This is a genomic window from Citrobacter sp. CK194, assembly GCF_030333395.1.
Classification (GTDB): Bacteria; Pseudomonadota; Gammaproteobacteria; order Enterobacterales; family Enterobacteriaceae; genus Citrobacter_B; species Citrobacter_B koseri.
Genome location: NZ_JAOWGA010000019.1, coordinates 788,717 through 846,026 on the forward strand (window position 1 = coordinate 788,717; position 57,310 = coordinate 846,026).

At 52.8% G+C, this 57,310-nt stretch carries 54 protein-coding genes and 1 pseudogene (2 of these 55 cut by a window edge); 31 read left to right on the forward strand and 24 right to left on the reverse strand.

Annotated elements, in window-relative coordinates:
* From flhA to bglB, 4 genes are all read left to right on the forward strand, one after another.
* A protein-coding gene (gene flhA / locus OGX80_RS19870) for a flagellar biosynthesis protein FlhA (protein ID WP_012131976.1) crosses the window boundary here: on the forward strand, nt 1-308 show its end. Its footprint begins 1,771 nt before the window's first position; 308 of the gene's 2,079 nt are visible here — the last part of the coding sequence; its start codon lies off the left edge, out of view; it ends in the stop codon at nt 306-308.
* Nucleotides 308-700, forward strand: a complete 393-nt coding sequence (flhE, locus tag OGX80_RS19875; RefSeq protein ID WP_104868534.1) for a flagellar protein FlhE — start codon at nt 308-310, stop codon at nt 698-700. Before flhA ends, flhE begins: the two co-directional genes overlap by 1 nt.
* Nucleotides 701-961: 261 nt before the next feature.
* Nucleotides 962-2,545, forward strand: coding sequence for an MFS transporter (locus OGX80_RS19880; RefSeq protein WP_012131978.1), 1,584 nt, complete (start codon nt 962-964; stop codon nt 2,543-2,545).
* 4 nt (nt 2,546-2,549) lie between these two features.
* Nucleotides 2,550-3,689: a beta-galactosidase BglB gene (bglB, locus tag OGX80_RS19885; RefSeq protein ID WP_115181530.1), complete on the forward strand. Its 1,140-nt coding sequence runs from the start codon at nt 2,550-2,552 to the stop codon at nt 3,687-3,689.
* 150 nt (nt 3,690-3,839) lie between these two features.
* On the opposite strand, the gene mrdA2 is transcribed toward bglB, so the two are convergent.
* The gene (gene mrdA2, locus OGX80_RS19890) at nt 3,840-5,681 is read right to left on the reverse strand and encodes a peptidoglycan DD-transpeptidase MrdA2 (protein ID WP_115181531.1); all 1,842 of its coding nucleotides are present in this window, start codon (nt 5,679-5,681) and stop codon (nt 3,840-3,842) included.
* 285 nt (nt 5,682-5,966) lie between these two features.
* Entirely contained in the window at nt 5,967-7,700 is a 1,734-nt protein-coding gene (argS, locus tag OGX80_RS19895) for an arginine--tRNA ligase (RefSeq protein ID WP_115181532.1), read from the reverse strand.
* Between the two features lie 238 nt (nt 7,701-7,938).
* Here argS and OGX80_RS19900 point away from each other — a divergent pair, with 238 nt between their 5' ends.
* Together OGX80_RS19900 and cutC are read left to right on the forward strand one after the other, a co-directional pair.
* Entirely contained in the window at nt 7,939-8,508 is a 570-nt protein-coding gene (locus tag OGX80_RS19900; protein ID WP_115181533.1) for a VOC family protein, read from the forward strand.
* A gap of 33 nt (nt 8,509-8,541) precedes the next feature.
* Nucleotides 8,542-9,288, forward strand: coding sequence for a copper homeostasis protein CutC (cutC, locus tag OGX80_RS19905; protein ID WP_012131985.1), 747 nt, complete (start codon nt 8,542-8,544; stop codon nt 9,286-9,288).
* Between the two features lie 223 nt (nt 9,289-9,511).
* Here the strand turns inward: cutC and cmoB are convergent, their stop codons facing one another.
* The 5 genes from cmoB to OGX80_RS19930 are packed head-to-tail and all read right to left on the reverse strand — an operon-like array spanning nt 9,512 to nt 13,089.
* Nucleotides 9,512-10,480 carry a tRNA 5-methoxyuridine(34)/uridine 5-oxyacetic acid(34) synthase CmoB gene (cmoB, locus tag OGX80_RS19910; protein WP_115181534.1) on the reverse strand — a complete coding sequence of 323 codons (969 nt, stop codon included), beginning with the start codon at nt 10,478-10,480 and terminating at the stop codon, nt 9,512-9,514.
* Nucleotides 10,477-11,220, reverse strand: a complete 744-nt coding sequence (gene cmoA / locus OGX80_RS19915; RefSeq protein ID WP_115181535.1) for a carboxy-S-adenosyl-L-methionine synthase CmoA — start codon at nt 11,218-11,220, stop codon at nt 10,477-10,479. Before cmoA ends, cmoB begins: the two co-directional genes overlap by 4 nt.
* 40 nt (nt 11,221-11,260) lie before the next feature.
* Nucleotides 11,261-11,656 carry an MAPEG family protein gene (locus OGX80_RS19920; RefSeq protein ID WP_012131989.1) on the reverse strand — a complete coding sequence of 132 codons (396 nt, stop codon included), beginning with the start codon at nt 11,654-11,656 and terminating at the stop codon, nt 11,261-11,263.
* 51 nt (nt 11,657-11,707) lie between these two features.
* Entirely contained in the window at nt 11,708-12,526 is an 819-nt protein-coding gene (locus OGX80_RS19925) for a DUF72 domain-containing protein (RefSeq protein WP_115181536.1), read from the reverse strand.
* A complete protein-coding gene (locus OGX80_RS19930; RefSeq protein WP_110494132.1) occupies nt 12,523-13,089 on the reverse strand; it encodes a hydrolase in 567 nt (188 codons plus the stop codon). The genes OGX80_RS19925 and OGX80_RS19930 overlap by 4 nt, the downstream gene beginning before the upstream one ends.
* 265 nt (nt 13,090-13,354) lie before the next feature.
* Between OGX80_RS19930 and aspS the strand changes: the two genes are divergently transcribed.
* The 6 genes from aspS to ruvB all read left to right on the forward strand — a co-directional run bounded on the left by aspS (nt 13,355) and on the right by ruvB (nt 18,611).
* Complete coding sequence (aspS, locus tag OGX80_RS19935) at nt 13,355-15,127, forward strand: aspartate--tRNA ligase (protein WP_115181537.1); 1,773 nt, start codon at nt 13,355-13,357, stop codon at nt 15,125-15,127.
* Between the two features lies 1 nt (nt 15,128).
* A complete protein-coding gene (gene nudB, locus OGX80_RS19940) occupies nt 15,129-15,572 on the forward strand; it encodes a dihydroneopterin triphosphate diphosphatase (RefSeq protein ID WP_012131993.1) in 444 nt (147 codons plus the stop codon).
* A 28-nt stretch (nt 15,573-15,600) separates the two neighbouring features.
* The gene (locus OGX80_RS19945; protein ID WP_012131994.1) at nt 15,601-16,341 is read left to right on the forward strand and encodes a YebC/PmpR family DNA-binding transcriptional regulator; all 741 of its coding nucleotides are present in this window, start codon (nt 15,601-15,603) and stop codon (nt 16,339-16,341) included.
* Nucleotides 16,342-16,378: 37 nt separating this feature from the next.
* Nucleotides 16,379-16,900, forward strand: coding sequence for a crossover junction endodeoxyribonuclease RuvC (gene ruvC / locus OGX80_RS19950; RefSeq protein WP_012131995.1), 522 nt, complete (start codon nt 16,379-16,381; stop codon nt 16,898-16,900).
* Between the two features lie 80 nt (nt 16,901-16,980).
* Entirely contained in the window at nt 16,981-17,592 is a 612-nt protein-coding gene (ruvA, locus tag OGX80_RS19955) for a Holliday junction branch migration protein RuvA (protein WP_012131997.1), read from the forward strand.
* 8 nt (nt 17,593-17,600) lie between these two features.
* The gene (gene ruvB / locus OGX80_RS19960; protein ID WP_012131998.1) at nt 17,601-18,611 is read left to right on the forward strand and encodes a Holliday junction branch migration DNA helicase RuvB; all 1,011 of its coding nucleotides are present in this window, start codon (nt 17,601-17,603) and stop codon (nt 18,609-18,611) included.
* 93 nt (nt 18,612-18,704) lie between these two features.
* Here the strand turns inward: ruvB and znuB are convergent, their stop codons facing one another.
* Nucleotides 18,705-19,490, reverse strand: coding sequence for a zinc ABC transporter permease subunit ZnuB (znuB, locus tag OGX80_RS19965; RefSeq protein ID WP_012132001.1), 786 nt, complete (start codon nt 19,488-19,490; stop codon nt 18,705-18,707).
* The gene (znuC, locus tag OGX80_RS19970) at nt 19,487-20,242 is read right to left on the reverse strand and encodes a zinc ABC transporter ATP-binding protein ZnuC (RefSeq protein WP_012132002.1); all 756 of its coding nucleotides are present in this window, start codon (nt 20,240-20,242) and stop codon (nt 19,487-19,489) included. The genes znuB and znuC overlap by 4 nt, the downstream gene beginning before the upstream one ends.
* 78 nt (nt 20,243-20,320) lie before the next feature.
* On the opposite strand from znuC, the gene znuA reads away from it, so the two are divergent.
* The 3 genes from znuA (at nt 20,321) to lpxM (ending at nt 23,691) form a co-directional block, all read left to right on the forward strand.
* Nucleotides 20,321-21,265: a zinc ABC transporter substrate-binding protein ZnuA gene (znuA, locus tag OGX80_RS19975; RefSeq protein WP_047463184.1), complete on the forward strand. Its 945-nt coding sequence runs from the start codon at nt 20,321-20,323 to the stop codon at nt 21,263-21,265.
* 15 nt (nt 21,266-21,280) lie between these two features.
* A complete protein-coding gene (mepM, locus tag OGX80_RS19980) occupies nt 21,281-22,600 on the forward strand; it encodes a murein DD-endopeptidase MepM (protein ID WP_115181538.1) in 1,320 nt (439 codons plus the stop codon).
* A gap of 119 nt (nt 22,601-22,719) precedes the next feature.
* Nucleotides 22,720-23,691: a lauroyl-Kdo(2)-lipid IV(A) myristoyltransferase gene (lpxM, locus tag OGX80_RS19985; RefSeq protein ID WP_058669451.1), complete on the forward strand. Its 972-nt coding sequence runs from the start codon at nt 22,720-22,722 to the stop codon at nt 23,689-23,691.
* Between the two features lie 84 nt (nt 23,692-23,775).
* Here lpxM and pyk read toward each other — a convergent pair whose 3' ends face one another.
* Together pyk and hexR are read right to left on the reverse strand one after the other, a co-directional pair.
* Entirely contained in the window at nt 23,776-25,218 is a 1,443-nt protein-coding gene (pyk, locus tag OGX80_RS19990) for a pyruvate kinase (RefSeq protein ID WP_012132007.1), read from the reverse strand.
* A 123-nt stretch (nt 25,219-25,341) separates the two neighbouring features.
* Nucleotides 25,342-26,211: a DNA-binding transcriptional regulator HexR gene (gene hexR, locus OGX80_RS19995; RefSeq protein WP_012132008.1), complete on the reverse strand. Its 870-nt coding sequence runs from the start codon at nt 26,209-26,211 to the stop codon at nt 25,342-25,344.
* 357 nt (nt 26,212-26,568) lie between these two features.
* On the opposite strand from hexR, the gene zwf reads away from it, so the two are divergent.
* The 3 genes from zwf (at nt 26,569) to kdgA (ending at nt 30,768) form a co-directional block, all read left to right on the forward strand.
* Entirely contained in the window at nt 26,569-28,044 is a 1,476-nt protein-coding gene (zwf, locus tag OGX80_RS20000; protein WP_012132010.1) for a glucose-6-phosphate dehydrogenase, read from the forward strand.
* A 233-nt stretch (nt 28,045-28,277) separates the two neighbouring features.
* Nucleotides 28,278-30,089: a phosphogluconate dehydratase gene (gene edd, locus OGX80_RS20005; RefSeq protein WP_115181539.1), complete on the forward strand. Its 1,812-nt coding sequence runs from the start codon at nt 28,278-28,280 to the stop codon at nt 30,087-30,089.
* Nucleotides 30,090-30,126: 37 nt separating this feature from the next.
* Nucleotides 30,127-30,768 (forward strand): bifunctional 4-hydroxy-2-oxoglutarate aldolase/2-dehydro-3-deoxy-phosphogluconate aldolase, encoded by a 642-nt coding sequence (gene kdgA / locus OGX80_RS20010; protein WP_012132013.1) that lies wholly within the window; start codon nt 30,127-30,129, stop codon nt 30,766-30,768.
* Nucleotides 30,769-30,856: 88 nt separating this feature from the next.
* Here kdgA and purT read toward each other — a convergent pair whose 3' ends face one another.
* On the reverse strand, nt 30,857-32,035 hold the full coding sequence (purT, locus tag OGX80_RS20015; protein ID WP_071258714.1) for a formate-dependent phosphoribosylglycinamide formyltransferase: 1,179 nt from the start codon (nt 32,033-32,035) through the stop codon (nt 30,857-30,859).
* Nucleotides 32,036-32,167: 132 nt separating this feature from the next.
* Between purT and yebG the strand changes: the two genes are divergently transcribed.
* The 4 genes from yebG (at nt 32,168) to ptrB (ending at nt 35,851) form a co-directional block, all read left to right on the forward strand.
* Complete coding sequence (gene yebG / locus OGX80_RS20020) at nt 32,168-32,458, forward strand: DNA damage-inducible protein YebG (RefSeq protein WP_012132015.1); 291 nt, start codon at nt 32,168-32,170, stop codon at nt 32,456-32,458.
* Between the two features lie 121 nt (nt 32,459-32,579).
* Nucleotides 32,580-32,936 carry a protein YebF gene (gene yebF, locus OGX80_RS20025; RefSeq protein ID WP_047463192.1) on the forward strand — a complete coding sequence of 119 codons (357 nt, stop codon included), beginning with the start codon at nt 32,580-32,582 and terminating at the stop codon, nt 32,934-32,936.
* 93 nt (nt 32,937-33,029) lie between these two features.
* The gene (locus OGX80_RS20030) at nt 33,030-33,689 is read left to right on the forward strand and encodes a tellurite resistance TerB family protein (RefSeq protein ID WP_049008841.1); all 660 of its coding nucleotides are present in this window, start codon (nt 33,030-33,032) and stop codon (nt 33,687-33,689) included.
* 86 nt (nt 33,690-33,775) lie between these two features.
* Complete coding sequence (gene ptrB / locus OGX80_RS20035) at nt 33,776-35,851, forward strand: oligopeptidase B (protein WP_115181540.1); 2,076 nt, start codon at nt 33,776-33,778, stop codon at nt 35,849-35,851.
* Here the strand turns inward: ptrB and exoX are convergent.
* The 3 genes from exoX to OGX80_RS20050 all read right to left on the reverse strand — a co-directional run bounded on the left by exoX (nt 35,833) and on the right by OGX80_RS20050 (nt 37,511).
* Nucleotides 35,833-36,495, reverse strand: a complete 663-nt coding sequence (gene exoX, locus OGX80_RS20040; protein WP_012132019.1) for an exodeoxyribonuclease X — start codon at nt 36,493-36,495, stop codon at nt 35,833-35,835. The two genes, ptrB and exoX, sit on opposite strands and share 19 nt — an antisense overlap.
* A gap of 23 nt (nt 36,496-36,518) precedes the next feature.
* Nucleotides 36,519-37,175 (reverse strand): carbon-nitrogen hydrolase family protein, encoded by a 657-nt coding sequence (locus OGX80_RS20045; RefSeq protein ID WP_024130258.1) that lies wholly within the window; start codon nt 37,173-37,175, stop codon nt 36,519-36,521.
* Nucleotides 37,176-37,280: 105 nt separating this feature from the next.
* Nucleotides 37,281-37,511 carry a DNA polymerase III subunit theta gene (locus tag OGX80_RS20050; protein WP_024130259.1) on the reverse strand — a complete coding sequence of 77 codons (231 nt, stop codon included), beginning with the start codon at nt 37,509-37,511 and terminating at the stop codon, nt 37,281-37,283.
* A gap of 140 nt (nt 37,512-37,651) precedes the next feature.
* On the opposite strand from OGX80_RS20050, the gene yobA reads away from it, so the two are divergent.
* From yobA to OGX80_RS20065, 3 genes are read left to right on the forward strand one after another with little or no spacing between them, the layout of a single operon-like run.
* Nucleotides 37,652-38,026 (forward strand): CopC domain-containing protein YobA, encoded by a 375-nt coding sequence (gene yobA / locus OGX80_RS20055; RefSeq protein WP_012132022.1) that lies wholly within the window; start codon nt 37,652-37,654, stop codon nt 38,024-38,026.
* The gene (gene copD, locus OGX80_RS20060) at nt 38,026-38,901 is read left to right on the forward strand and encodes a copper homeostasis membrane protein CopD (RefSeq protein ID WP_115181541.1); all 876 of its coding nucleotides are present in this window, start codon (nt 38,026-38,028) and stop codon (nt 38,899-38,901) included. Before yobA ends, copD begins: the two co-directional genes overlap by 1 nt.
* A gap of 16 nt (nt 38,902-38,917) precedes the next feature.
* Nucleotides 38,918-39,256: a YebY family protein gene (locus OGX80_RS20065; protein ID WP_012132024.1), complete on the forward strand. Its 339-nt coding sequence runs from the start codon at nt 38,918-38,920 to the stop codon at nt 39,254-39,256.
* 389 nt (nt 39,257-39,645) lie between these two features.
* Here the strand turns inward: OGX80_RS20065 and OGX80_RS20070 are convergent.
* A pseudogene (locus OGX80_RS20070) lies at nt 39,646-39,921 on the reverse strand (tyrosine-type recombinase/integrase); the annotation flags it as partial.
* A gap of 86 nt (nt 39,922-40,007) precedes the next feature.
* On the opposite strand from OGX80_RS20070, the gene OGX80_RS20075 reads away from it, so the two are divergent.
* Nucleotides 40,008-41,105, forward strand: a complete 1,098-nt coding sequence (locus tag OGX80_RS20075; protein WP_115182329.1) for an acyltransferase family protein — start codon at nt 40,008-40,010, stop codon at nt 41,103-41,105.
* A 406-nt stretch (nt 41,106-41,511) separates the two neighbouring features.
* Here the strand turns inward: OGX80_RS20075 and OGX80_RS20080 are convergent, their stop codons facing one another.
* The 3 genes from OGX80_RS20080 to OGX80_RS20090 form a co-directional block, all read right to left on the reverse strand.
* Complete coding sequence (locus OGX80_RS20080) at nt 41,512-42,588, reverse strand: acyltransferase family protein (protein WP_181898478.1); 1,077 nt, start codon at nt 42,586-42,588, stop codon at nt 41,512-41,514.
* Between the two features lie 666 nt (nt 42,589-43,254).
* Entirely contained in the window at nt 43,255-43,446 is a 192-nt protein-coding gene (locus OGX80_RS20085; protein ID WP_012132027.1) for a YlcI/YnfO family protein, read from the reverse strand.
* A 369-nt stretch (nt 43,447-43,815) separates the two neighbouring features.
* Nucleotides 43,816-45,903 carry a TonB-dependent receptor gene (locus tag OGX80_RS20090; RefSeq protein WP_112002106.1) on the reverse strand — a complete coding sequence of 696 codons (2,088 nt, stop codon included), beginning with the start codon at nt 45,901-45,903 and terminating at the stop codon, nt 43,816-43,818.
* A 247-nt stretch (nt 45,904-46,150) separates the two neighbouring features.
* Between OGX80_RS20090 and pphA the strand changes: the two genes are divergently transcribed.
* Nucleotides 46,151-46,813: a protein-serine/threonine phosphatase gene (gene pphA, locus OGX80_RS20095; protein ID WP_115182330.1), complete on the forward strand. Its 663-nt coding sequence runs from the start codon at nt 46,151-46,153 to the stop codon at nt 46,811-46,813.
* On the opposite strand, the gene OGX80_RS20100 is transcribed toward pphA, so the two are convergent.
* From OGX80_RS20100 to yebS, 5 genes are all read right to left on the reverse strand, one after another.
* Nucleotides 46,814-47,005, reverse strand: coding sequence for a YdfD/YebW family protein (locus OGX80_RS20100; protein WP_012132031.1), 192 nt, complete (start codon nt 47,003-47,005; stop codon nt 46,814-46,816). It lies immediately after the preceding gene.
* 102 nt (nt 47,006-47,107) lie between these two features.
* On the reverse strand, nt 47,108-47,344 hold the full coding sequence (locus OGX80_RS20105; RefSeq protein ID WP_024130262.1) for a YebV family protein: 237 nt from the start codon (nt 47,342-47,344) through the stop codon (nt 47,108-47,110).
* A 116-nt stretch (nt 47,345-47,460) separates the two neighbouring features.
* Entirely contained in the window at nt 47,461-48,900 is a 1,440-nt protein-coding gene (gene rsmF, locus OGX80_RS20110; protein WP_115181545.1) for a 16S rRNA (cytosine(1407)-C(5))-methyltransferase RsmF, read from the reverse strand.
* Between the two features lie 76 nt (nt 48,901-48,976).
* The gene (locus OGX80_RS20115) at nt 48,977-51,610 is read right to left on the reverse strand and encodes a PqiB family protein (RefSeq protein ID WP_115181546.1); all 2,634 of its coding nucleotides are present in this window, start codon (nt 51,608-51,610) and stop codon (nt 48,977-48,979) included.
* A complete protein-coding gene (yebS, locus tag OGX80_RS20120; protein WP_115181547.1) occupies nt 51,579-52,862 on the reverse strand; it encodes a membrane integrity lipid transport subunit YebS in 1,284 nt (427 codons plus the stop codon). Before yebS ends, OGX80_RS20115 begins: the two co-directional genes overlap by 32 nt.
* Nucleotides 52,863-52,991: 129 nt before the next feature.
* Here yebS and msrC point away from each other — a divergent pair, with 129 nt between their 5' ends.
* The 4 genes from msrC to htpX form a co-directional block, all read left to right on the forward strand.
* Complete coding sequence (gene msrC / locus OGX80_RS20125) at nt 52,992-53,489, forward strand: free L-methionine (R)-S-oxide reductase MsrC (protein ID WP_012132036.1); 498 nt, start codon at nt 52,992-52,994, stop codon at nt 53,487-53,489.
* A 97-nt stretch (nt 53,490-53,586) separates the two neighbouring features.
* On the forward strand, nt 53,587-54,273 hold the full coding sequence (gene proQ, locus OGX80_RS20130) for an RNA chaperone ProQ (RefSeq protein WP_012132037.1): 687 nt from the start codon (nt 53,587-53,589) through the stop codon (nt 54,271-54,273).
* A 19-nt stretch (nt 54,274-54,292) separates the two neighbouring features.
* Entirely contained in the window at nt 54,293-56,341 is a 2,049-nt protein-coding gene (prc, locus tag OGX80_RS20135) for a carboxy terminal-processing peptidase (RefSeq protein ID WP_012132038.1), read from the forward strand.
* Between the two features lie 191 nt (nt 56,342-56,532).
* Nucleotides 56,533-57,310: the 5' portion of a protease HtpX gene (gene htpX / locus OGX80_RS20140; protein WP_012132039.1), read on the forward strand. The gene runs 104 nt beyond the window's last position; only the first 778 of its 882 coding nucleotides appear in the window; its start codon is at nt 56,533-56,535; its stop codon lies off the right edge, out of view.

Sequence of the window (57,310 nt, forward strand, 5' to 3'; positions counted from 1 at the left end):
TCCCGGGCAATGACGAAGTGCAGGTGATTGGGCTGGATACTCCGCTGGAGCGCCTGCTGTTGCAGGCGTTACAGGGTGGTGGCGGCCTTGAACCGGGGCTGGCCGATCGCTTGCTGGCGCAAACCCAGGAGGCGCTGTCCCGTCAGGAAATGCTGGGCGCGCCGCCGGTTCTGCTGGTGAACCACGCGCTACGCCCACTGCTGTCGCGCTTTTTACGCCGGAGTTTGCCGCAGCTGGTGGTGTTGTCGAACATGGAGCTTTCTGATAATCGCAACATCCGTATGACGGCGACAATTGGAGGGAAATAATGCGTAAGTTACTCGGTTTATTGTTATTTCCGCTGGCGGTACAGGCCGCCGGAGAAGGGGCATGGCAGGCCAGCAGTATCGGCATTACCCTGAACCATCGTGGGGTGTCGGCGTCGTCTGCTCCATTGTCGTCAGGCCAGCCGGTGTCCGGTTTAATGACGCTGGTCGCCTGGCGCTATGAACTGAATGGCCCGACGCCGGCGGGGCTTCGGGTGCGTTTGTGTTCACAGTCCCGTTGCGTGGAGCTGGACGGACAGAGCGGAACCACCCACGGGTTCGCGAATGTGCCTGCCGCTGAACCGTTGCGCTTCGTGTGGGAGGTGCCGGGCGGCGGGCGACTGATTCCCGCATTAAAAGTGCAGCGTAATCAGGTGATTGTAAACTATCGTTAACTCCCCGCGCCAACAGCAGCCAGCAGACAACGTGCTGGCTGTCTCACAATTTTGACCCCATCTTTTGATTCAATAGAAACGCTGTTTTATAAATCGGTGACGCGCGTTGCCAGACTCTTTGTATTTTTGCCATCTCGTCTGATGGCGTGGCAAAAATGAAAAGGTTTCACTTCCTGTTAGCTTTTACTGTGGCCGTGTAAAAACTCCCTTTGGCGAAGCCAATATGCCGGGGGGCTCCCAACAATTTGCAGGGTTAACGGCATGAAAACACGTAAAATTGGATTGGCGAATTATTTAGCCTATGGTTCGGGCGATTTTCTGGGCGCAGGAACCACTGCATTAACCGCCGCATGGTTACTCTATTTCTACACGACCTTCTGTGGCCTTACGCCGATTGAGGCGACATTCATTTTCGCTGCCGCGAGGGTTCTGGATGCGGTCGTCAGCCCGCTGATGGGCTTTCTGACCGATAACTTCGGTTCGACCTGGTTCGGCAGACGCTTTGGCCGTCGTAAGTTCTTTATTCTGCTTGGTATTCCATGCGTCTTTAGTTACTCGCTCATGTGGGTTGGCGATATGGGATTCTGGTACTACCTGCTGACTTATCTGCTGTTCGACATTGTCTACACCATGATTCTTGTCCCTTACGAGACGCTGGTGCCGGAAATGACCGATGACTTCAAACAGAAGACCCGGTTCTCCGGGGCGCGTATCTCAATGGCGCAGATGTCTGCGATTCTGGCCTCGTTCCTGCCGGGTATCCTGCTGACTGCCTTTGGTAAAGACAACCCCGTTTCTTTTTTCTATGCCAGCCTGGTGTTCTCGGTGCTGTGCGCGCTGATGCTGACTTTTGTGTGGTTCTTTACTTGGGAGCGCCCGCGCGAAGAGTGGACGGAGGCAGCGCTGCGTGCGGAAGAAGAGAAGAAAAGCCTGACGTTCAGCCAGAGTATGAGCCGTTTGTTTGTTGAGCTGAGCTCGACGCTGCGCATCAAGATTTTCCGCCAGCATCTGGGGATGTATCTTGGGGGATATATCGCACAGGACGTCTTTAACGCCGTCTTTACCTGGTATGTTGTTTTTGTCCTGATGCAGGAAGCCTCACTGGCGTCGAATCTGCTCGGTACGATGGCTATCTTCCAGTTCATTGCGGTGATTGCCATGATCCCGCTGTGCATTCGCTTCGGGCCTGCGCCGTCATACCGGATGGTCGTGGTGCTCTTTGGTCTGAGTTCTCTCTCTTATGCCGTTCTTTATTATGCGGGCTTAAGCGATGTTTATTCGCTGCTGCTGCTGATCTCAGCGCTGGCGGGGCTTGGTCGCGGCGGGATCAACTATGTGCCGTGGAATACCTACACCTATATTGCCGATGTTGATGAGGTGATTACCGGTCAACGGCGGGAAGGGATCTTCGCGGGCATCATGACGCTGACCCGTAAAGCCTCTCAGGCCGGGGCCGTCATGCTGGTCGGGATTGTGATGCAGATGTCTGGTTTTGTCTCAGGGCAGAGCATACAGCCTGAAGCGGTCAGTCATACCATTCTGCTGATTCTGAGCTGCGGCACGCTGTCCGTGCTGGCCTTTGGTTTCCTGGTTTCTTTGCGTTTCAAACTGAATTTGCAAACGCACGGCACCCTGCGTGAAGAGACCGCCAAAATGCGTGAGTCGGGCCGGGTGATGCCGGAAGCCATCACGCCGCAGGCGCGTGCGACCGTCGAGATGCTCTCCGGTATGCCGTATGAATCACTGTGGGGTAACAACAATATTGGTTATCTGAACCGTAATAAACCTGCGGCGCCTTCGCTTCAACAGGGCGCTGCGCTGAATTCGACATTGAACAGAGGTTAAGGATATGAAAGTTTGGCCCGTCAAACACAGCCCATTATTACGTCAGCCGGCGCGATTTATCTCCCGGGAAGCGCTGCAAGCCTTGATTCAGACGGTGACGAACAATCTGGTCAATATCAGGGATGAGAGCGGACAATTTCTGCTGCGCCTGGACGATGGCCGGGTGATTGATACCAAAGGCTGGGCAGGATGGGAGTGGACGCATGGCGTCGGTCTGTACGGTATGCATCAGTATTATCAACAGACCGGTGATGAGAAAATGCGCGACATTATCGACAACTGGTTTGCCGAGCGTTTCGCCGAAGGCGCGACCACCAAAAACGTTAACACGATGGCGCCGTTTTTGACGCTGGCGTATCGCTATGAAGAGACGCGTAACCCGGCGTATCTGCCCTGGCTTGAGTCCTGGGCGGAGTGGGCGATGAATGAGATGCCGCGCACCGATCATGGTGGTATGCAGCACATGACGCTGGCGGAAGAAAACCATCAGCAGATGTGGGATGACACGCTGATGATGACGGTGATGCCGCTGGCGAAGATTGGCAAACTGCTCAACCGCCCGGAGTATGTGGAAGAGGCGATTTATCAGTTCCTGCTGCACGTACAGAATCTGATGGATAAAGAGACCGGTCTGTGGTTCCACGGCTGGAGCTATGATGGTCATCATAACTTTGCCAGGGCTCGCTGGGCGCGGGGTAACAGTTGGCTTACCATCGTGATTCCAGATTTCCTGGAACTGGTCGATTTGCCGGAGAAGAACGCGGTTCGCCGCTATCTGATTCAGGTTCTGAACGCGCAGATCGTCGCGCTGGCAAATTGTCAGGATGAGAGTGGGCTATGGCATACCCTGCTGGACGATCCTGATTCCTATCTGGAGGCCTCGGCAACGGCGGGGTTCGCCTACGGCATTCTGAAAGCGGTGCGTAAACGCTATGTTGGGGCGGAATATGCGCAGACGGCTGAAAACGCGATTCGCGGTATCGTGAAACACATTTCGCCGGAAGGCGAGCTGCTGCAAACGTCCTTTGGCACGGGAATGGGGCACGATCTGGATTTCTATCGCGACATTCCGCTGACATCGATGCCGTACGGGCAGGCGATGGCGATACTGTGTCTGACAGAGTATTTGCGTAAGTATTTTTGAGGGGGACGCCCGATGGCGCTGCGCTTATCGGGCCTACGGTTCGACGCAGTTTGTAGGCCGGATAAGGCGTTACGCCGCCATCCGGCATGTTGGCCGGTATATTCACCGTAGGCCGGATAAGGCGTTTACGCCGCCATCCGGCATGTGCTGTTATTGCGGCGCAAAAAGGTGATCCATGATTTGCCGCATCACCGGCGCGGCGGTCACGCCGTCGCTGCCGCCGTTTTCCAGAATCAACGCCACCGCGACTTTCGGGTTTTTATACGGCGCGAAAGCGGTGTAAAACACATGGTCGCGCAGACGGATGGGGATCATTTTCGCATTATAGGTCTGGTTCTCTTTCAGACTGAACACTTGCGAAGTGCCGCTTTTGGCCGCAATACCGTAGGGTGCGGTGTGGAAGAATTTATAACCGGTGCCGTTCGGCGCATTCGCCATACCAAACATCGCCTGTCGCACCAGCCCCCAATAAGGCGAGGCGGCATCGGCAATCTGCGTTTCCGTCTGAGGTGCCAGCCAGGGCATGACGGTCTTGCCGGACACTTCACTCTGAAGCAGGTGAGGGGCGATCACTTTCCCGTTGTTGATCAGCGCTACCATCGCTTTCACCATCTGGATCGGCGTGGCAATCCAGTACCCCTGGCCGATACCGACTGAAATCGTATCCCCCTGATACCAGGCTTTTTTATGTACTCTCTCTTTCCACTCGCGGCTGGGCAGCAGGCCGTTATACTCTTCATCCAGATCGATACCGGTGGGCTTACCGTAACCAAATTGACCGAGCATGGTGTTAATGCGATCGATTCCCATCATCCAGGCAACCTGATAGAAAAAGGTGTCGGCGGATTCTTCAATCGCTTTGGTGACATCCAGCATACCGTGGCCGGTTTTTTTCCAGTCGCGGTAATGGCGTTGCGTGCCGGGGAGCGTCCAGGTCGGCGCGCCGAAGAAGGTGGTTTGCGGCGTGATAACGCCGTTTAACAGCGCAGACATCGCGATATAAGGTTTCACCGTGGAGGCGGGCGGGTACAGCCCCTGGGTGACGCGGTTAATCAACGGCAGATCTTTATCATGCAGTAACCTGCCGTAATCCTGATGGCTGATGCCCTTCACAAACGGGTTTGGGTCATAGCTGGGCGTGGAGACCATCGCCAGCACTGAACCGTCGTGGGGATCTTCGACCAGCACTGCTGCGCGCTGACCGGCAAGCAGGCTTTCTATATATTCCTGTAGATGTAAATCCAGCGTCAGGTGGATGTCTTTGCCGGCAACGGGCGGGACATTTTTTAACAGGCGCACGATGCGTCCGTGGTTATCCACTTCGACCTCCCGGTAGCCCGTTTTGCCGTGCAGATCATTTTCGTAATAGCGTTCAATGCCCTGCTTACCGATGTTGTGATCGGCGGCATAGTTTTCAGCCAGACCTTTTTCATCCAGCGCTTTCAGGTCGCTGTCGTTAATCTTCGACACGTAACCGAGCACATGCGCCAGCTCCGCGCCGTAGGGGTACTGACGGTCTTCATAACTGTTGATCGTCACGCCGTTGAAATGGAACTGGTTAACGGAAAAGCGGGCAATTTCGACGTCCGACAGCGCGTTTTTCAATACCACCGGGCGATAGCGGCTGCCTGATTTCAACGCATGGTGAAAGGCCGCAATATCATCAGGCGTGAGATCCACGAGAGGGGTAAGCTGACGTAACAGCGCGTCCATGTCGGCAATTTTGTATGGGGTGACGGAAATATCATACCAGGTGATATTACGCACCAGCGGAATACCGTTGCGATCGTAGATGATGCCGCGCGTCGGGGCGACGGGCAGCATTTTGATATCATTTTCGTTTGAACGGGTTGTGTAATACTGATGCTGACGGATTTGTAAATCGTAGAGATTGACAATCAGGACGCCAAAGCAGACAACCACCAGACCAAAGGCCACTATCACGCGTCTCAGAAAGAGTTTTTCTTCCGCAGCAAAATCTTTAAACGTCATTGTCCACACCCGATAAATTCGCCGCCTAATAATACGGAGGCGTCACCGGCATGACAGACAAAAGATGTTCCATCTCTCTACGGAAATGTGTCATTCCTTGTGAGTCGTTACAAATTACAGTTAACGTAGCCGTTTCTCGTAGGCTGGATAAGGCGTTTACGCCGCCATCCGGCAAGGTGCGCCTTACCGCCTGATGGCACTTCGCTTATCAGGCCTACGAGGGCGGTCATTCGGGAAAATAAAAAACCCGCGACATAGCGCGGGTTTTCACATCACTCGATGTGATTACATCCGTTCTACGGTCTCAATACCCAGCGTATCCAGACCCAGTTTTAGCGTTTTCGCGGTCAGTTGCGCCAGTTTCAGACGGCTGTTACGAACCTCTTCGTTTTCCGCGCTGAGGATCGGGCAGTGCTCGTAGAAGCCAGAGAACAAACCGGCAACGTCATACAGGTAGGCGCACATCACATGCGGCGTACCTTCACGCGCGACCACGGTCAGCGTTTCTTCGAACTGCAACAGGCGCGCAGCCAGCTGGGCTTCGCGATCTTCACGGATAACGACCGGCGCGCTGGACAGGGCGCTCTCGTCAATCTCCGCTTTACGGAACACGGACAGCACGCGGGTATAGGCATACTGCATATATGGCGCGGTGTTGCCTTCGAACGCCAGCATGTTGTCCCAGTCGAAGATGTAGTCAGTAGTGCGGTTTTTGGAGAGATCCGCATATTTCACCGCGCCGATACCAACCGCGTTGGCCAGTTTTTCCAGCTCGTCGGCAGGCATATCCGGGTTCTTCCCGGCCACCAGACGGCGTGCGCGTTCCAGCGCTTCATCCAGCAGATCGGCCAGCTTCACCGTACCGCCCGCGCGGGTTTTGAACGGCTTGCCGTCTTTACCGAGCATCATGCCGAACATATGGTGTTCCAGCGGCACGGAATCCGGCACGTAACCGGCTTTGCGTACGATGGTCCATGCCTGCATCAGGTGCTGATGCTGGCGGGAGTCGATGTAGTACAGCACGCGATCCGCATGCAGCGTTTCATAGCGGTATTTCGCGCAGGCGATGTCGGTGGTGGTGTAGAGATAGCCGCCATCTTTCTTCTGAATGATCACGCCCATCGGTTCGCCTTCCTTGTTTTTATATTCATCAAGGAAAACAACGGTTGCGCCTTCGCTTTCAACCGCCAGACCCTGAGCTTTCAGGTCGGCGACGATGCCAGGCAGCATCGGGTTATACAGGCTTTCACCCATCACATCGTCACGGGTTAACGTAACGTTCAGTCGATTGTAGGTGATCTGGTTCTGCGTCATGGTGATGTCGACCAGCTTGCGCCACATGTCGAGGAAGTACGGGTCGCCGCCCTGTAGTTTCACCACGTAGTTACGCGCGCGTTCGGCGAACGCTTCGTCTTCATCGTAATGTTTTTTCGCATCACGGTAGAAACCTTCGAGGTCGGCCAGCGCCATTTCACCTGCGTTTTCCTGCTGCTGTTTTTCCAGCCAGGCGATAAGCATACCGAACTGTGTTCCCCAGTCGCCGACGTGGTTCGCGCGGATAACGTGATGGCCGAGGAACTCCAGCGTGCGCACGGCGGCATCGCCGATGATGGTGGAGCGCAGGTGGCCGACATGCATCTCTTTCGCGACGTTAGGCGCGGAGTAGTCGATAACCACGGTCTGTTTCGCAGGCTTAGCCACGCCCAGACGCTCAGAAGCCAGCGCCTGTTGAACATGTTCAGCAAGAAATGCCGGGTCGAGGAAAATATTGATAAAGCCAGGACCTGCGATTTCAACCTTGCTGGCGATGCCGTTGAGATCCAGATGAGTCAGCACCTGCTCTGCAAGTTGTCGCGGCGCCATACCCAGTTTTTTAGCAACTGCCATCATGCCGTTGGCCTGATAGTCGCCGAACTGTACTTTTGCTGACTGACGAACCTGCGGTTCGCAATTTGCAGGCGCGCCTGCTGCAATCATGGCCTGACTAACTTTTTCTGAGAGAAGAGCCTGAATATTCACCGGAATACCTTACGTGTAAGACGCGGATTAACTGAGTCCGCGCCAGTTTAAGAATTTAGGGCGGGAGTATACTGCAAATGCCCGTTGGCGTCAGCATTGCGCGCGCGCCGTATCGCTGGAAATATGCGCAATAAAATTATGCATAAGCATTCATTTTATATTCAAAGAAATCAGCGGTTGGTTGGCGATGCACAACAGAGTAAATTAGCGACTTTGTACACCGATAAGAGTTTTGATTATGGCGAACTGGCAGACTATTGACGAACTGCATGATATTTCCGCAGATTTACCGCGATTCACTCTGGCGTTCAGAGAACTTTCCACTCGCCTCGGTCTGGATTTCGCACCGCTTGAAGCCGATCACATTTCTTTGCGCTGCCACCAGAATGCGACCGCTGAGCGCTGGCGTCGCGGATTTGAACAGTGTGGCGCGCTGTTGTCGGAAAATATCATCAACGGCAGGCCGATTTGCCTGTTTAAATTACATGAGCCTGTTTGTGTCGAACACTGGCGGTTTTCGATTGTTGAATTGCCGTGGCCGGGTGAAAAACGCTACCCGCATGAAGGCTGGGAGCATATCGAAATTGTCCTCCCGGGTGAGCCGGAGAGCCTGAACGCGCGGGCGCTGGCGCTGTTGTCCGACGAGGGGCTGAGCCAGCCGGGCATTGTCGTGAAAACCAGTTCGCCGAAAGGGGCGGGCGAGCGTCTGCCGAACCCGACGCTGGCCGTGACCGACGGCAAGGTGACCATTAAATTTCATCCCTGGTCAATTGAGGCTATTGTGGCAAGCGAACAGTCAGCCGACTGACGTGACGCGCGAAAACGCTAAAAAGGAGTGAACATGGCGTTACTGGAGATCTGTTGTTACAGCATGGAATGTGCGCTCACCGCGCAGCAAAATGGCGCGGATCGCATTGAATTGTGCGCGGCGCCGAAAGAGGGGGGACTGACGCCATCGTTGGGCGTGCTGCGCACGGTTCGCCAGCATGTCGCGATTGCGGTGCATCCCATTATTCGTCCTCGCGGCGGCGACTTCTGTTATACCGATGGTGAATTTGCCGCAATGCTTGAGGATGTGCGTACCGTCAGAGAACTGGGATTTCCCGGTCTGGTTACTGGCGTGCTGGATGTCGATGGCAATGTGGATCTCGCGCGAATGGAGAAAATAATGGCCGCCGCCGGGCCGCTGGCCGTCACTTTTCATCGCGCGTTTGATATGTGCGCTAATCCATTCAATGCACTGAAGAATCTCGCGGATTTGGGTGTCGCCAGAGTGCTCACTTCAGGGCAAAAATCAGATGCGGTGCACGGTTTGCCAATAATTATGGAACTTATTGCGCAGGGCGATGCTCCAATCATTATGGCCGGAGCAGGGGTTCGTTCAGAGAATCTGCAACGTTTCCTTGATGCCGGGGTGCAGGAAGTGCACAGCTCCGCAGGAGCGTGGCAAGCCTCACCAATGCGTTATCGCAATCATGGATTGTCCATGTCAACTGACGCACAAGCGGACGAGTATTCGCGCTATGCGGTAGACGGGGCGGCGGTTGCTGAAATGAAAGGAGTCATTGTGCGCCATCAGGCCAATTGATTTTTACCGTTGCATCATGTCGCCCAATATGATGCTTGCTCGTACCAGGCCCCTGCCATTTCAACAGGGGCCTTTTTTTCTCCTTCATATTTCAAGCCGCAGCGGCGTTGGCTGCCTCGCTCGCCCCGGTCACGTAGTTATCTACGCTCCCGGGGACTTACTGCGTTGCCGCCTTGCTGCAACTTGAACTATTTTGGAGAAAATATGCTTTCTGGCAAAAAGACTACGGCTTGCGTGCAATCAGCACCGCGCGCAGCGGGGCAGGATAACCTTCGACGGTTTTACTGTGGTCATTCGGATCGAGGAAATCAGCCAGCGACTCGGTGACCATCCACCCGGTGCGACGCTGCTCCTCGGTGGAGGTCACGCAGACATCGGCAATCCGCACATCGACAAAACCACATTTCTCCAGCCAGTTTTTCAGCGCCAGCGCGGAAGGGATAAAGTAGACGTTGCGCATCTGCGCATAGCGGTCGCCTGGCACCAGCACGGTGTTTTCATCGCCTTCCACCACCAGGGTTTCCAGCACCAGTTCGCCGTCTTTCACCAGTTGATCTTTCAACTGCCAGAGATGTTCCAGCGGAGAACGACGGTGGTAAAGCACGCCCATTGAAAAGACGGTATCAAACGCATTCAGCGCCGGAAGCTGCTCAATGCCCAGCGGCAACAGATGCGCGCGCTGGTCGTTGCCCAGCAATTTTCGTACCGCTTCAAACTGACACAGGAACAACTGCGTCGGGTCGATTCCCACGGCAAGATGCGCGCCCGCGCCAATCATGCGCCACATGTGATATCCGCTGCCGCAGCCGACATCCAGAATGGTGCGGCCGGTCAGATCGGACAGGTGCGGCAAAACGCGATCCCATTTCCAGTCGGAGCGCCATTCGGTATCAATATTGACGCCATACAGAGAGAACGGGCCTTTACGCCACGGCATCAGGTTTCGCAGCAGGGTGTCGATACGCTTAAGCTGGCCTTCGCTCAACGGCGTTTCGCTTTCGGCAGTGACGCTGTGCAATAAATCCAGACGGTACGGCGTTAATTCCGGCAGGAACTCCACCGCGTTCGACCACTGCTTAAACAGACCATGCTGATCGCGCTGCCAGGTCGCGATTTGCGCAGGCAGGGTTTCCAGCCAGTGAGAAAGCGGGCTTTTGGCAATCAGCTGATAAAAGCTACCGAACTCGATCATGCGGGCCCCCCGGACTTCAGCGCCACCAGCGAACCAAAGTTGAAGCACTGGAACCACAGTTCGCTATGCTCGAAACCGGCCTGATGCAGACGCGCTTTGTGGGTTTCAACCGAGTCGGTCAGCATGACGTTTTCCAGCATACTGCGCTTCTGGCTGATCTCCAGTTCGCTGTAGCCGTTGGCGCGTTTAAAGTCATGGTGCATATTGAACAGCAATTCGCCAACCGTTGTGTCTTCAAAGCTGAACTTTTCCGACAGCACCAGCGCGCCGCCCGGATTCAGACCCTGATAAATCTTATCCAGCAAGGCCTGGCGCTCAAGCGGCTCAAGGAATTGCAGGGTAAAATTCAGCACCACCATTGAGGCATTCTCGATGCTGATGTCGCGAATATCGCCTTCCACAATCTCAACCGGGGTCGGGGCTTTGTAAGCGTCGATATGACGGCGGCAGCGTTCAATCATCGCCGGGGAGTTGTCGACGGCGATGATTTTACAGTTAGCATGATGAATATTACGACGCACCGAGAGCGTCGCAGCGCCCAGTGAACAGCCTAAATCGTAGACCTGTGTATTGGGTTGTACGAAGCGTTCGGCCAGCATGCCAATCATGGAGATGATATTGGAGTAGCCGGGAACAGAGCGCTGGATCATATCCGGGAAGACTTCAGCTACCCGTTCATCAAAGGTCCAGTCGCCCAGACTGGCGATAGGCGCAGAAAAAAGCGTGTCGCGGTGAGACATAACGTAAAAATCCGGGAAAAATAAAGTGGCGTATTGTGCGCTAATGCAAGGAGAAAACCAACTCCCAGGGCATATACCAAAGATTCGCCAGCACCATCAGCAACAAGGCGCACCAGGTCGCACTCATCCCGGAGCGCCGCCAGCGAAACAGACGGTGGTGGAAACCGTAATAATGCATCAGCCGACCAGCGATTAAAATAATCCCGCAGATATGCACCATCCATGTTTCGGCGCCGTTCATTTCCATAAACAGCAGCAGCGCGACAGCGATAGGAATATATTCCACCGCATTACCGTGAATGCGGATGGCGCTTTGCAGTTCGCTAAAACCGCCGTCGCCGTAGGCAACGCGATACAGCATCCTTAGTCGGACAACATCAAAAGAGAACTTCATCAACAACAACGCACCTAATACGGTATATAGCGCGCTTACCATACAAACTCCCTTTAAAATGCCTGATGGCACTGTCTATGATAGGTGGCAATTTCAGAAAAGAGAAGATTGCTGTGGAATAGACGGTGCGGTTCCAATGCCGGGCAAGGCCGCGCGTAAATCTTCCCATAATGTATTCACTAACTCGGGAGCCTGCGCGATATCTGGCGTGTGTAGAAAAAGATACGGCGTAGAGGTCGTTTCCCACAGCGGGAGTTTCGCCAGCCAGTCGGCAAAAAATGTCTGATTTTGCACCATATTGTCGCTGCCGATGAACCTGATCAACGGATGCTTCGCGGTCACGATGGCATGGACCGGCACTTTAGGTTTTTTGCGTTGCGCTTCGCGAATGGCCTGGTTATGAGGATGCGCGGCGTGTACCGGGCGGCTGTCGAGGATCACCCGATTCACCCCGCGTTCAACCAGGCCGCGATTGAGCTGTTGTTCTTCCTCGCCTTTGGCGAAAAACACGGGATGGCGCACTTCGACGCCATAGGTGAATGCCTTTGGCAACGCGTCAAGAAAGCGCCAGAGCGCAGGGAGGTCGCGCGGTGAAAACGTCGCGGGAAGTTGCAGCCAGTACTGACCAATTCTTGCCTCCAGCGGCGACATGCGGGTAAAAAACTCCTGCACAAGATCGTCGCAGTTACGCAGCGCGGCCTGATGCGAAATCGTCGCGGGGAACTTAAAGCAGAAGCGAAAATCGTCCGTTGTTTGCGCATGCCAGCGTTCGACAATTTCTGCTTTCGGCAGCGCATACAGGGTGGTGTTGCCCTCCACACAGTTAAAGTGGCGGGCATACTCTTCAAGACTGGTGATACCCAGACGCACCCATTTAGGATGCGACCATTGCGGTAATCCGATGTAGATCATAACGCGTTAAGGATCTCCTCCACGCTGCGCACTCTGGCGATACGCGGGAAAATATGTGTCATGCTGCTTTGATGCTGTTCCGTGCTGGCGGCGCTACAGGCATCTTCGGCGATCACCAGACCAAAACCCAGCTCCCAGGCGTTACGCGCGGTGGATTCTACGCCGATATTGGTGGAGATGCCGCACAGCACGATGGTGTCGACTCCCCGGCGGCGTAATTGTAACTCAAGATCGGTGCCATAGAACGCGCCCCATTGACGCTTGGTGACTTCCAGGTCACTGTCGCCTTTACCGAGCGCCGCCGGATAACGCCACCAGTTTTCCGGCAGCGCGTTGGCTGGCGCCCGGGCATCGACGGGTTGCTTTAACGCGTCGGCATAATCGTCGGACCAGCCGACGCGAACCATCACCACCGGCGAGCCGTTTGCCCGACATTTTGCGGCCAGTTTCGCTGCGCGGGCGACAACATCGCTTGCCGCATGGGGGCCGCCAGCGAAAGGTAAGATCCCTTCCTGTAAATCAATAACGACCAGGGCAGTGGTTGCGGCGTTCAGTTCCAGCATGATGACTCCTGTAAAATAGATGATTCCGCTACACCTTAAGCGCGTTCCCGAAGGAAAGTGACGACAAATATTGTTAATTTTTGTGAGAATACGCAATAACCGCGTAGCAAACACGCGTACAGTCAGTATCGGACTTATCGTGCGGCAGAATTTCCAGTATAATAGCCGCCTTTTTTCATTCAGTTGTGACATTCAGCTAAAGCTGCGACAACGTCGCCTGTAAAGCAGGCAACAATCCGCCAGCGGCTAAGTTAAGGGATATCTCATGCGTACAGAATATTGCGGACAGCTACGTCTGTCCCACGTGGGGCAGCAGGTGACTCTGTGTGGTTGGGTCAACCGTCGTCGTGATCTTGGTAGCCTGATCTTTATCGATATGCGCGACCGCGAAGGTATCGTACAGGTCTTCTTTGATCCGGATCGTGCGGATGCGTTAAAGCTGGCTTCTGAACTGCGTAATGAGTTCTGCATCCAGGTGACCGGCACCGTGCGTGCGCGTGACGAGAAAAACGTCAACGCCGACATGGCGACGGGCGAAATCGAAGTGCTGGCGTCCGATTTGACGATCATCAACCGTGCAGATTCTCTGCCGCTTGACTCTAATCACGTCAATACCGAAGAAGCGCGTCTGAAATACCGTTATCTGGATCTGCGTCGCCCGGAAATGGCTCAACGCCTGAAAACCCGTGCCAAAATCACCAGCCTGGTGCGTCGTTTTATGGACGACCACGGCTTCCTCGACATCGAAACCCCGATGTTGACCAAAGCGACGCCGGAAGGCGCGCGTGACTACCTGGTGCCTTCGCGCGTCCATAAAGGTAAATTCTACGCGCTGCCGCAGTCTCCGCAGTTGTTCAAACAGCTGCTGATGATGTCCGGTTTTGACCGCTACTATCAGATCGTAAAATGCTTCCGTGATGAAGATTTACGTGCTGACCGTCAGCCTGAATTTACCCAGATCGACGTCGAGACCTCTTTCATGACTGCGCCGCAGGTGCGTGAAGTGATGGAAGCGCTGGTACGCCATCTGTGGCAGGAAGTGAAAGGCGTGGATCTGGGCGACTTCCCTATCATGACCTTCGCCGAAGCCGAGCGCTGTTACGGTTCCGATAAACCGGACCTGCGTAACCCGATGGAACTGGTGGACGTTGCCGACCTGCTGAAATCTGTAGAATTCGCCGTCTTTGCCGGCCCGGCTAACGATCCGAAAGGTCGCGTAGCGGCTCTGCGCGTGCCGGGTGGCGCAAGCTTAAGCCGTAAGCAGATCGACGACTACGGCAATTTCATTAAGATCTACGGCGCGAAAGGGCTGGCTTATATTAAAGTCACCGAACGTGCGAAAGGTCTGGAAGGCATCAACAGTCCGGTGGCGAAGTTCCTGAATGCGGAAATCGTGGAAGCGATTCTGGATCGTACCGCTGCACAAGACGGCGATATGATTTTCTTCGGCGCCGACAACAAAAAAGTGGTTGCCGATGCGCTGGGCGCGCTGCGTCTGAAAGTGGGTAAAGATCTGAACCTGACCGACGAAGCCAAATGGGCGCCGCTGTGGGTTATCGACTTCCCGATGTTTGAAGATGACGGCGAAGGCGGCCTGACGGCGATGCACCATCCGTTCACCTCACCGAAAGACCTGACCGCCGCCGAGCTGAAAGCCGCACCGGAAAACGCGGTTGCTAACGCCTACGATATGGTGATTAACGGTTATGAAGTCGGTGGTGGTTCCGTGCGTATCCACAGTGGCGACATGCAGCAGACCGTGTTTGGTATTCTGGGTATTAATGAACAGGAACAGCGCGAGAAATTCGGCTTCCTGTTGGATGCGCTGAAATACGGTACGCCGCCGCATGCGGGTCTGGCGTTTGGTCTGGACCGTCTGACTATGCTGCTGACCGGCACCGACAATATCCGTGACGTTATCGCCTTCCCGAAAACGACTGCCGCTGCCTGTCTGATGACCGAAGCGCCAAGTTTCGCGAACCCGGCAGCGCTGGCTGAGCTGGGTATTGATGTCGTTAAGAAGGCCGAGAATAACTGATATGGCATACAAACAGCCTGTCTCGGTGTTAGTCGTGATTTATGCAAAGGACACCGGGAGAGTGCTGATGTTACAGCGACGCGACGATCCTGATTTCTGGCAGTCGGTTACTGGCAGTCTGGAAGAGGGCGAAACCGCGTCGCAAGCCGCTATGCGCGAAGTAAAGGAAGAGGTCACAATAGATGTTGCAGCAGAGCAACTGACCTTAATTGACTGTCAGCGCACGGTGGAATTTGAGATTTTTTCACATTTACGTCATCGCTACGCGCCGGGAATTGAGCGTAATACTGAATCCTGGTTTTGCCTGGCACTTCCCTCTGAACGAGAGATCGTGTTCACCGAACATCTGACCTATCGTTGGGTTAATGCGGATGAAGCCGCGCAGTTAACCAAGTCGTGGAGTAACCGGCAGGCGATTGAAGAGTTTGTAATTAACGTCGCCTGAGAAGGCGCGCTTTTTGGAGATATTATTTATGGCAGGTCATAGTAAATGGGCCAACACCAGACACCGTAAAGCAGCGCAGGATGCTAAACGCGGTAAAATTTTCACCAAAATCATTCGTGAGCTGGTGACGGCGGCCAAACTGGGCGGCGGCGACCCGGACGCTAACCCGCGTCTGCGTGCGGCAGTCGATAAAGCGTTGTCGAACAACATGACCCGCGATACGCTGAATCGTGCGATTGCGCGTGGCGTCGGCGGCGATGATGATGCGAACATGGAAACCATCATCTATGAAGGTTACGGTCCTGGCGGCACGGCTGTGATGGTTGAGTGCCTGTCTGACAACCGTAACCGTACCGTTGCGGAAGTGCGTCACGCTTTCAGCAAATGCGGCGGCAACCTGGGTACTGACGGTTCCGTGGCTTACCTGTTCAGCAAAAAAGGGGTGATCTCCTTCGAACAGGGTGACGAAGACACCATCATGGAAGCCGCGCTGGAAGCCGGTGCGGAAGACGTTGTGACCTTTGATGACGGTGCGATTGACGTCTACACCGCATGGGAAGAGATGGGCAAAGTGCGCGACGCGCTGGAAGCTGCGGGTCTGAAAGCGGACAACGCTGAAGTGTCCATGATCCCGTCCACCAAAGCGGATATGGATGCGGAAACCGCGCCGAAACTGATGCGTCTGATCGATATGCTGGAAGACTGCGACGACGTGCAGGAAGTTTACCATAACGGTGAGATCTCTGATGAGGTTGCGGCTACGTTATAATGACGTGGTTTAATTCCGTTCTAATCGGAGGCGCGTGATGTCTATTATTCTCGGTATCGACCCGGGTTCACGCGTCACGGGTTATGGCGTGATTCGTCAGGTGGGCAGGCAACTGACTTACCTGGGCAGCGGGTGTATCCGCACGAAAGTGGATGATTTACCGTCTCGTCTGAAGCTGATTTATGCGGGCGTGACGGAAATCATCACCCAGTTCCAGCCGGACTATTTCGCGATTGAACAGGTGTTTATGGCGAAGAACGCGGACTCCGCGCTTAAGCTGGGTCAGGCGCGCGGCGTGGCGATTGTCGCGGCGGTAAACCAGGATCTTCCGGTGTTTGAGTATGCCGCCCGTCAGGTGAAGCAAACCGTTGTCGGGATCGGCAGCGCCGAGAAAAGCCAGGTACAGCACATGGTGCGCACGTTGCTGAAACTCCCGGCAAATCCCCAGGCGGATGCGGCGGATGCGCTGGCTATCGCCATCACCCACTGCCACGTTAGCCAGAACGCGATGCAAATGAGTGACTCGCGGCTCAATCTGGCGCGTGGGCGGCTACGATAATGACAAATGAGGCTGGATATCTATCCAGCCTTTTTTTATGATACCACTTTACTTTTTCGGCCCCAACGCAGGAGCGCAATGTGATAGGCAGACTCAGAGGCATTATTCTGGAAAAACAACCCCCGCTGGTATTACTTGAGGTGGGCGGCGTAGGCTATGAAGTCCATATGCCGATGACCTGTTTTTATGAGCTCCCGGAATCTGGAAAAGAAGCGACCGTATTCACCCATTTTGTGGTGCGTGAAGATGCGCAATTGCTGTATGGGTTTAACAATAAACAGGAGCGAACCCTGTTTAAAGAACTGATCAAAACGAACGGCGTCGGGCCGAAACTCGCGCTGGCGATCCTCTCCGGGATGTCGGCTCAGCAGTTTGTGAATGCCGTTGAGCGCGAGGAACCCGCCGCGTTGGTGAAACTGCCGGGTATCGGTAAAAAAACCGCAGAACGCCTGATCGTTGAAATGAAAGATCGCTTCAAAGGCCTGCACGGTGACCTCTTTACGCCGGCCGCCGACCTGGTGCTGACCTCTCCGGCAAGTCCGGCAACGGATGATGCGGAGCAAGAAGCGGTTGCTGCGCTGGTGGCGCTGGGCTATAAACCACAGGAAGCCAGCCGCATGGTGAGCAAAATTGCCCGCCCTGACGCCAGCAGTGAAACATTGATTCGCGAAGCACTCCGCGCCGCGTTATGAGGTAAAGGATGATAGAAGCAGATCGCCTGATTTCAGCAGGTGGAACCCAGGTGGAAGAGGTTGCCGATCGCGCCATTCGCCCGAAGTTGCTGGAAGAGTACATTGGTCAGCCTCAGGTGCGTTCGCAAATGGAGATCTTTATCCAGGCGGCAAAGCTGCGCGGCGACGCGCTCGATCACCTGCTGATCTTTGGCCCGCCGGGGCTGGGGAAAACGACGCTGGCTAACATTGTCGCCAATGAAATGGGCGTGAACCTGCGTACCACGTCTGGCCCGGTGCTGGAAAAGGCGGGCGATCTGGCGGCGATGCTGACCAACCTTGAACCTCATGATGTGCTGTTTATCGATGAGATCCACCGTTTATCACCGGTGGTGGAAGAGGTGTTGTATCCGGCGATGGAAGATTATCAGCTGGACATTATGATTGGCGAAGGGCCTGCTGCGCGTTCGATAAAAATCGATCTGCCGCCTTTTACGCTGATTGGCGCCACCACGCGAGCCGGGTCATTGACGTCTCCGCTGCGTGACCGTTTCGGCATTGTTCAGCGGCTGGAGTTCTATCAGGTGCCTGACCTGCAACACATCGTCGGGCGCAGCGCGCGGTTTATGGGGCTGGAAATGAGCGATGAAGGTGCGCTGGAGGTTGCCCGCCGCGCTCGCGGTACGCCGCGTATCGCCAACCGCCTGTTGCGTCGCGTACGTGATTTTGCCGAAGTGAAACATAACGGCGCCATCTCTGCGGATATCGCCGCTCAGGCGCTGGATATGCTGAATGTCGATGCGGAAGGGTTTGACTATATGGACCGCAAGCTGCTGCTGGCCGTAATTGATAAATTCTTTGGCGGCCCCGTCGGTCTCGATAACCTGGCCGCAGCCATTGGCGAAGAGCGTGAAACGATTGAGGACGTACTGGAACCGTATTTGATTCAGCAGGGCTTTTTGCAACGAACCCCGCGCGGGCGAATGGCGACGGTGCGGGCGTGGAATCATTTTGGAATAACGCCGCCGGAAATGCCTTAATTTATGTGCGTTAGGCCGGATGACGGTTGCGCCTTATCCGGCCTGCCTGTGAACGTAGGCCCGGTAAGCGGAGCGCCACCGGGAAACACACGCTTAGCTCGCCTGCTTCTTCATCATGCTGAAAATAAACAGCAGCGCGGCACACAGCACCACTGACGGGCCTGCCGGCGTGTCGTAAAACGCAGAAAACGTCAGACCGCCTGTAACCGCTATCATACCCATTCCTACTGCGACACCCGCCATCTGCTCCGGGGTGCGGGCAAAGCGACGCGCCGTGGCGGCAGGAATAATCAGCAATGAGGTGATAATCAGCGCCCCGACAAATTTCATCGCCACGCCGATAGTCAATGCGGTGACCAGCATCAGCAGGAGCTTAACGCGCTGTAACTTCACGCCATCGACAAAAGCCAGATCCGGGCTAATGGTCATCGACAGCAGATTACGCCACTGCCAGAAGAGGATCGCCAGCACGATAACCACGCCGATGGCGATGAAAATCAGGTCTTCCGGCGTCACGGCCAGCAGGTCGCCAAACAGATAAGCCATCAAGTCCACGCGAATGTTGGACATCAGGCTGACGACCACAAGACCTAACGACAGGGCACTGTGCGCCATAATGCCGAGAAGCGTGTCGATAGCGAGGTGAGGGCGTTTCTCCAGCCACACCAGACCGGCTGCCAGCATCAGCGTAACGGCAATCACCGCATAGAACGGGTTGATGTCCAGCAGCAACCCAAAAGCGACTCCCAGCAGCGAGGCGTGCGCCAGCGTATCGCCAAAATAGGACATTCGACGCCAGACCACGAACGAGCCCAGCGGGCCAGCGGCGCAGGCCAGCATGATCCCGGCTAACCAGCCAGGCAATAACAGTTCAATCATGAGTGTCCATTTCCCCGGCGCAGTACGATACGGCCTTGTAAATCGTGGCGATGATTATGATGATGACGGTAAATCCCCAACTGTTCTGCGCCGCGCGGCCCGAACATAGAGATGAATTCAGGATGCATGGAAACGATTTCAGGGGTGCCGGAGCAACAGATATGGTGATTCAGACACAGCACCTCATCCGTTTTCGCCATCACCAGGTGCAGGTCGTGCGAGACCATCAGCACCGCGCAATCCAGCTCGCGCCGCAACTGGTCAATGAGATCGTACAGGGCGACCTGACCATTGACATCCACGCCCTGAGTCGGCTCATCCAGCACCAGCAACTGTGGTTGATTCAGCAGCGCGCGGGCTAACAAAACGCGCTGGGTTTCACCGCCGGACAGCTTTTGCATGGGGGCGTCAATGAGGTGTCCGGCCTGAACGCGTTTCAGGGCCGGAAGAATGTCGGTTTTTTGCGTACCAGGGCGTAAGCGTAAAAAGCGGCTTACCGTCAGCGGCAGCGTGGTGTCGAGATACAGTTTTTGCGGGACGTAGCCAATACGCAACTGCCCGTTGCGCTTGATCAGCCCTTCATCAGGCGCTACCAGCCCTAATACTACGCGTACCAGCGTAGACTTCCCGGCGCCGTTTGGGCCGAGAAGCGTCAAAATTTTTCCTGGTCTGAGTTCAAGCGACACGTCAGAAAGGACGCGGCGTTGACCGAAAGAGACCGAAACATTTTCCAGTGAAACCAAAGTCGTCATGTCAATTTTAGGCTTGCAGAAGTCATAGAATGTTATAATATCACATTTCTCACATTCATTACGATGATTAGTCGCATTATGTTACATAAAAATACGCTTCTTTTCGCAGCATTATCCGCTGCGCTGTGGGGTGGTGCAACACAAGCCGCAAATGCCGCCGTTGTCGCCTCTCTCAAGCCCTTAGGTTTCATCGCTTCCGCCATTGCCGATGGCGTCACGGACACCCAGGTTTTATTGCCGGATGGGGCGTCTGAGCATGATTATTCATTGCGTCCGTCTGACGTAAAACGCTTACAGGGCGCGGACTTAGTTGTCTGGATCGGCCCTGAGATGGAAGCGTTCATGGAAAAGTCAGTAAAGAACATTCCTGACGGAAAACAGGTAACGATTGCGCAGCTCGCCGACGTGAAACCGCTACTCATGAAAGGCGCTGATGACGACGATGACGATCACGATCACGGGCATGCGCACGGTGAAAAAGGTGACGCACATCACCATCATGGTGATTACAACATGCATCTTTGGCTTTCCCCAGAGATAGCGCGGGCTTCAGCGGTTGCAATCCATGAAAAATTAGTGGAACTTATGCCGCAAAGTCGAGCCAAACTTGACGCCAACCTGAAGGATTTTGAGGCACAATTAGCCGCAACCGATAAGCAGGTAGGTAACGAGCTCGCACCGCTCAAGGGGAAAGGGTACTTCGTTTTTCATGATGCCTACGGCTACTACGAAAAACATTATGGGCTAACTCCGCTTGGTCACTTTACCGTGAACCCTGAGATTCAACCTGGTGCGCAGCGTTTACATGAAATAAGAACACAGTTGGTTGAGCAAAAAGCAACCTGCGTTTTTGCTGAGCCACAGTTCAGGCCAGCGGTCGTTGAAGCCGTTGCGAGAGGGACATCCGTTCGAATGGGAACGTTGGATCCCCTCGGAACGAACATTAAACTGGGTAAAACAAGCTATTCAGCGTTTCTGAATCAATTAGCCAACCAGTATGCGAGCTGCCTGAAAGGAGATTAATGAGGAAGTGAATACGTGCAACAGATAGCCCGCTCTGTCGCCCTGGCATTTAATAATCTGCCCCGACCCCACCGCGTTATGCTGGGGTCGCTTACTGTTCTGACACTGGCCGTCGCGGTATGGCGGCCTTACGTTTACCACCCTGACTCTGCGCCCATCGTCAAAACCATCGAACTGGAAAAGAGTGAAATTCGTTCGCTGCTGCCTGAGGCCAGCGAACCGATTGATCAGGCGGCGCAGGAAGATGAAGCGATCCCACAGGATGAGCTGGACGACAAAACGTCTGGCGAAGTGGGCGTGCATGAATATGTTGTCTCCACCGGCGATACGCTGAGCAGCATTTTGAATCAGTATGGCATTGATATGGGCGATATCAGCCGACTGGCCGCTGCGGATAAGGAACTCCGTAATCTGAAAATCGGCCAGCAGATCTCCTGGACGTTGACGCCGGACGGCGATTTGCAACGCCTGACCTGGGAAGTCTCACGCCGCGAAACGCGTACCTACGATCGTAGCGGAACGGGTTTCAAAATGAGCAGCGAAATGCAGCAGGGCGACTGGGTCAATAGCCTGATGAAAGGCACGGTTGGCGGAAGCTTTGTCGCCAGTGCGAAAGACGCCGGTTTGACCAGCGCAGAAGTCAGCTCCGTCATTAAAGCGATGCAGTGGCAGATGGACTTCCGTAAGTTGAAAAAAGGCGATGAGTTCTCTGTGTTGATGTCGCGTGAAATGCTGGATGGCAAACGTGAACAGAGTCAGCTTCTGGGCGTACGTCTGCGTTCAGATGGAAAAGATTATTACGCGATTCGCGCGGAAGACGGTAAGTTCTATGACCGAAACGGCACAGGGCTTGCGAAAGGATTCCTGCGCTTCCCGACGGCGAAGCAGTTCCGCATTTCGTCAAACTTTAATCCGCGTCGTCTGAACCCGGTGACCGGTCGCGTTGCGCCGCATAAAGGCGTCGATTTTGCGATGCCGCAAGGTACGCCCGTGCTGTCGGTTGGTGACGGCGAGGTCGTGGTAGCGAAACGCAGCGGCGCGGCAGGTTATTATGTCGCTATCCGTCACGGCCGTACTTACACCACGCGTTATATGCACCTGCGTAAGCTGCTGGTGAAACCTGGGCAAAAAGTGAAACGTGGCGATCGTATCGCGCTGTCAGGCAATACCGGGCGTTCTACCGGGCCGCATCTGCACTATGAAGTCTGGATTAACCAGCAGGCTGTTAACCCGCTGACGGCAAAACTGCCGCGTACCGAAGGGCTGACAGGTTCTGATCGCCGTGCTTATCTGGCGCAGGTCAAAGAAGTCCTGCCGCAGTTGCGCTTCGATTAATAAATATGCTTATGGAGCCGGTACGCGATGCGTACCGGCTTTTTTATTTTGTGTGGCGCACAGCGCGCCGCTACACTATCAACAGATTTACTTTTCGTGGCATCAAACACTGGAAAAGCATGGAAACGAAAAAAAATAACATTGAGTACATCCCTGAGTTTGAGAAATCTTTTCGTCATCCACGCTATTGGGGTGCCTGGCTGGGCGTGGCCGCAATGGCGGGTATTGCATTAACGCCCGCGTCGTTTCGCGATCCTTTACTGGCGAAGCTGGGACGTTTTGCCGGACGTCTGGGGAAAAGCGCCCGGCGTCGCGCGCTGATCAACTTATCTCTGTGTTTTCCTGAGTACAGCGAAGCAGAGCGTGAAGCTATTGTCGACAGAATGTTTGCGACCGCGCCACAGGCGATGACCATGATGGCTGAGCTGGCGATTCGTGGGCCTGAAAAACTGCAAAAGCGCGTCGACTGGCAGGGGCTGGAGATCATTGATGAGCTGCGGCGGAATAATGAAAAGGTGATCTTTCTGGTGCCGCACGGGTGGGGCGTGGATATTCCCGCGATGCTGATGGCGTCCCAGGGGCAGAAAATGGCGGCGATGTTCCATAACCAGGGCAACCCGGTATTTGACTATGTCTGGAACACGGTTCGTCGTCGTTTTGGCGGTCGTCTGCATGCGCGCAATGATGGCATCAAGCCGTTTATCCAGTCTGTCCGTCAGGGCTACTGGGGATACTATCTGCCGGATCAGGATCATGGCCCGGAACACAGTGAGTTTGTTGATTTCTTCGCAACCTACAAAGCGACGCTGCCAGCCATTGGTCGGTTAATGAAGGTGTGTCGTGCTCGCGTGGTGCCGCTTTTCCCGGTTTATGATGGTAAAACGCACCGTCTGACCATCCTGGTGCGACCGCCGATGGACGATCTTCTGACTGCGGATGACCACACTATCGCCAGACGGATGAACGAAGAGGTGGAGATTTTTGTCAGACCGCATCCTGAGCAATATACCTGGATTCTGAAACTGCTCAAAACCCGCAAACCGGGTGAAATTCAGCCGTATAAGCGCAAAGAGTGGTATCCCATCAAATAAAAAAAGCCTCTCGTCAGAGAGGCTTTTTTGTTACCCGGCCTGTAAGCCTGATAAGCGAAGCGCCATCAGGCTTATCACCAACGATTACTCGACGGTCAGGATACGCGTGGTATTGGTGGAGCCGATGGTGCTCATCACGTCGCCCTGGGTCACGATAACCAGATCGCCCGAAACCAGATAGCCTTTATCGCGCAGCAGGTTAACCGCTTCGCTTGCCGCAACAACGCCGTCCGCCGCGCTGTCAAAGTGAACCGGCGTAACGCCACGGTAAAGAGAGGTCAGGTTGAGCGTGCGTTCATGGCGGGACATGGCGAAAATCGGCAGGCCGGAACTGATACGCGAAGTCATCAGCGCCGTACGACCGGATTCGGTCATGGAGATAATCGCCGTTACCCCTTTCAGGTGGTTCGCCGCATACATGGCGGACATTGCGATCGCTTCTTCAACGTTGTCGAACTGGACATCCAGGCGGTGTTTAGAGACATTGATGCTCGGGATCTTTTCTGCGCCCAGGCAAACGCGCGCCATTGCCGCAACGGTTTCTGCCGGGTATTGTCCTGCCGCCGTTTCTGCCGACAGCATGACGGCGTCGGTGCCGTCCAGCACGGCGTTCGCCACGTCCATCACTTCCGCGCGGGTCGGCATTGGGTTGGTGATCATCGATTCCATCATCTGCGTGGCGGTAATCACCGCACGATTCAACTGACGAGCGCGGCGAATCAGCGCTTTTTGAATCCCGACCAGTTCAGGATCGCCAATCTCAACGCCGAGGTCGCCACGCGCAACCATCACCACGTCTGATGCAAGAATAATGTCGTCCATTGCGTTCTGGTCGCAGACGGCTTCCGCGCGTTCTACTTTCGCGACGATTTTGGCGTCGCAACCTGCATCGCGCGCCAGGCGACGCGCATAATTCAGATCTTCGCCGCAGCGCGGGAAGGAGACAGCCAGATAATCCACGCCGATCTGCGCTGCGGTAACGATATCCGCTTTATCTTTCTCGGTCAGCGCTTCGGCGGAGAGACCGCCGCCCAGCTTGTTGATCCCTTTATTGTTAGAGAGCGGGCCGCCGACGGTCACTTCGGTGAAGACTTTCATGCCCTGAACTTCCAGCACTTTTAGCTGTACGCGACCATCATCAAGCAGCAGGATGTCGCCAGGCACGACGTCAGCAGGCAGGCCTTTATAATCAATACCGACTTTATCTTTGTCGCCTTCGCCTTTGCCCAGGTTGGCATCAAGAAGGAATTTATCGCCGATATTGAGGAAAACTTTGCCTTCTTTAAAGGTGGATACACGAATTTTTGGCCCCTGGAGGTCACCCAGAATCGCCACATGACGCCCCAGTTTGGCGGCAATCTCACGAACTTTATCCGCGCGCACTTTGTGATCTTCCGGCGTGCCGTGAGAGAAGTTCATACGTACGACGTTCGCGCCAGCAGCGATAATCTTTTCAAGGTTGTTATCGCGGTCAGTTGCCGGGCCTAACGTGGTAACGATTTTGGTTCTGCGAAGCCTTCTGGACATGTAATACTCCGTTGACTGAAACAACTTGGTGTTGCGTGAACATTGATCCGGTCGTTCTGAGACCTTAACGGTTAAGAATGAACGTATCCGAATGACGAAAAGGATAGAACATTGTTATTGCTTTTAGCTGTCATTACTCTTGATGAGTAATTCTTTATCAAAACGCGATTCCTTGAGCGCTTCCTTGACACGCTTCAAGTTATCTCTGAATTTTGCCCCACGACGCAAAGTAAATCCTGTTGCCAGCACATCTATCACGGTCAGTTGAGCAAGTCGAGAGATCATGGGCATATAAATGTCAGTATCTTCCGGCACATCAAGGGTAATTGCCAGCGTTGCTTCTCGTGCCAGCGGCGTTCCGGCAGAGGTTAGCGCAATCACCATCGCATCGTTTTCGCGCGCCAGCTGCGCCAATTCCACCAGACTTTTGGTTCGGCCGGTGTGGGAAATGAGCACGACCACGTCATCATCGCTACAATTCATACAACTCATACGTTGCAGGACAATGTCGTCGGAGTAGATCACCGGCACGTTGAAGCGAAAAAACTTGTTCATGGCGTCGTGCGCCACGGCCGCAGAGGAACCCAGGCCAAAAAAGGCGATTTTCTTCGCCTGGGTGAGCAAATCGACGGCACGGTTTATCGCAGATTTATCCAGCGACTGGCGAACGTGGTCCAGACTGGCCATCGCAGACTCGAAGATTTTCCCCGTATAGGACTCAACGCTGTCATCTTCATCCACATTGCGATTAACATAAGGGGTACCATTCGCCAGACTTTGTGCCAGATGCAGTTTAAAATCAGGGAAGCCGCGCGTATCCATGCTGCGGCAAAAACGGTTCACGGTAGGCTCACTGACGTTCGCTTCCTGGGCCAGCGTAGCAATACTTGAATGAATCGCGCGGTCGGGGGAGGCAACGATAACATCGGCTACTTTACGTTCTGACTTGCTCAAATGTTCCAGTTGAGACTGGATTTTTTCTAGCATATTCATGATGTAGAAAAGCTCACAGTTAATAACGATTTCAATGGTGTGAGAAATCGAGATGCGATTTTGTTAGATATTACCCCTGAGCATCCGGGAAGGGGGCAAAATGGATAGAATAGTTGTTGTTTTTTTTCATTACATGATCGGTGTCTGATTTTAGCTGTCTGTCACATGTACGAAAACGACAATTTTTTTATCTGTTTTACGGCTATTTACCGCGGGAAAACCGAAGATCGCCCGAATCGCACGGGTGGATAAGCGTTTACAGTTTCGGGATTCACGTAAAAGCAGTACAGTGCATTGTAATAAAATTACAACTATACCCTGGCAAAAGCACCGGGATATTTAACTGAGGAGAATGACATGGCGGTAACGCAAACAGCCCAGGCATGTGACCTGGTCATTTTCGGCGCGAAAGGCGACCTGGCGCGCCGAAAATTGCTGCCTTCCCTGTATCAACTGGAGAAAGCCGGTCAGATTAACCCGGATACCCGTATTATCGGGGTGGGTCGCGCGGACTGGGACAAAGATGCCTATACCAAAGTGGTTCGCGAAGCGCTCGAAACCTTCATGAAAGAAAAGATTGATGAAGGCTTGTGGGATACCCTGAGCGGCCGTCTGGATTTTTGCAATCTGGACGTTAACGACACTGAGGCGTTCGGTCGCCTGGGGGCCATGCTGGATCAAAAATCGCGCACCACCATTAACTATTTTGCGATGCCGCCGAGCACCTTTGGCGCCATCTGTAAAGGTCTGGGTGAAGCGAAGCTGAACGCTAAACCGGCTCGCGTGGTAATGGAAAAACCGCTGGGCACCTCGCTGGCGACCTCGCGTGAAATCAACGATCAGGTAGGCGAGTACTTTGAAGAGTGCCAGGTTTACCGTATCGACCACTATCTGGGCAAAGAGACCGTTCTTAACCTGCTGGCGCTGCGTTTTGCCAACTCGCTGTTCGTGAATAACTGGGACAACCGCACGATTGATCATGTGGAAATTACCGTTGCGGAAGAGGTGGGTATTGAAGGTCGCTGGGGCTACTTCGACCAGGCGGGCCAGATGCGCGACATGATCCAGAACCACCTGCTGCAAATTCTGTGCATGATTGCGATGTCGCCGCCGTCCGATCTGACGGCCGACAGCATTCGCGATGAGAAAGTGAAAGTGCTGAAGTCGCTGCGCCGCATCGATCGCTCGAACGTGCGCGAGAAAACGGTTCGCGGGCAATACACCACCGGTTTTGCTCAGGGCAAAAAAGTGCCGGGCTACCTCGAAGAAGAGGGAGCGAACAAGAGCAGCAACACCGAGACCTTTGTGGCGATTCGCGTGGACATCGACAACTGGCGCTGGGCGGGCGTACCGTTCTACCTGCGCACCGGTAAACGTTTGCCGACCAAATGCTCTGAGGTTGTCGTCTACTTCAAGACGCCTGAGCTGAACCTGTTCAAAGAATCCTGGCAGGATCTGCCGCAGAACAAGCTGACCATCCGTCTGCAACCTGATGAAGGTGTGGATATCCAGGTGCTTAACAAAGTGCCGGGTCTGGATCACAAACACAATTTGCAGATCACCAAGCTGGATCTGAGCTACTCCGAAACCTTCAATCAAACGCATCTGGCGGATGCTTACGAGCGTCTGTTGCTGGAAACCATGCGCGGTATTCAGGCGCTGTTCGTGCGTCGTGATGAAGTTGAAGAGGCCTGGAAGTGGGTGGACTCCATCACTGAAGCCTGGGAAATGGATAATGATGCGCCAAAACCGTATCAGGCGGGGACCTGGGGGCCGGTCGCTTCGGTGGCGATGATCACCCGTGATGGCCGTTCCTGGAATGAGTTTGAGTAAAATTCCATCTAGCCCATAGGTGTTATTTTACCGGTAACATGATCTAACACAGATTGTAGAACAATTTTTGCACTTTTAAGCCTCGCGTGGATTCACCCGCGGGGCTTTTTTTATTACACTGCCGGAAGTGATTTTGCCCCAGTGCGCCATATAACAAGCGATTCAGCAATATTTAACCTTACTGAAACTCTTTGTTAATCGGCAGCATAGACAAATAAATTTCAGGAGCCTCTATGAATCCAGATTTGTTACGCGTAACAAAACGCATTGTCGAACGCTCGCGTGAGACACGTTCTGCCTACCTCGCCCGTATTGAACAAGCGAGAACATCCACTGTTCATCGCTCGCAGCTGGCATGCGGTAACCTGGCGCACGGCTTTGCCGCCTGCCAGCCTGACGACAAAGCGTCACTGAAGAGCATGTTGCGTAACAATATCGGGATCATCACCTCTTACAACGACATGCTTTCCGCTCATCAGCCGTATGAGCACTATCCCGAGATCATCCGCAAAGCGCTGCATTCTGCGAATGCGGTAGGCCAGGTCGCCGGCGGCGTTCCTGCGATGTGTGATGGCGTGACGCAGGGGCAGGACGGTATGGAGCTTTCTCTGCTGAGCCGCGAAGTGATCGCAATGTCGGCGGCGGTGGGGCTGTCTCATAATATGTTTGATGGCGCGCTGTTCCTTGGCGTGTGTGACAAAATCGTCCCCGGTCTGGCGATGGCGGCGCTGTCATTTGGCCACCTGCCGTCTGTTTTCGTGCCTTCCGGCCCGATGGCAAGCGGTCTGCCTAATAAAGAAAAAGTGCGTATCCGCCAGTTATATGCGGAAGGGAAGGTCGATCGCATGGCGCTGCTGGAATCTGAGGCGGCCTCTTACCACGCGCCAGGCACCTGTACGTTCTACGGCACCGCCAACACCAACCAGATGGTGGTGGAGTTCATGGGGATGCAGTTGCCCGGCTCATCCTTTGTTCACCCGGACGCGCCGTTGCGTGAAGCGCTGACCGCTGCCGCCGCGCGCCAGGTGACGCGCCTGACCGGTAACGGCAACGAATGGATGCCGATCGGTAAGATGATTGATGAAAAAGTGGTCGTGAACGGCATTGTGGCGCTGCTGGCAACCGGCGGTTCAACCAATCACACCATACACCTCGTCGCGATGGCGCGGGCGGCAGGCATCCTGATTAACTGGGATGACTTCTCCGATCTGTCGGAAATCGTACCGTTGATGGCGCGTCTGTATCCGAATGGCCCGGCAGATATTAACCACTTCCAGGCGGCAGGCGGCGTACCGGCACTGATGCGTGAACTGCTGAATGCGGGACTGTTGCATGAAGATGTGAATACCGTGGCGGGTTTTGGTCTGTCTCGCTATACCTTCGAACCGTGGCTGAACAACGGCGAGCTGGACTGGCGCGAAGGGGTGGCGAAATCCCTGGACAGCAATGTGATTGCCACCTTTGATAAACCGTTCTCCCACCATGGCGGAACGAAAGTGCTGAGCGGCAACCTTGGCCGCGCGGTCATGAAAACGTCTGCGGTGCCGGTTGAAAATCAAATTATTGAAGCGCCAGCGGTTGTTTTTGAAAGTCAGCATGATGTTTTACCGGCTTTTGAAGCGGGTCTGCTTGACCGCGATTGCGTGGTGGTTGTGCGCCATCAGGGACCAAAAGCGAACGGAATGCCAGAATTACATAAACTCATGCCGCCACTTGGTGTATTATTGGACCGTTGTTTCAAAATTGCGTTAGTTACCGATGGACGGCTTTCCGGTGCTTCAGGTAAAGTGCCTTCAGCAATCCATGTAACCCCGGAAGCCTATGATGGCGGGCTGCTGGCGAAAGTACGCGATGGCGATATTATTCGTGTGAATGGACAGACAGGCGAACTGACGCTGCTGGTTGATGATGCGGAACTTGCCGCTCGCCAGCCTCACATTCCTGACCTGAGCGCATCGCGCATCGGTACAGGCCGTGAGATGTTCAGCGCGTTGCGTGAAAAACTGTCCGGCGCCGAGCAGGGCGCAACCTGTATGACGTTTTAAGACGACAAATTTTGTACTCAGGCGAGAGAAAACTCTGATGAAAAACTGGAAAACAAGTGCAGAAGCAATCCTGACCACAGGCCCGGTTGTACCGGTGATCGTGGTGAACAAACTGGAACACGCGGTGCCGATGGCAAAAGCGCTGGTTGCAGGCGGTGTGCGCGTTCTGGAAGTGACTTTACGTACCGCGTGTGCGATGGATGCCATCCGCGCTATCGCGAAAGAAGTGCCGGAAGCGATCATCGGTGCGGGTACGGTTCTGAACGCGCAACAGCTGGCGGAAGTGACGGAAGCGGGCGCGCAGTTTGCTATCAGCCCGGGCCTGACGGAGCCTCTGCTGAAAGCGGCGACCGAAGGCACCATTCCGCTGATTCCAGGTATCAGCACTGTTTCCGAACTGATGCTGGGTATGGACTACGGCCTGAAAGAGTTCAAATTCTTCCCGGCGGAAGCTAACGGCGGCACCAAAGCGTTGCAGGCGATCGCAGGTCCGTTCTCTCAGGTACGCTTCTGCCCGACTGGCGGTATCTCTCCGGCGAACTACCGTGACTACCTGGCGCTGAAAAGCGTTCTGTGTATCGGGGGTTCCTGGCTGGTTCCGGCTGACGCGCTGGAAGCGGGGGACTATGATCGCATCACGAAACTGGCTCGCGAAGCGGTAGAAGGCGCGAAACAGTAAGCCCAAATGCCCGGTGGCGCCGACGCTTACCGGGCCTACGTTTTATAGGGTTGTAGGCCGGATAAGCGCAGCGCCATCCGGCATTTTTTTACCCCGCGACTTTCACCTGCGCCGCCGCGTATTTTGCACGCTCAACGGCCTCTTCGACGCGTTCCGCTGTCGCCAGCGCGACGCCTAACCGACGAGTTCCGTCGATGTCCGGCTTGCCGAAGAACCGCACCTGTAAACCCGCTCCGACGGCCGCTTGTACATTATCAAACGTTACATTCTGACTGGTGAGCGTCGGTAAAATAACGGCGGACGCGGCAGGGCCATACTGACGAATTTCGCCCACGGGCAGGCCGAGGAAAGCGCGAACGTGCAGGGCAAACTCTGACAGATCTTGCGAAATCAACGTCACCATGCCGGTATCATGCGGTCGCGGGGAGACTTCGCTAAAGACCACCTCATCGCCGCAGACAAAAAGCTCGACGCCAAATAACCCATAGCCGCCTAACGCCAGAACAACCTTGCGGGCGATCTCCTGCGCGCGCGCCAGCGCCAGATCGCTCATCTGCTGCGGTTGCCAGGATTCACGATAATCGCCGTCTTCCTGACGATGGCCGACAGGGGCGCAAAAATGGACGCCGTCTATGGCGCTGACGGTCAGCAGAGTGATTTCAAAATCGAATTTAACCACGCCTTCGACAATCACGCGCCCTGCGCCAGCGCGGCCGCCCTGCTGGGCATATTCCCATGCCTGCGACAGTTGGTCGGCGCTACGGATGAAACTCTGTCCTTTACCGGAAGAGCTCATCACCGGCTTCACAATGCAGGGAAAACCGATCTCCGCCACCGCCTCGCGAAAACGTTCTTCGCTGTCGGCAAAACGGAAAGAAGAGGTCGGCAACGCCAGCTCTTCTGCCGCCAGACGACGGATGCCTTCACGGTTCATCGTCAGTTGCGTCGCCCGGGCGCAAGGCACCACATTCAGTCCTTCCTGCTCCAGTTCTACCAGCATGTCCGTCGCGATAGCTTCAATTTCCGGCACAATGAAATGCGGCTTTTCGCGTTCAACCACGCGGCGCAGCGCTTCGCCATCCAGCATATTGATGACGTGTGAACGGTGGGCGACGTGCATCGCTGGCGCATCCGGGTAACGATCCACCGCGATAACTTCCACACCCAGGCGTTGGCATTCGATCGCCACTTCTTTTCCCAGTTCGCCTGAACCCAATAACATTACGCGCGTAGCCGCCGGACGCAGCGCGGTGCCTAATAACGTCATAAAATATATCCCCTGATTTAACTGGGCGCAGTATATACGAAAACGTTTGCGTCTGTCTTTATTGCCAGGTTGATTTCATTACTGAAAAGTAATATACTGTACATAATTACAGGTAATTGAGAGGCTGCAAAAATGGCGGTTGAAGTTAAATACGTGGTCATTCGGGAAGGTGAGGAAAAAATGTCGTTTACCAGCAAAAAGGACGCCGATGCGTATGACAAAATGCTTGATACGGCAGACCTGCTCGACACATGGCTTGAGCAGTCTCCGGTAGCGATGGAAGACGAACAGCGCGAAGCGCTTTCTCTGTGGCTGGCTGAACAAAAAGACGTATTGAGCACGATCCTGAAAACCGGCAAATTGCCGTCGCCGCAGGTGGTTAAAAGCGATGCGACGACGGAGGATGACACGCAAGCGGCCTGAGTCTGACTTGCGCTCCTGACGTTTTGTACCATGCTTTTTCCTGAATCATTGTGCTATGCCCGTGGATTTCGCGTTGCAAACATGCAGCCTGAAAGACGAAGGAGATATAAGGAGAAAAAGTATGAATAAAAAAAGAGGAGCGCTGTTGAGCCTGCTGTTGTTGTCCGCCAGCGTATCGGTCTTCGCTGCCGATACGGCCAGCAAATCGGTGAAATTCCCGACCTGTGAAGGGCTGAACGCTGATGGGATCGCCGCCAGCGTGAAGCGCGATTATCAGCAAAACCGTATCGTACGTTGGGCTGATGACCAAAAAAAGGTCGGACAGGCGAATCCGGTAGTGTGGGTCAACACTCAGGATATTACCGGCAAAGAGGGTAACTGGACGGTTCCTCTGACTGTTCGCGGGAAAAGTGCCGATCTTCATTATCTGGTAAAGGTTGATTGCAAAGCCGGAACCGCGGAATACCAGCCCCGCTAATGGCAAATTTGCGCATCTTTTGCTGAATTAGACACTTCCTGACATCCCCTCAAGTACGCTTTGACGATTCATCGTTTGTATTTGAGGGGTAAAATGGCTAACTGGCTAAACCAATTACAATCTCTTCTCGGGCAAAACGGAGCCTCTGCATCTTCTTCAGGCGAACAAGGGCTGAGTAAACTGCTGGTTCCCGGCGCGTTAGGCGGTCTGGCCGGTTTACTGGTCGCCAATAAATCTTCCCGTAAGTTACTGACTAAATATGGCACCAGCGCCCTGTTGGTTGGCGGAGGCGCGGTGGCAGGCACCGTCTTATGGAACAAATACAAAGAGAGGGTACGTGCTGCGCATCAGGATGAGCCGCAATTCGGCGCGCAGAGTTCGCCGCTAGACCAACGAACCGAGCGGTTGATCCTCGCCCTGGTGTTTGCGGCGAAAAGCGACGGGCATATTGATAGCCAGGAGCGTGCAGCCATCGAACGCCAGTTGCGCGAAGCTGGGGTGGAAGAGCAGGGACGTGTGCTTATCGAACAGGCGATTGAACAGCCGCTCGATCCGCAGCGTCTGGCGCAAGGTATCCGTAATGAGGAAGAGGCGCTGGAAATCTACTTCCTGAGCTGTGCCGCCATTGATATCGACCATTTTATGGAGCGCAGTTATCTGAATGCGTTGGGCGATGCGCTGAAAATTCCTCAGGATGTGCGGGACGGCATCGAGCAGGATCTGCAACAGCAAAAGCAGGCTCTGCCAGGCTAACGTAACCCCTGCGTAGCATGTTTCGCTTGCATCGTGCGTGACTTTTGCCACCCTTATAGGGTGTTTAAAGACAAAAGAACAAAGACATGCTACCAAAAGCCACCCGTATTCCGCACACCATGACGTTGCATGGCGACACCCGTGTCGATAACTATTATTGGCTGCGAGACGACTCCCGCTCGCAGCCTGATGTCCTTGACTATCTGCATCAGGAAAACGCCTATGGACATCAGGTCATGGCGTCACAGCAGGCGTTACAGGATCGCGTGCTGAAAGAGATTATCGATCGCATTCCGCCCAGAGATGTTTCCGCACCTTACGTCAAAAATGGTTATCGCTACCGGCAGATTTATGAGCCAGGGTGTGAATATGCTATTTACCAACGCCAGCCGGCGCGAAGTGAAGAGTCGGATGCGTGGGATTTATTGCTGGATGCGAATCAGCGAGCGGCCCACAGCGAGTTTTATACCCTCGGTGGAATGGCCATTACGCCGGACAACACCATCATGGCGCTGGCGGAAGATTATCTTTCCCGTCGTCAGTATGGGCTGCGTTTTCGTAATCTTGAAAGCGGTAACTGGTACCCGGAACTGCTGGATAACGTAGCGCCAGAGTTTGTCTGGGCGAATGATTCGCTGACGCTTTACTACGTGCGTAAACACAGCACCACGTTGCTGCCTTACCAGGTATGGCGCCATACCGTGGGCACGCCGGCCACGCAGGATCAACTGGTCTATGAAGAAAAGGACGACGCTTTTTACGTCAGTTTGCACAAAACCACCTCTCAGCATTATGTGGTGATCCATCTTGCCAGTGCGACCACCAGTGAAGTGCTGTTGCTGGATGCTGAACTGGCCGATGCGGAACCCTTCTCGTTTTTACCACGGCGTAAAGATCATGAATACAGTCTCGATCATTACCAGCATAAGTTTTATCTGCGTTCCAATCGCCACGGAAAAAACTTTGGTCTGTATCGTAGCCGGGTACGTGATGAAAATGCCTGGGAAGAGCTGATTGCGCCGCGCGAGAGCATCATGCTGGAAGGGTTTACCCTTTTTACCGACTGGCTGGTGGTGGAAGAACGCCAGCGTGGTTTGACCAGCCTGCGGCAGATTAACCGTAAAACGCGTGAAGTTACGGGGATTGCGTTCGACGATCCGGCCTACGTCACCTGGCTTGCCTATAACCCTGAACCGGAAACGTCCCGCTTACGTTATGGTTATTCATCGATGACGACGCCGGACACCTTGTTTGAGCTGGATATGGATACCGGCGAGCGGCGCGTGCTCAAACAAACGGATGTGCCGGGATTTGACGCTGCGAATTATCAGAGCGAGCACCTGTGGATTGTCGCCCGGGATGGCGTAGAGGTTCCGGTTTCGCTGGTTTACCATCGAAAACATTTCCGCAAGGGGCAAAATCCGCTGCTTGTCTACGGCTACGGTTCCTATGGCGCCAGCATGGATGCCGATTTCAGCAGCAGTCGGTTAAGTTTGCTGGATCGCGGGTTTGTTTACGCCATCGTGCATGTTCGCGGCGGCGGTGAGTTAGGTCATCAGTGGTATGAAGACGGTAAGTTTCTGAAAAAGAAAAATACGTTTAATGACTATCTTGATGCCTGCGACGCGTTGCTGAAACTGGGCTACGGCTCGCCTTCATTTTGCTATGGCATGGGCGGCAGCGCGGGCGGCATGTTGATGGGCGTCGCGATTAACGAACGTCCTGAACTTTTTCATGGCGTCATCGCGCAGGTGCCGTTTGTTGACGTCCTGACGACAATGCTTGATGAATCTATCCCTTTAACCACGGGAGAGTTCGAAGAGTGGGGAAATCCGCAGGATGTGGAATACTACGCGTATATGAAAAGCTACAGTCCGTACGACAACGTCACCGCGCAGGACTATCCGCATCTTCTGGTTACCACCGGGTTACATGATTCGCAGGTGCAATACTGGGAACCCGCCAAATGGGTCGCTAAACTGCGCGAACTGAAAACGGATGACCACCTGCTGTTGCTGTGTACGGATATGGATTCCGGGCATGGCGGGAAGTCCGGGCGTTTTAAAGCGTATGAGGGAGTGGCGCTGGAATTCGCTTTTCTGATTGGTCTCGCTCAGGGCACGTTGCCAGGGCAGGCAGGCGCTCAGGCGTCGCTCAGATAGTGTTTAAGCGTTAAACGTAGCTCCGGGCTCATGTTGTCAAGGTTATTAAACAACCAGCGCAGATAGCCCGGATCGCGCTCGGCGACTTCAGAAACGGCTTTGCCGCGATATTTGCCAAACGTAAATGTCGTTAACAGGGCCGGGCGTCCGGTAATGTCGACCATTTGTTCCGCCGTCCAGCCTGACGTGTTCATAATATCGATCAGCAATGCCGCCGTGATATAGCAGTCATACAATGCGCGGTGATGATGAAGGCCGGGCGGTGTTTGCACGCTTAGCTTACGGGATTTGTAGAGCGCCATGTTGCTGTATTTGATCCCCGGCCATAACCGGCGGGACAGCTTCATGGTACAAATCCACTCTCCCGGCATCTCTGGCAGCACACGCCGGTCGAAACTGGCGTTATGCGCGACATACCATTCGCTTCCGTGATAGAGCGGAATGATATCTTCGATCCAGGGTTTATCGGCAACCATCGATTCACTGATACGGTGAATCGCCATCGCCTGTGGGCTGATGGGGCGGTCGGGACGAACCAGATGGCTCATTGGATTGACAATTCTCCCCGCCACCACATCGACAGAGGCAATCTCAACAATCCCGCCCTGTAGTCCGCAGGTTTCCGTATCTATAACTCGCAACATGGGGTGCTCCCGACCGAAAACACCTAGCGTAATGGAATGATATCGCCTTGCCAACCCCGTGTCGTATGCTGACCTGTTAACAACAGAGAACCGCTGTCCGCGCGGACAATGAGCTGGCCGCTTTCATCCCATAGCGCGCTGCTGCCTCCGGCGTTTGCCATCAACACGGCAATGGCGAAGCGATGCGAAAAACGTTGCAGCCGGGAGGTGGAGGTAAATAAATCATGTTCGCTGACGCACTGGCTGGTGGTGAATAACGAAAAGGCGGGATCGATATCAATGCCTTCCGGCTGCTCATCCATCACGCTTATCGTTTTCCGGTGGCGGGCCACGCAGGCGCCGTGGCTTTGATGAAAGATCAGCGGCGATGTCACCCAGGGGGCGAAAATGGCAATGCCTCTGACTAACTGGCCGTTATGCTCAACCGGCAGCCCGGCAATAATCGTCATGCGGTACGCGGATGCCGCATAAGCAAGCGGCTGTAATAAGGACTCATCGGGCGGGACAGGGAGCGCCTGCGCCGTATCGTTGCATCCGGTTAACGACAGGGAAGGGAATACCAGGAGTTCGCATTGCTGGCTGGCAGCAATCTCAACAAATTGCAGATGGTGCGCGACATGTTCTGCCAGCGTGGCGCGAGGTGGTTCATACTGCGCCGCCGCGATTTTCCAGTGTGACATAATGATTTCCTTTTCATAGTGTCTACAATCATCCTTAAATCTTAGTTTAAGAATGTACTTATACTGTAGCAACTCATGTGTAAGGAAGTGTAACGCTATATAAGTTTATTTAACTTTCGGTTCGTAAGGTAAGCGTGACAGGGAAACCGACGCCAGACGGTGGGCAATCAGACGTTCACGAAACCATTCGCGCAGGTGTTCTGGCTGTTCACGCTCAACGACTTCTGCCACGACGGGCATATTGTAACGCTCTTTAAACGCCACACCGGCTGCGGCCAGGTCAACGTTGATCTTATCCATGTCAGCTTGTTCAAGTTGAGCCAGGTTCGTTTGCATACGCTTCTCCTTATCATCAATGGCGCGCAAAAGTTACTAAGAGTGCGCCTCAATGGCAAGCCGGAAATGATGATTCTCGACTCGACCATTATAGAAGGTTATTCTCTGTAAATCAGACATAACAAAAAGGAATAATTGATATGGCTTCTACTGCACCTTCTTTGCGCTATGCTCTCCTTTTCCTCGCCTCAACGCTGGCGGCGCCTGCGGCCTGGGCACATGCGCATCTGACGCATCAATACCCGGCGGCTGACGCTGAGGTGACTGCCGCGCCGCAGGCATTGACGCTGAATTTCTCCGAAGGCATTGAGCCTGGCTTCAGCGGGGCGACGCTGACCGGGCCAAAGCAGGAAAGCATCAAAACGCGGCCTGCGAAGCGCAATGAGCAGGATGCGAAACAGCTCATTATTCCTCTGGATCAGACGCTTAATCCCGGAACCTATACGGTTAACTGGCATGTGGTGTCGGTTGACGGTCATAAGACAAAAGGGCAATACACCTTTAGCGTGAAGTAATCATGCTGACGTTTACCTGGGTAGCGCTTCGCTTTATCCATTTTAGCGCCATGATGCTGGTGTTTGGCTGCGCGTTATATGGCGCGTGGCTGGCGCCGGTTTCTGTTCGTCGCCTGATGACGCGCCGCTTTCTGCGCCTGCAACAGCACGCTGCCGTGTGGAGCTTTGTCAGCGCGACGCTGATGCTGGCGATCCAGGGTGGACTAATGGGGGCGGGCTGGCAGGACGTGATCTCGGTTTCGATATGGGGCGCAGTTTTACAGACCCAATTTGGCGGCGTATGGCTGTGGCAGATTATTCTCGCGCTTGTCACGTTGGCCATGACGCTGGTTGTGCCGAGAAATTTACCGCGTCTGCTGCTCATCCTGATGGTTGCCCAGTTTATGTTGCTGGCAGGCGTTGGCCACGCCACGCTGAATGATGGCGTGGTGGGCGCGGTACAGCAGATTAACCATGCGACTCATCTGGTGTGCGCTGCGGCCTGGTTTGGCGGCCTGCTGCCGGTTATCTACTGTATGCGCATGGCGCAAGGTCGCTGGCGACAACAGGCCATCGAAACAATGATGCGTTTCTCCCGCTATGGTCATCTGTTTGTCGCGGGCGTATTGTGCACCGGCATCGCAAATGTGCTTTTTATTACGGGGTTTTCCGCCCCCTGGCATACCGCGTACGGGCAGTTTCTTTTGTTAAAATGTGTCCTTGTCCTGCTAATGGTGGCAATTGCGCTAACGAACCGGTATGTTCTCGTACCACGTATGCGGCAGGAAAATCGCCGCGCGAATCTCTGGTTTATCTGGATGACTCAGATTGAATGGGGAATTGGAGCCGTTGTGCTGGCGATTGTCAGCCTGTTCGCAACCCTGGAACCCTTCTGATGGACTGGCAAAACTCATGAAAAAAATGATTCTCTCTCTGCTATTGTTGGCAAGTTCAGGCGCTGCGCTGGCGGCGCCTCAGGTTATCACCGTGAGCCGCTTTGAAGTGGGTAAAGACAAGTGGGCGTTTAACCGCGAAGAGGTGATGCTGACCTGCCGACCGGGCCATGCCCTGTATGTCATCAACCCGAGCACGCTGGTGCAATACCCGCTGAACGATGTTGCAGAGCAGCAAGTTGCAAGCGGCAAAACCAACGCGCAGGCTATCACCGTCATTCAGATTGACGATCCGGCAAAACCGGGTGAAAAAATGAGCCTGGCGCCGTTTATTGAACGCGCGGAAAAGCTCTGCTAATTACCAGAAGTATCTTTCTGATTTCCAATAAAAAACCGCAAGCCTCATGCAGAGGAACTTGCGGTTTTTTCGTTGTTGCGGCTGACAACGGTCGTTTTTTACCGGCCACTTTCGTCGTGGACTGGAAAACCTGGCGTCGTCATCTATTCTTAAAGGGCAAGGCGACTTAGCCTGCATTAATGCCAACTTTTAGCGCACGGCTCTCTCCCAAGAGCCATTTCCCTGGACCGAATACAGGAATCGTATTCGGTCTCTTTTTATTTTCCTTTTAAATCAGCGAGTTAAAAGGTTAGATCCGAAATTTTCCGAAATTTTTCCGAATTTCTATATTCCGGTCTTTTTCCGTTATACCACAACAAAACCTGACTTAACATTTTTTAAACAGAAAATCAGAGCATCATGTATGCTTTTTCATCACGCTCATCAAGGTACATCTTCGTAGTGGCTTCTGAAGTATGACCCAGAAGCTTCTGTGCAAACTCCTCGCCGTACGCGTCTTTATACAGCCTTCCAGATAAACTGCGGATTTCGTGAAAAGTGGGGGGATTGTCACTGAACTCCACGCCAGCCAGTTTTCTGGCGGCTACAAATTTCTTGGTTAGTCCGTCCGGGTGAATCCTTCCGTCCTGACTGTCCTTCCTGACCCCGGCGCTGATGAGGAAGTCAGTGGTTAATGAAAATGACGGGTTTACGGAGATGCTGTAAACTTCAGAAAACGATCATCATAAGTAGGATTCTGAGGCCTTTCTGGATGCGGATTCACACCATTGACTACATGAGGGGACTGATGGCTCTCTCAATTTTATTTTATCATCTTACTGCGTGGACAATAGGAACACCGCCATCTGAGACTCTTCTCGGCAAATTAGGTGTTTATGGTGTGTCTGTATTTTTTGTGATTAGTGGGATGTCGATGTATATTTCTTACAAATCAACTAAATGGACAACAACATCAATACTGTCATTCTTTGTACGTCGTTTTGGTCGATTGGCTCCAGTGTACTGGATAGCCCTCGCTCTGACGTTTTGTTATGCTGCATATGAAAACCGACCTCTCAAATTTACCAATACTGAAATTTGGCATAACATATTTTTAACTTTTGGTATTGCTGATTTTTCTAAATATATTGTTACAGGTGGTTGGTCTATTGGTAATGAGGTCGTATTTTACTTGTTCTTTCCTGCATTAATTGTTATTGCGCCATTTAAAAAGTTCTTTCTATTAGCTAATGCAGTGATAATGTATGTGTATATTTATTATTGCTTCGTTGTCATCTCTCCATATCATACACTTGGCGCTCAGTGGGTAGCTTATATTCATCCGTTTAATCAGGCATTTCTCTTTTCGTCTGGCATAGTTTTGGCCTGGCTTACGTACACATTCGGTTTCAGTAAGAATCAAAAACTGATGTGGGCTTTACTGCTTATCTCCTGCATTGCCTTCATTCTGTACCCTGTTCGCGGAGATCAAATAACAATTATCAGCGAATGGAATCGACTCTGTATCACTGGACTCATTCTTGCTACATGTTATGCATTGCTGAATTTGCGGGTCAACACACAAAACAGCATCACAAAATTACTTAGTTTCCTTGGGGATGTTTCATATCCTGTTTACCTTCTTCATGGGATATTTTTTATCATAGTAAACAAATATATCTGGGCTTTGTTAAATATTTCATCTAAAGAAATTGGGTTCGCCTTTTTTGTATTTGTCTTTACTCCTGTTTTGCTTGCATTATCATGGCTCGTGTTTGTATACATTGAGAAACCAGCAATTAACATAGTAAAACGCCTCACGTTTATTGAAAGGAAACAGTCAGTAACATTTCCGTCAGACATCCAGTAGTTAATCATTGTTAGAAAGAATAGATTATCTGTCCTATTGGTTTTATAGTGAAATGTTTTTTTGTTTAGTAATTAATGTGTTAGGTTTTAAATGAAAAAACATCACTGTTTTTATCTCAAGTAATTGATGTATATCAACCATAGTTAATGTTTTAACTATTAAATTATATTATTGATAGGATGTAAAGAATCAGGATCCCTTGTTTTATGTTTACTGGTGCACATATCGATATCTGTTTTTCCCTCTGGTTGAGGAATATTAAGAGGGTTTTATGATGGTTACCAGAGTAACGTCAAGGTTTACTCTTCTTATTTTGGAATATTACTTGCTGATTAAGATATATTGAAATGAAGTGAGTTGTTGCTGTGACCACTCGGTTCTGGGGGGCAGAAGCCCCCCTGTTACATTATTTTACATATCTTACTCGTAATTTAAGGAATGGTTTTTCTACATAAGCATATGTTATTGCAGATACCATAATTGTTACAGGTATCACTACCAAAATCACCTTAACTAAATGCATTGTTATATTAGTATCCATTGGTATTAGCTTTCTTTGCAGAATATAATAAATTGGTAGGTGCAATAGATACATTGAGAAACTAAGTCCACCGAGGTAAGCTAAAGTTGCATCAATACGCTGATTAATGCTGAATGTGGCGGTACAATAAGAATAGATAACAAGCGACCATAATATTGCTTCAATAGTTAGACTAAACGTTACAAAATCAGGGATAGCCTGTTTATTTAGATAAAGAACAATGGTTAATCCGGCTAGTGCTATAACCAGAATGACAGCAGCCAGTGATAGACTAGTGTTTTGTTTTTTTAAGTAGATAAAACCAGCGATCATTCCTATTAAAAATTGGTCCATTCTGCCGATGATAGTGTGATAAAAAATACCGTATATAGGAGCACCTTTAAAGGTAACAAGTGAATATTTAATCATGAGCATGACGGCGATCATGCCTAACAATGTTTTTATTCCATCATTCTTCATAAAAATAGCAATGAATGGAAACAACAAATAAAACTGGAATTCAACTGCGATTGTCCAAATTTGCCCAATTGGATAGTATTGCTGACCCCATCCGGTTGTCGCATGTCCAGTATTTAATTGCAGGGTAAGGATTCGCAGTATATCCATTGGATCTGAGTTTACGCGATTAACACTTATAGCGATAAAGCATAATAGTACAGTCATTGGTGCTATGCGTAATACTCTATTTTTAAGGAAACTACCATAAGATATGTTTTTGTTTCCAGCGTTTGATATTACACAAAAAAGAAAGCCTGATAACACAAGAAATAGGCTAACGCCACTATTCCCTCCTGTGATCCACAGTTTCACTAAATCAACAAATCCTGATAATTCATTATTGAATTTTAGAAACCCTCTACAATGATAAATTATAACTAATGCTGCTGCGAAAAAACGTAAATGATCTAATCGCGAAAGATAATTGTTATTCAGTGTTTTCATTCCATAATCCAAAAAATAGCTCAAATAATGTACTAATTTTAATGTGTATGATAAGAATATCATTTTTCTTGTGGACAGAAAGAGAGTTATTTCTCCTTAGTGAAAAAAACAGACGAAGGAAGCGAGATACAGCATAGCGAGTCAATCTCCCAACTTACAAAAGACTACCAACCGACGTTGCGTAAGGGGGGGGAATTCCGAAACTGTTCATATATTAGCCTCTTCAAACATTTTCCCTAATGAAGGGCATAACACTGCTGGTAGCCTCTTCAGGTTAGAGGTGAATTTTCCAGAGTATATCTGAAAAAGCTGGCATATGCTTGATTTGCAGGGGGGATGAATTTCCTGATTATTTGTACCGAGTGCGTCCAGGGTTTTTTGATTGGTATGTTAATTTTTGTGCGTCAGAGTGCCGTGTGAAGCCAGGTTTACATGGATGAACGTTTATGAATCATGCTCGATGAGTTACTCATGCTGTGCACAGAAGGCGCGCAGGATGAGGATGACGGGGGTAAAAATCAGAGCGACATAAAACAGTATGATCAGCACCGCGTCTAATGCGTGATAATTCAAAATGAAATAGATAACATTCCCAATAGATATCAGGATAAAGGTGTATTTACTAATAAATAAGCATCTTTTCATTTTGGTCGTAGCTATAAAGAGTTAATTTTTGTTTCTATTTACGTCTTTGGGCGTACTGGAATTCAGGGCTTTTTCACGACATGCTTCTTTTACCCATGCAGAAAAATTGCTGGTTTTTTCCTTCGCCATCACTTGCTCTATTTGTTTCAGCAAACTGTATGAAAAACGGATGTTTTTTATCACTGTTTTGCCTGTAAAGTTCTTTATCGACATAAGGTGCTTCTCGCAACTAATTCACATCACTGTTACTTTCGCGTAACTACGCATGAAGGGAATTGATTTACATCAATGAAATCAACGGTGATGATGGCGAGGTTTCCTGGTTGTGAATTGCGTCGCAACAAAGAATGCCTTAGCGATACCACATTGAAGAGTGGGGTTGTTCAGTGACTATTCTCTATTTTTTAATGCCTGGAATCTTTTCAAGATGTGCGATAATGATAATCAGATTGATTTTATTGGGTAATTCATATTGTGAGGGTAGATATTTATTAATTAATATCCGTGTGTTTTTGGGCTGTTTATACTCACAAAAAGATAAGCAAGCGCCGCATACGGAGTGTATGGACGCTTGCTGTATTATTAGAACTGATAGTTTAAAGACATCCAGTAGTTGCGACCTGGAATAACGTATCCGGTCGTTGACTGCGCTGTCTGGAAATAATCACCGGCATAGGTGCTGGAACGGCCAGATTGATATAATTTGACGTCGCTAAAGTCTTTATCCAGTACGTTATTGACGGCGGTATTCAGGGTTAAATCTTTAGTCAGTTTATAAGATAACCCCATATCCAGCACTGTCCATGCTTTTAGATTTGCGCCTTTGTCATCATACACTTTCTGCTGTACCGCACTGAGATTGTCATAGGTTTGAGTAAAGCGGGGCGCTTTACCGCGATAGCGGGCGCTAAGCCAGGCATTTAAATCATCTGTCGCCTGCCAGTTAACGCGGGCATTTGCCATATGTTTTGGTGTATAGCTGAGTGGTGCGCCTTTATTATCTCCATCTTTCTGTTTGCTCTGAGTATAGGTATAGTTGAGCGACAGGCTCAAATTATCCAACCAGAGCGGGAACGATGTTGCAAATTCGACACCATCGGTACGCGCTTTTCCGCTATTGGTATAGCTACTGGTATTGTCATCAATCGAATAAGAAACAATTTTATTGCGATATTCAGTGTAGAATCCGGTTATATTGGCATTGAACCCATTGCCATTATCGTAATAAAGTCCGGTTTCATAACTGGTGCTTTCTTCAGGTTTTAAATCTGGATTACCGACGGTATTGATTGTTCCCTGACCAGAAACACCGCTGATGCCGTTATGTAACTGGCTAAGAGAAGGCGCTTTATAACCGGTTGTGATTCCCCCTTTGAGCGTCCATTCATCTGTCATATCCCAGACCAGATAGCCACGAGGACTGAAATGACCGCCGAATACGTCGTTATGTTCATAGCGACTCCCTACGGTAAACGCCAGAGAATCCAGGATATGCCACTCATCTTCAAGGTAAGTCGCCCAGCTTTTTTGATGGAACTTTTCACCTGAACTGGCCAGAACGACGCCATCTTTCATTCGTGCGTCCCAGTATTCGCCACCCACCGTCAGTAAATGTGATTCTCCCAGCGGTGTGAGAAGCACCGAGTTGAGAATAACATTGGTATTTTTCAGTTCACGATCGTCACCCGCTCTCCAGGCTTGATCGGGCGTCAGAGCGGAGGAAACCAGCTGCCGTCCTTTGTTTTCTGTCTCATTCCAGTTAAGAGACGATTTCCATGTACCAAACGTTAAGGCGGTGTCATGTCCTAACGTCACTTTATTGCGCTCATAGCGGAGCGTTTTATCATATCCGCCCGTGAGGCTACCAAGCTGACCGTCGCTGTTATCATAACGCTGTCGGGATGTGTCGAGATCCATCCATAGCGTATTGTTTGCGCTGGCTTTCCAGTCAAATCTCGCGCCGATGTTGTAGTTTTGCGACTCAGTGGGATAAGGAACGCGTGTTTCTGCGGTGTCGCTCAGTGATGTAATGCTGGAGCCTTGTCGCTGGGTTGTGCTTCCACGAACCTGCATATCCAGCGAGCCAGGCACCAGGGGACCGCTTGACCAGAAATTTGCGGTTGTGCTGTTTCCCCATTTATTACTTTCCTGTAGGTTCACTCCCGTATTAATGGCCGTGCTCCACTTATCGGTGCTTTTTTTGGTAATAATATTCACCACGCCGCCAATGGCGTCTGACCCATAAAGTGTAGACATGGGCCCGCGTATAACCTCTATACGTTCAATGGCTGAAAGTGGAGGCATAAAACTGGTATTCATTGCAGAAAAGCCATTCGGTGTTACATCTGATGTTCCATTCTGACGAATACCGTCAATAAGAATAAGGGTATAACTGGCAGGCATCCCACGAATACTTATTTCAAGCCCCCCTGTTTTTCCGGTACTGCTTTCAACGTCCACTCCCTCAACGGCCCTGAGAGCATCGCCAAGATCATTATATTTATTGGTCTGTAATTCTTGTTGTGAAATAACAGAAACACTGGCTGCCGCATTGGTGATCTTTTTCTCGTATCCCGATGCGGTGACGACCATGACATCTTCTGCAAAAACATTAAAACTTGTGGCGCCCAGACAAGATAAGACAAGTGAAGCGAGAGGTTTAATACGCATTATCGAACTTCCTTTGTTAAAAAAAGCAAAGTCAATAAGATAATGCATGAAAATGATAATAAAAATAATTATCATTACACTTTTACATAAGTTGGCATTTATATGATTTTATTGAAATCAACAAGAATTATTGCAGGTTAAATTATTGCTATAAAAATGATTAATGGTCTCAGGAGGGGTGGCCTGCGACTGAAGATTTCCTGCTATGGTTAAGTATGTCAGGTTCATTTTTACTGATGGTGAACCAATGAAACAGCCGGAAAACGTCTATCAGAAAATTGAGGGGAGTCAGTGGCGGCATGTCTGGATTGTCGGCGACCTCCACGGCTGTTTTTCGCAGTTGATGGAGAAACTACGACAGTGTCGGTTTGATCCGTGGCAGGATCTGCTGGTGTCGGTGGGGGATGTGATCGACCGTGGGCCTGACAGCTTGCGGTGTCTGGAACTTCTGCACAAACGGTGGGTGGTTGCCGTCAGAGGGAATCACGAGCAGATGGCGTTAGACGCGCTGGCCGCCTCGCAGTTGTCGTTATGGTTTATGAACGGCGGCGACTGGTTTGCCGCATTGTCGGCAAACCAGCAGCGCCTGGCAAGAAAAGCGCTCGACGACTGTCAGCGTTTACCCTGGATTCTGGAATTGCACTGCCAGAACGGCATGCATGTTGTGGCGCATGCTGATTATCCGCATCAGGTCTATGCCTGGCAAAAAGAGGTGGATTTACACCAGGTGCTATGGCGTCGTTCCCGGTTGAGCGAGCGGCATGCGGGTCAGGGAAACGGCATTGCCGGGGCCGATCATTTCTGGTTTGGTCATACGCCGCTGCGTCATCGCGTTGATATCGATAATTTGCACTATATTGATACCGGCGCGGTATTTGGCGGGGAACTGACGTTGGTTCAACTTCAGTAATTAAAAATCACTGTACTGGCGAGCAGGTAGCCAGAAGCCGTCAATAAAGTCTTCGACCGGAAAACAGCCGCCGTGACGAATCCGCTGGTCGTCCATCGAATACAGGCACTGCTGTTCAGTATTGTAGATATCCACCACAATGTCCTCACAGCCGCCGTCCAGGTAGCAAACAAAAAGTACCAGTGCGAACATTCCATCCTCAAATTGTCCTGCCGTATCGATAGTGTAGGAGAGGTTGTCGCAAGGGGGAAAGGGTGAAATAAATAACCCGTCTGGCGACGGGTTCTTTTTGAGTCAGGCAAGACGCATGACCCAGGCATCGGACTTACGATCGTAACGGGTGCGGAATAGAACAGAGTGCTCTCCGTTTAAAATGGCGGGAATGCTGGTTTCATCATCCCAGGCATCCAGTTGCATACATAAATCTGGGTCGGATTTACAGGGAATGCTTAACGTTCGGTCCCCCGGCGATTCGCCATGTAACTCGGCATCGTCGATTTCAAAAGCGCCAATGCGCACACTGGTTTTCATCATCGTGCTCTCCGTTAGTTCGCTGATTGTGGTACGACCAGTTTGATCGCCCAAATTTCAGCGTAGCCAACTTCAGCAAAAGCGCCAGTAAAAAAGTGCGCTATTTTTGACCGCTTTCAGTCGTTACCGGTAAAGAGTTTGCCATCGCGAACCAGTTCGCGTGGGTAACTGTTCTTCAACCGGGAACCAATCCGTTTCGCCAGACCAATGGGCTGATGCTGGAACGTGACCAGCACATCATCGGCAGACGGCGCGGTTTGCGGGTAGACATCCCGCCCCCGATACCACTCTTCCGCCTCCTGATGAGACAGCTCGAATGCGTTGGCATGATGTGGATCGGCGAGGGCGATCACCGCTTCATGCTGCCAGCGATAACCTTTATTATGGCTTTCCGCCAGTTTTATGCCCAGGCGGGAAAAGCGGACTTTTCCGATCAGCGCTTCAATCTCTGCCGGGAATAACCACACCTCTTTATCTCGCTGCCAGAGGTGCAGGTTTTCTCCCCACTGAAGTCCACTGGCGTTAGCCGCCTGAGTGATTTGCGTCGCCTCACGCCCCTTCATCGGCGCGAACGGAAACTTGCCGACCTTATAGCCAGGCGCGGGAAGCGGGGGAATGGCTGCGGTTTTACGCAAACGGGCGACAAAGAAACCTTCGCAGTCGTAAATCTGCGGGAAAACGTGTAAAAACCCCTCTGCCGTCAGCGCGCGCTCCGCCTCCGGGAACAGATCGCCTAAAGGCAGAAATTCAACCGCTTCCGGGTAGGTCTCTTTCAGCCACAAACAGACGGACTCATTCTCCTCGCGATTTAGCGTGCAGGTGGAGTAGACCAGCGTACCGCCAGGGCGCAGAGCGTGAAATGCGCTGTCGATAAGTTCCCGCTGTGTGGCGGCAATATCCAGGTTGCTTTCGACAGACCAGTTTTTAAGCGCATCGGGATCTTTGCGCACCACGCCTTCACCTGAACAGGGCGCGTCCAGCAAGATAGCGTCGAATGTCTCCGGGAGCGCGGCGCCGAAGACGCGGCCATCAAAATGGGTCAGGGCAACATTACTGATCCCACAGCGGCTGATGTTGGCGTGCAGCACTTTGACCCGGCTGGCGGAGAATTCATTCGCCAGAATGGCGCCCTGATTATTCATCCGCGCGGCAATCTGGGTGGTTTTCGAACCCGGCGCGGCAGCAACATCCATAATGCGTTCCGGCGTATTCCCTTCAGCAAACAGCGCGGCGACCGGCAACATTGAGCTGGCTTCCTGAATATAAAACAGGCCGCTCAGATGTTCGGCGGTGCTGCCCAGCGGCAACGATTCTTCATCATCGCGTTCGATCCAGAAACCTTCCTCGCACCAGGGAACAGGCGTCAGCGACCAGCCATAGGGCGCCGTCAGGGCAAGAAAGTCGGTCACAGAAATTTTTAGCGTATTCACGCGAATGCTGCGACGTAACGGGCGCTGGCAGGCGGCGAGGAAATCGTCAAAAGAGAGTGTCGAAGGCATTGCTTCGCGCATTTGCGTCAGAAAGGCATCAGGGAAATAAACAGCGTGTTGAGCCACTTGGGTACCACCGGCAATAAAACAGGCGCGCAGTGTAGCATAAATGCTCCGGCGCGAGCACGCCGGAGCGGGGGAGTTAACGTGGCAGGGCGGTGCCCCATTCGCGCCACTCTTTCGGTTCGCTTTCCAGCAGCAGGAAGTGTTTACCCGCCTGTGCTTTCGGCGCCAGCGGCGTCCCTGGCGGGGTTGCAAACGCGATGCCGCCGCGAATGAATTGATTGAAGGTGCCGGTTTTCACCACGCCGCCGGTCAGGCCAAAGTCCAGACTGTAGCCGGAGGCCAGCCAGAAGACGGAGTTATTACGCACCAGATGCTGATAACGCTGGCTGATGCGCATGGCAATCATCACGCGGTCAGACAGCGAACCCAGCGTCATGCCCGTTACCGTGCCCACTTCGATACCTCTGAACAGCACTGGCGTGCCGATGTTCAGCGAACCTGCCTCAGGAGCTTCCACGACGATGCTCAGACCATCGAGATAGCGCGAGTCGGAAATGGTTGCTTCCTGCAATTCGAAATCACGACGCGGATTGCCGCGTCCGGGCTCCACGTTAATGTAGGGCTGCAAAATCGTATCGAGATGCTCCACGCCTGCAGCGGAGATTTGCGGCGTGATCACCGAGAAACGCGTACCGCTTCGGGCAAAAGTCTGGACATACTCCGGGTAGAGCACCGCTTTCGCCTGAACCTCATTGCGCGCGGTAATCAGCTCCAGCGTCTGGATCTGGCCGATGTCGATGCCGAGATAACGAATCGGCATACCCGCCGCGAGTTTACCGGCGTCAAAAGCGTGCAGGGTGATTTGCCCACCCACCGCGCGGGCGGCGGTTTCCGAGGCGTAGAGTATTCGTTTGTCGCCTTTACGCTGGCTGGCGCTTGCGCCGCTCAGGTTATCGAAACTGATAGCGCCTTTCAGCGCACGCGACAGGGGAGAGGCCTGTACGGTCAGGCCGCTGCCGTTAAGCTGTACCTTCGCCCCGCCTTCCGCCCAGAATACGCTGTTGCTGGTTAACAGGTTGCGGTATTCCGGTTTGATATGCAGATCGATATCAAAGGCGTTAGCGCGTGGGCGCACGGTGATTACTTCACCTACCTCAAACTTACGGTACAGCACCACTGACCCCGTTTGTACATCCGGGAGCGTTTCAGCAGTGAGGCTCACCGTGGTCGTGGGGAGGTCGCTGAGGCTGTTTTCCACGGCCTTTTCCAGATTGGCGTACAGCGGGTAGCTGGATTTCATTTCGCCTTTTGTGCCGGGCAAAATACGAATGCCGCCGCTCACCCACTCGCTGGCGCTGGCGCCGAGAAACTCCACGCCGTCGAGACCGACTTTGATATCCACGCGACTGTTGACGACAAATTTGCTGTCACCCTGAATCAAGGCGCGATGTTGCGGATCGATAGCCACCGTGAACGCAACGCCTTTACTGGATAACTTACGTTCAATGACCTGGCCTACCTGCACGCCATGCAGAACCAGCGGTTGACCGGCGTCGATACCGTAGCTTTCCGGGGCGGTCAGGGTTAACGTCAGCGCATTTGGTTCATGGAGCAGGGCTTCTTCGCCAGGCACCACGACGAATTCACTGCGCGGTTCGCCTTCGCCTGGCACCAGTTCAAACGTTTTGCCGGTCAAAAGCGAACTGATACTGGCATCGCTCAGCGACAGCTTTGGACCGCGCAGCTCAATACGCGTCTTATCACGCAGGAGTGTTACCACGCTGGGGTCAACCGTCATTTCGCCCGTGACTTTCCCGCCGGGGTTGAGCGTTAATTTGGTGAGCTCGCCCACTTCAAGCCCCTGATACATCAGCGGCGTGGAGTCGGCTTTCAGGCCGTCGCCGCCGGGAAGTTCAAGTTTGACGATGACGCCGCGCTGGCTATGGGCTAAATCTTCGTAGAGGCCAAATGCGTCATCTGCGGTTGCAGGCTGCGAATCGTCGGGCGAGTCAAACGCGATTGCGCCATTTACCAGCGCCGCCAGGCTCTCCAGCTTCACCTTCGCGCCGCTAAGGCTGACATCCGCATTGACGCCGGAGACATTCCAGAAACGGCTGCCTTTTTTCACCAGGCTGGTGAAGCGACGCTCAATCAGTACGTCAATGGTGACGCCCTGTTTGTTGGGATTGATGGCATAGTCATATACCCGACCCACCGGAATTTTGCGGAAATAGACCAGCGACCCGCTGTTAAGAGAGCCGAGGTCAGGCGCGTGAAGATGGATCATCAGGTCGCCGTTGTCCAGACGGTATTTCGGCTGGGTATCAAGCGCGACAAAGTGATCTTTCTCGGCCCCTTTGCCGGGCATCATGCCGATATAGTTCCCGCCGACCAGCGCGTCCAGACCCGAAACGCCCGCCAGCGACGCTTTTGGCGTCACCAGCCAGAACTGGGTCTCCTCGCGCAAGGCATCTTTCATGTTTGACTTAATACTGACGCGCACTTCTATCTTGCGCAGGTCTTTACTCAGGCTGATGTCCTGCACCGTACCCACTTCAACGCCCTGGTAGCGCACAGGCGTCCGCCCCGGAACAATGCCATCCGCCGACATAAAGTCGATCGTCACGGTGTTGCCGCGATCTTCATAACTTCCCCAAATCAGCCAGCCTGCGATCATCAACGCGATAAACGGCAGCAGCCAGAAAGGGGAAATACGACGTTTTGTTTTTATCTGCGCTTCAGTCGGCGAAGCAGGCGTTTCCTGACTCATGTGCATCCCAAAGTAAGCGGCTATCCAGCCATTCCACTGCAAGAATAGTCAATATTACCGCTGCGCCGAAATAAAACGCAGCCGGTCCCATAGTAAAAGCGAGTATCTGATCGCGATTAATCAGCGACATCGTTAACGAAATAACAAAGAGATCCAGCATGGACCAACGGCCGATCCAGGTCACCATCCGCAGTAACAGGATGCGCGTACGCAACCCTTGCTCACATTTGAAATGGATGCTGAGCAGCAGTGTAAACATCACAATAACTTTGGTAAATGGCACCAGAATACTGGCGATAAAGACCACGGCCGCCACGGCGATATTGCTGTTCGCCAGCGACATAATGCCCGATAAAATCGTGTCCTCCTGACGCCCGCCATTCACGTAAATAATGGATATCGGCATCAGGTTTGCGGGCAGCAGCAGGACGACAGAGGCCAGCAGCGCCGCCCAGCATTTCTGTATGCTCTGATTTCTGCGCAGGCGTAGCGGGATATGGCAACGGGGGCAACGTCCCCGTGAGTCAGGATAACCGGTGAAGTGGCATCCGAGACAGACGCGAAGTTTTTCGTCCGGGCGTCGGGCGGGGCGTTGTGGGTAAAAGCGCTCCCAGAGTTGCTCCACATTGAGATGCGACAGCGTCAGAATACTGAGGATCACCAGCGCCACAAAGGCGTAAAGCCCCAGGGCGGGTTGCAGGAAGGCGTAATCCTGCACTTTGATCGAGGCGACCCCGATACCGACCAGATAAATGTCGAGCATCACCCACTCTTTGAGCCTCTCCAGCATCAGCAATACCGGACGCAGATTCATGCCGAGAATATTACCGAACCATAGATAAGCAATGGCGGTGACCAGAATTAACGGCGCGCCCGCCACGCAAAAGAGCACCATGGCGGCCGTAAGCGGATCGCCTTGCCTGGTCATCTGCCAGATGCCCTGCATCACGTTGGCGTCAATACGCACCCCTAACAGCCAGATACGCAATAGCGGTTCGCCCCAGGCAAAGGGCATCAGCAGCAGCATCGTAACGGCCAGCGCCGCCAGACGCGTCAGTGACCAGTCACGTCCATCGCGAATTTTGGCCTGGCAACGCGGGCAATATGCGCTCTGGTGCGATTGCATTTTCGGCAGGCTAAACAGCATGTCGCATTGGGGACAGCGCTGATAATGGGCGCGGGGCAACGCTTCACTGATAGACCAGACCGTTATTCTCTTTGTTGGCGTGAGTCGCGGGGTGTTCAGGGCCATGTATCGTGAATCAAAGTGTTAGATTAATGTAATCTTAACTCATGACGGGAATGATCTTGAGCATTAACGCATTTAATGCTTATTTTAATAGGCTGTAGTTTTAGAGTAAGACAACTAAGTGACTATATAATGAGCAAAACAGAGCTATACGCGGATCTTAACCGCGACTTTCAGGCAGTAATGGCAGGTGAAACCAGTTTTCTCGCTACCCTGGCAAATACCAGCGCGCTGCTGTTTGAGCGCCTTTCGGGCGTCAACTGGGCGGGGTTCTATCTGCTGGAAAACGACACGCTGGTGCTGGGGCCGTTCCAGGGGAAACTCGCCTGTGTGCGGATCCCGGTTGGACGCGGCGTCTGTGGTACGGCGGTCGCGCAGAACCAGGTGCAGCGCATCGAGGACGTTCATGCGTTTGACGGACACATCGCCTGCGATAGCGCCAGCAATGCTGAAATTGTGCTGCCTCTGACGGTAGACAATCAGATAATCGGCGTGCTGGACATTGATAGCACGGTATTTGGCCGCTTTACCGAAGAGGATGAGCAAGGCCTGCGTGAGCTTGTCGCGCGGCTTGAAACCGTGCTTGCAACGACGGATTACAAAAAATTCTTTGCGACCGTTGCAGGATAATCAACGGATAACGTAGCAATTACTGATGGCGTCATTATAATGACGCCTGTTCATGCCTGCGGCTTGTTGGCTACGTCCGTTGTAATCAGGAAATTTCATGGAAAATCAACCTAAGTTGAATAGCAGTAAAGAAGTTATCGCGTTTCTGGCCGAACGTTTTCCACAGTGTTTTAGTGCGGAAGGCGAAGCGCGCCCGCTGAAAATTGGCATTTTTCAGGATCTGGTAGAGCGTGTTGAGGGCGAAATGAACCTCAGCAAGACACAACTTCGTTCCGCTTTACGTCTTTATACTTCAAGCTGGCGTTACCTGTACGGCGTTAAGCCGGGCGCAACGCGTGTCGATCTCGACGGCAACCCTTGCGGTGAGCTGGATGAGCAGCACGTTGAACATGCGCGTAAGCAGCTTGAAGAAGCGAAAGCACGCGTCCAGGCGCAACGTGCGGAACAGCAGGCGAAAAAACGCGAAGCTGCCGCTGCGGCAGGCGAAAAAGAAGACGCTCCGCGCCGTGAGCGTAAACCGCGTCCTGCGCCACGTCGTAAAGAGACGACTCCGCGTACTCCTCGCGCTGAAAAACCGGCGGCTAAAGCACCACGCGCACCACGCGAAGAACAGCATACCCCGGTGTCTGATATTTCAGCGCTGACGGTAGGGCAGTCACTGAAGGTGAAAGCAGGCAACAATGCGATGGATGCCACCGTATTAGAAGTCACCAAAGATGGCGTCCGTGTGCAGCTGAATTCGGGTATGTCTTTGATTGTACGCGCAGAACACCTGGTGTTCTGAAACGGAGGCCAGGCCTGGCATGAACACTTTTTTTAGGCTTACCGCGTTAGCTGGCTTGCTTGCAATAGCAGGCCAGTCCTTCGCCGTCGATGACATTACGCGCGCCGATCAAATTCCCGTTCTGAAGGAAGAAACGCAGCATGCGACCGTGAGTGAGCGCGTGACTTCGCGCTTTACACGTTCCCACTATCGTCAGTTCAACCTGGATCAGGCGTTTTCGGCAAAGATTTTCGATCGCTATCTTAATCTGCTCGACTACAGCCACAATGTGCTGCTGGCGAGTGATGTGGAGCAGTTTGCGAAAAGCAAAACTGTCCTCGGCGATGAGCTGCGTACAGGAAAACTGGATGTTTTCTATGACCTCTATAACCTGGCGCAAAAACGCCGTTTCGAACGTTATCAGTACGCGTTAAGCGTGCTGGAACGCCCGATGGATTTCACCGGTAACGACACGTTTAACCTTGACCGCAGCAAAGCGCCCTGGCCGAAAAATGAGGCTGAGCTGAACGCGTTGTGGGATGGCAAGGTGAAATTCGACGAACTTAGCCTGAAGCTGACGGGCAAGAACGATAAAGAAATTCGCGAAACGCTGACGCGTCGTTACAAATCTGCGATTCGCCGTCTGGCGCAAACCAACAGTGAAGACGTGTTCTCACTGGCGATGACCGCATTTGCGCGCGAAATCGACCCGCATACCAACTACCTTTCTCCGCGAAATACCGAACAGTTCAATACTGAAATGAGCCTGTCTCTGGAAGGTATTGGCGCGGTTCTGCAAATGGACGATGACTACACGGTCATCAACTCGATGGTTGCCGGCGGCCCGGCGGCAAAAAGCAAGGCGATAAGCGTAGGCGATCGCATTGTAGGCGTAGGCCAGACGGGGAAAGGAATGGTTGATGTGATCGGCTGGCGTCTTGATGACGTGGTGGCGCTGATCAAAGGGCCGAAAGGCAGCAAAGTTCGTCTTGAAATTCTGCCTGCCGGTAAGGGCACGAAAACGCGAACCATTACGCTGACGCGCGAACGCATTCGTCTTGAAGACCGCGCCGTTAAAATGACGGTGAAAACGGTCGGTAAAGAGAAAGTCGGCGTGCTGGATATTCCGGGGTTCTATGTGGGGCTGACGGATGACGTCAAAGTCCAGCTACAGAAACTGGAAAAACAGAACGTGAGCAGCATTGTTATCGATCTGCGCACCAACGGCGGCGGCGCGCTGACCGAAGCGGTTTCGCTGTCCGGTCTGTTTATCCCGTCTGGCCCGGTTGTTCAGGTTCGTGACAACAACGGTAAAGTGCGTGAAGACGCCGATACCGATGGCGTGGTGTATTACAAAGGCCCGCTGGTGGTACTGGTCGATCGCTTCAGCGCATCCGCATCGGAGATTTTTGCCGCGGCGATGCAGGATTATGGGCGCGCATTGATTGTCGGTGAACCGACTTTCGGTAAAGGCACCGTACAGCAGTACCGCTCTCTGAACCGTATTTATGATCAGATGCTGCGTCCTGAATGGCCTGCGCTGGGCTCCGTGCAGTACACCATTCAGAAATTCTACCGTGTTAACGGCGGCAGCACGCAGCGTAAAGGCGTCACGCCGGATATCGTCATGCCGACGGGGAATGAAGAGACGGAAACCGGCGAGAAGTTTGAAGACAACGCCTTGCCGTGGGACAGCATTGATGCGGCAACGTACGTGAAGTCAGATGATTTAACGCCGTTTGGCCCGGAACTGCTGAAAGAGCATAACGCGCGCATCGCGAACGATCCTGAGTTCCAGTACATCCTGAAGGACATTGCCCGTTTTAACGCGATGAAAGATAAGCGCAATATCGCTTCTCTCAATTTCGCCCAGCGCGAAAAAGAGAATAACGAAGACGATGCTCTGCGTCTGGCGCGTATCAACGATCGGTTTAAACGTGAAGGCAAGCCGCTTCTGAAGAAACTGGACGATCTGCCGAAGGATTATAAAGAGCCGGATCCGTATCTGGATGAAACGGTACGGATAGCGCTGGATCTGGCGCATCTTGAGAAAGAGAAGCCCGCGGAGCAACCCGCAACCAGCAAATAGCGTCAAGCAGGCACAAGAAATTGTGCCTGTTTTTTTAACAAGCGCATGAAGCCGTCAGTCTTATGCAACAAAATGTAAAGTTGTGTCTTTCTGGTGACGTACCGCCCGCAGATGCTTGAAAATAGCCACAAGACCCATACGATGTGGGTATCGCATAGTGCGTTTTGTTAAGTTGAGGTTAAAAGAAAATTATGATGCGAATCGCGCTCTTCCTGCTGACGAACCTGGCCGTGATGGTCGTTTTCGGGCTGGTGCTGAGCCTGACAGGGATACAGTCAAGCAGCGTACAAGGCTTGCTGATTATGGCGCTGCTGTTTGGTTTTGGTGGTTCCTTCATTTCGCTGCTGATGTCCAAATGGATGGCGTTAAAGTCCGTGGGTGGGGAAGTCATTGAGCAACCGCGTAATGAAAGAGAACGCTGGCTGATGAACACGGTGGCGACGCAGGCGCGTCAGGCCGGAATCGCTATGCCGCAGGTGGCTATCTATCATGCGCCGGATATCAACGCGTTTGCGACCGGCGCGCGCCGTGATGCGTCGCTGGTTGCGGTGAGCACCGGCTTGCTGCAAAACATGAGCCCGGATGAAGCCGAAGCCGTTATCGCGCATGAGATCAGCCACATCGCTAATGGCGATATGGTCACCATGACGCTGATTCAGGGGGTTGTGAACACCTTTGTGATCTTCATCTCGCGTATTATCGCGCAGATCGCCGCGGGCTTCCTCGGTGGAAACCGTGATGAGGGTGAAAGCAGCAACGGCAACCCAATGATCTATTTCGCGGTGGCGATGGTTCTTGAACTGGTGTTCGGGATACTGGCAAGCATTATCACCATGTGGTTCTCACGTCACCGTGAATTCCATGCGGACGCCGGTTCTGCGAAGCTTGTCGGCCGTGAAAAGATGATTGCCGCGTTGCAGCGCCTGAAAACCAGCTATGAGCCGCAGGAAGCCAACAGCATGATGGCGT

Excerpts from the sequence above, each read along its gene's own strand:
- purT (WP_071258714.1), bottom strand. The coding sequence starts at position 32,035 with ATGACGTTATTAGGCACCGCGCTGCGTCCGGCGGCTACGCGCGTAATG.
- zwf (WP_012132010.1), top strand. The coding sequence starts at position 26,569 with ATGGCGGTAACGCAAACAGCCCAGGCATGTGACCTGGTCATTTTCGGC.
- nudB (WP_012131993.1), top strand. The coding sequence starts at position 15,129 with ATGGCATACAAACAGCCTGTCTCGGTGTTAGTCGTGATTTATGCAAAG.
- OGX80_RS20115 (WP_115181546.1), bottom strand. The coding sequence starts at position 51,610 with ATGAGTCAGGAAACGCCTGCTTCGCCGACTGAAGCGCAGATAAAAACA.
- OGX80_RS19930 (WP_110494132.1), bottom strand. The coding sequence starts at position 13,089 with ATGCTGGAACTGAACGCCGCAACCACTGCCCTGGTCGTTATTGATTTA.
- cmoB (WP_115181534.1), bottom strand. The coding sequence starts at position 10,480 with ATGATCGAGTTCGGTAGCTTTTATCAGCTGATTGCCAAAAGCCCGCTT.
- flhE (WP_104868534.1), top strand. The coding sequence starts at position 308 with ATGCGTAAGTTACTCGGTTTATTGTTATTTCCGCTGGCGGTACAGGCC.
- znuA (WP_047463184.1), top strand. The coding sequence starts at position 20,321 with ATGTTACATAAAAATACGCTTCTTTTCGCAGCATTATCCGCTGCGCTG.
- yebF (WP_047463192.1), top strand. The coding sequence starts at position 32,580 with ATGAATAAAAAAAGAGGAGCGCTGTTGAGCCTGCTGTTGTTGTCCGCC.
- exoX (WP_012132019.1), bottom strand. The coding sequence starts at position 36,495 with ATGTTGCGAGTTATAGATACGGAAACCTGCGGACTACAGGGCGGGATT.
- mrdA2 (WP_115181531.1), bottom strand. The coding sequence starts at position 5,681 with ATGACGTTTAAAGATTTTGCTGCGGAAGAAAAACTCTTTCTGAGACGC.
- OGX80_RS20080 (WP_181898478.1), bottom strand. The coding sequence starts at position 42,588 with ATGAAAACACTGAATAACAATTATCTTTCGCGATTAGATCATTTACGT.
- aspS (WP_115181537.1), top strand. The coding sequence starts at position 13,355 with ATGCGTACAGAATATTGCGGACAGCTACGTCTGTCCCACGTGGGGCAG.
- prc (WP_012132038.1), top strand. The coding sequence starts at position 54,293 with ATGAACACTTTTTTTAGGCTTACCGCGTTAGCTGGCTTGCTTGCAATA.
- ruvC (WP_012131995.1), top strand. The coding sequence starts at position 16,379 with ATGTCTATTATTCTCGGTATCGACCCGGGTTCACGCGTCACGGGTTAT.
- yebS (WP_115181547.1), bottom strand. The coding sequence starts at position 52,862 with ATGGCCCTGAACACCCCGCGACTCACGCCAACAAAGAGAATAACGGTC.
- bglB (WP_115181530.1), top strand. The coding sequence starts at position 2,550 with ATGAAAGTTTGGCCCGTCAAACACAGCCCATTATTACGTCAGCCGGCG.
- OGX80_RS20105 (WP_024130262.1), bottom strand. The coding sequence starts at position 47,344 with ATGAAAACCAGTGTGCGCATTGGCGCTTTTGAAATCGACGATGCCGAG.
- ptrB (WP_115181540.1), top strand. The coding sequence starts at position 33,776 with ATGCTACCAAAAGCCACCCGTATTCCGCACACCATGACGTTGCATGGC.
- OGX80_RS20085 (WP_012132027.1), bottom strand. The coding sequence starts at position 43,446 with ATGTCGATAAAGAACTTTACAGGCAAAACAGTGATAAAAAACATCCGT.
- OGX80_RS19945 (WP_012131994.1), top strand. The coding sequence starts at position 15,601 with ATGGCAGGTCATAGTAAATGGGCCAACACCAGACACCGTAAAGCAGCG.
- OGX80_RS20100 (WP_012132031.1), bottom strand. The coding sequence starts at position 47,005 with ATGTTCGCACTGGTACTTTTTGTTTGCTACCTGGACGGCGGCTGTGAG.
- OGX80_RS20090 (WP_112002106.1), bottom strand. The coding sequence starts at position 45,903 with ATGCGTATTAAACCTCTCGCTTCACTTGTCTTATCTTGTCTGGGCGCC.
- ruvB (WP_012131998.1), top strand. The coding sequence starts at position 17,601 with ATGATAGAAGCAGATCGCCTGATTTCAGCAGGTGGAACCCAGGTGGAA.
- OGX80_RS20050 (WP_024130259.1), bottom strand. The coding sequence starts at position 37,511 with ATGCAAACGAACCTGGCTCAACTTGAACAAGCTGACATGGATAAGATC.
- znuB (WP_012132001.1), bottom strand. The coding sequence starts at position 19,490 with ATGATTGAACTGTTATTGCCTGGCTGGTTAGCCGGGATCATGCTGGCC.
- OGX80_RS20030 (WP_049008841.1), top strand. The coding sequence starts at position 33,030 with ATGGCTAACTGGCTAAACCAATTACAATCTCTTCTCGGGCAAAACGGA.
- hexR (WP_012132008.1), bottom strand. The coding sequence starts at position 26,211 with ATGAATATGCTAGAAAAAATCCAGTCTCAACTGGAACATTTGAGCAAG.
- cmoA (WP_115181535.1), bottom strand. The coding sequence starts at position 11,220 with ATGTCTCACCGCGACACGCTTTTTTCTGCGCCTATCGCCAGTCTGGGC.
- pyk (WP_012132007.1), bottom strand. The coding sequence starts at position 25,218 with ATGTCCAGAAGGCTTCGCAGAACCAAAATCGTTACCACGTTAGGCCCG.
- znuC (WP_012132002.1), bottom strand. The coding sequence starts at position 20,242 with ATGACGACTTTGGTTTCACTGGAAAATGTTTCGGTCTCTTTCGGTCAA.
- pphA (WP_115182330.1), top strand. The coding sequence starts at position 46,151 with ATGAAACAGCCGGAAAACGTCTATCAGAAAATTGAGGGGAGTCAGTGG.
- proQ (WP_012132037.1), top strand. The coding sequence starts at position 53,587 with ATGGAAAATCAACCTAAGTTGAATAGCAGTAAAGAAGTTATCGCGTTT.
- OGX80_RS19920 (WP_012131989.1), bottom strand. The coding sequence starts at position 11,656 with ATGGTAAGCGCGCTATATACCGTATTAGGTGCGTTGTTGTTGATGAAG.
- OGX80_RS20075 (WP_115182329.1), top strand. The coding sequence starts at position 40,008 with ATGCGGATTCACACCATTGACTACATGAGGGGACTGATGGCTCTCTCA.
- msrC (WP_012132036.1), top strand. The coding sequence starts at position 52,992 with ATGAGCAAAACAGAGCTATACGCGGATCTTAACCGCGACTTTCAGGCA.
- kdgA (WP_012132013.1), top strand. The coding sequence starts at position 30,127 with ATGAAAAACTGGAAAACAAGTGCAGAAGCAATCCTGACCACAGGCCCG.
- yobA (WP_012132022.1), top strand. The coding sequence starts at position 37,652 with ATGGCTTCTACTGCACCTTCTTTGCGCTATGCTCTCCTTTTCCTCGCC.
- edd (WP_115181539.1), top strand. The coding sequence starts at position 28,278 with ATGAATCCAGATTTGTTACGCGTAACAAAACGCATTGTCGAACGCTCG.
- OGX80_RS20045 (WP_024130258.1), bottom strand. The coding sequence starts at position 37,175 with ATGTCACACTGGAAAATCGCGGCGGCGCAGTATGAACCACCTCGCGCC.
- cutC (WP_012131985.1), top strand. The coding sequence starts at position 8,542 with ATGGCGTTACTGGAGATCTGTTGTTACAGCATGGAATGTGCGCTCACC.
- lpxM (WP_058669451.1), top strand. The coding sequence starts at position 22,720 with ATGGAAACGAAAAAAAATAACATTGAGTACATCCCTGAGTTTGAGAAA.
- OGX80_RS20065 (WP_012132024.1), top strand. The coding sequence starts at position 38,918 with ATGAAAAAAATGATTCTCTCTCTGCTATTGTTGGCAAGTTCAGGCGCT.
- OGX80_RS19880 (WP_012131978.1), top strand. The coding sequence starts at position 962 with ATGAAAACACGTAAAATTGGATTGGCGAATTATTTAGCCTATGGTTCG.
- OGX80_RS19925 (WP_115181536.1), bottom strand. The coding sequence starts at position 12,526 with ATGATCTACATCGGATTACCGCAATGGTCGCATCCTAAATGGGTGCGT.
- OGX80_RS19900 (WP_115181533.1), top strand. The coding sequence starts at position 7,939 with ATGGCGAACTGGCAGACTATTGACGAACTGCATGATATTTCCGCAGAT.
- yebG (WP_012132015.1), top strand. The coding sequence starts at position 32,168 with ATGGCGGTTGAAGTTAAATACGTGGTCATTCGGGAAGGTGAGGAAAAA.